Origin of the sequence: Enterobacter sp. 2VL (assembly GCF_005503595.1) — a bacterium.
GTDB lineage: Bacteria > Pseudomonadota > Gammaproteobacteria > Enterobacterales > Enterobacteriaceae > Enterobacter > Enterobacter cancerogenus.
In genome coordinates, this window is sequence record NZ_SCNE01000004.1 from 287,221 (window position 1) to 342,359 (window position 55,139).

The following is a 55,139-nucleotide window of genomic DNA, read 5'->3' on the forward strand; positions in this document are numbered from 1 at the left end:
CGTCGCCATTACACCGGCCACGCCCCCGCACGCCACGCTGTTTGCCCTCGGGCTGAACTACGCCGATCACGCCAGCGAACTGGCCTTCACTCCCCCCACCGAGCCGCTGGTATTTATTAAAGCGCCGAACACCCTTAACGGTGATAACAAGACGTCGGTGCGTCCGAACAACGTCGAGTACATGCACTATGAGGCGGAGCTGGTAGTGGTCATCGGCAAAACCGCGCGCAAGGTCAGTGAGGCCGACGCGATGGACGTTGTTGCGGGCTACACCGTCTGCAACGATTACGCCATCCGCGACTATCTCGAAAACTACTACCGCCCCAACCTGCGGGTGAAAAGCCGCGACGGGCTAACGCCGATCGGCCCGAACATCGTGCCGAAAGCCGCCATTCCCGATCCGCACAATCTCACCCTGCGCACCTTCGTCAACGGCGAATTGCGACAGCTTGGCACGACGGCAGATCTGATCTTCAGCATCCCGTTCCTGATTGCGTACCTGAGCGATTTTATGACCCTGCAGCCGGGCGACATGATCGCCACCGGCACGCCGAAGGGGCTCTCCGACGTGGTCCCGGGCGATGAAGTGGTGGTGGAAGTGGAAGGCGTAGGTCGCCTGGTCAACCGGATTGTCAGCGAGGAGACGACAAAATGAAAAAGATAAACCATTGGATCAACGGCAAAAACGTGGCGGGTAGCGACTACTTCCACACCACCAACCCGGCCTCCGGGGAGGTATTAGCGGAAGTCGCCGCCGGCGGTGAAGCGGAAATCCATCAGGCGGTCGCCGCCGCGAAAGAAGCCTTCCCGAAATGGGCCAACCTGCCGATGAAAGAGCGCGCGCGCCTGATGCGCCGCCTGGGGGATCTGATCGACGAGAACGTCCCGGCGATCGCCGTCTTGGAGACCGCCGACACCGGCCTGCCGATCCACCAGACCAAAAACGTGCTGATCCCGCGCGCCTCGCACAACTTCGCGTTCTTCGCCGAGGTGTGCCAGCAAATGAACGGCAAAACCTACCCGGTCGACGACACCATGCTCAACTACACCCTGGTGCAGCCGGTGGGCGTGTGCGCGCTGGTCTCGCCGTGGAACGTGCCGTTTATGACCGCCACCTGGAAGGTCGCGCCGTGCCTGGCGCTGGGTAACACTGCGGTACTGAAGATGTCTGAACTCTCACCGCTGACCGCCGACCGCCTAGGCGAGCTGGCGCTGGAGGCGGGTATCCCGGCGGGGGTGCTGAACGTGGTGCAGGGCTATGGCGCGACGGCCGGCGATGCGCTGGTGCGCCATCACGACGTGCGTGCCGTCTCGTTCACTGGCGGCACCGCCACCGGGCGCAACATCATGAAAAACGCCGGGCTGAAAAAATACTCTATGGAGCTGGGCGGCAAATCGCCGGTGCTGATTTTTGAGGATGCCGACATCGAACGCGCCCTGGACGCTGCCCTGTTCACCATCTTCTCGATCAACGGCGAGCGCTGCACCGCAGGCTCGCGCATTTTCATTCAGCAAAGCATCTACCCGGAATTCGTCAAACGCTTCGCCGAACGCGCCAGCCGCCTGCGCGTGGGCGACCCGACCGATCCAAACACCCAGGTTGGCGCGCTGATAAGCGCCCAGCACTGGGAAAAAGTCTCCGGCTATATCCGCCTCGGTATTGAGGAAGGGGCGACCCTGCTGGCGGGCGGGCCGGATAAGCCCACCGATCTGCCTGCGCACCTGAAGGGCGGCAACTTCCTGCGCCCGACGGTGCTGGCGGATGTTGATAACCGAATGCGCGTGGCGCAGGAGGAGATCTTCGGGCCGGTGGCCTGCCTGCTGCCCTTTAAGGACGAAGCGGAAGGCCTGCGCCTGGCGAACGACGTGGAGTACGGTCTGGCGTCTTATATCTGGACCCAGGACGTCAGCAAAGTGCTGCGCCTGGCGCGCAACATCGAAGCGGGCATGGTGTTTATCAACACTCAGAACGTGCGCGACCTGCGCCAGCCGTTTGGCGGCGTGAAGGCCTCCGGCACCGGGCGCGAGGGCGGCGAGTACAGCTTTGAGGTGTTCGCCGAGATGAAAAACGTCTGCATCTCGATGGGCAACCATCCGATTCCAAAGTGGGGTATCTGATATGGGCACCTTAGCGTTAGCGGCAAAAATCACCCATGTGCCGTCGATGTACCTTTCCGAGCTGCCGGGCAAAAACCACGGTTGCCGCCAGTCGGCCATTGACGGGCACAAAGAGATCAGCAAGCGCTGCCGCGAGCGGGGGGTCGATACCATTATCGTGTTCGACACCCACTGGCTGGTGAACAGCGCCTATCACATTAACTGTGCGGACCATTTTTCCGGCGTCTACACCAGCAACGAACTGCCGCACTTTATCCGCGACATGACCTACGACTACGACGGCAACCCGGAACTCGGGCAGTTGATCGCCGACGAGGCGGTGAAGCTCGGCGTGCGCGCCAAAGCGCACAATATCCCGAGCCTGAAGCTGGAGTACGGCACCCTGGTGCCAATGCGCTACATGAACGCGGATAAACACTTCAAAGTGATCGCCATTTCGGCGTTCTGCACCGTTCACGATTTTGCCGACAGCCGCAGGCTCGGCGAGGCCATCGTCAGCGCCATCGAAAAATACGACGGCACCGTGGCGGTGCTCGCCAGCGGTTCGCTCTCGCACCGCTTTATTGACGACCAGCGCGCGGAAGAAGGGATGAACAGCTACACCCGCGAGTTTGACCGTCAGATGGACGAGCGCGTGGTCAAGCTGTGGCGCGAGGGCCAGTTCAAAGAATTTTGCAGCATGCTGCCGGAGTACGCCGACTACTGCTACGGCGAAGGCAACATGCACGACACGGTGATGCTGCTGGGGATGCTCGGCTGGGACAAATACGACGGCAAAGTGGAGTTCCTCACCGAGCTGTTCGCCAGCTCCGGTACCGGTCAGGTTAACGCCGTTTTCCCGCTGCCCGCGTAAGGAGCCACCATGCCGCACTTTATTGCTGAATGCACCAACAACATCCGCGAGCAGGCCGACCTGCCGGGGCTGTTTGCCAGGGTGAACGCGGCGCTGGCCGCCACGGGTATCTTTCCAGTTGGCGGTATCCGCAGCCGCGCCCACTGGCTCGACACCTGGCAGATGGCCGACGGGAAACACGATTATGCCTTCGTGCACATGACGCTGAAGATTGGCGCGGGGCGCAGCCTGGAAAGCCGCGAAGCCGTGGGGGAGATGCTGTTTGGGCTTATCAAAACGCACTTCGCGACGCTGATGGCGGACCGTTATCTGGCGCTGTCGTTTGAGATAGAGGAGCTGCATCCGACGCTCAATTACAAGCAAAACAACGTGCACGCGTTGTTTAAGTAGTACCTCTCGATCTGTCCCCTCTCCCTTTGGGAGAGGGTTAGGGTGAGGGAAATCTCTGCGGCCTGATGCCCTCACCCCGGCCCTCTCCCACAGGGAGAGGGAGAAAACAATACAACAGGATATCGCCATGCTCGACAAACATACCCACACATTGATCGCTCACCGCCTGCACCAGGCCGAACAAACCCGGGAGCAGATCCGTGCGATCTCGCTGGAGCATCCGGAGATCACCATTGAAGATGCCTACGCCATCCAGCGCGAATGGGTGAGCCTGAAAATTGCCGAAGGCCGCGTGCTGAAGGGCCATAAGATCGGCCTGACCTCCAAAGCAATGCAGGCTAGCTCGCAGATTAGCGAGCCGGACTACGGCGCGCTGCTGGACGATATGTTCTTCCACGACGGCAGCGACATCCCCGTCGATCGCTTTATCGTCCCGCGTATCGAAGTGGAGCTGGCCTTCGTGCTGGCAAAACCCCTGCGCGGCCCGAACTGCACGATCTTCGACGTCTACAACGCCACGGACTATGTGATCCCCGCCCTGGAACTGATCGACGCCCGCTGTCACAACGTCGACCCTGAAACCCAGCGCCCGCGCAAGGTGTTCGACACCATCTCCGATAACGCCGCCAATGCGGGGGTGATCCTCGGCGGTCGTCCGATTAAGCCCGACGAACTGGATCTGCGCTGGATCTCCGCTCTGCTCTATCGCAACGGCGTCATCGAAGAGACCGGCGTCGCCGCAGGCGTGCTTAACCACCCGGCGAACGGCGTGGCGTGGCTGGCGAACAAGCTCGCGCCGTATGACGTTCAGCTTGAACCCGGCCAGATCATCCTCGGTGGCTCCTTTACCCGCCCGGTAGCCGCCAGCCGGGGCGACACCTTCCACGTGGACTACGGCAACATGGGGTCCATCAGCTGCCGCTTTGTCTAGGAGACGACCATGCAAAACGCATTCAAAACGGCGCTGAAAGCCGGAACACCGCAAATCGGTTTATGGCTGGGGCTGACCAGCAGCTACAGCGCGGAACTGCTGGCGGGCGCAGGCTTCGACTGGCTGCTGATCGACGGAGAGCACGCCCCGAACAGCGTGCAGACGGTTTTAACCCAGCTGCAGGCCATCGCCCCCTATACCAGCCAGCCGGTGGTACGCCCGTCATGGAACGATCCGGTGCAGATCAAACAGCTGCTGGACGTGGGCGCGCAAACGCTGCTGGTGCCGATGGTGCAGAACGCCGACGAAGCGCGTCTGGCGGTGAGCGCCACCCGCTATCCGCCTTCGGGTATCCGTGGGGTCGGCAGCGCGCTGGCGCGGGCATCACGCTGGAACCGCATCCCGGATTACCTGCAACAGGCCAACGACGCCATGTGCGTACTGGTGCAAATCGAAACCCGTGAGGCGCTGAAAAACCTGCCGCAAATCCTCGACGTGGAAGGCGTCGACGGCGTGTTTATCGGCCCGGCAGATCTCAGCGCCGACATGGGTTTTGCCGGTAACCCGCAGCATCCCGAGGTGCAGGCCGTCATCGAACGGGCCATCGCGCAGATCCGCGAGGCGGGGAAATCCCCCGGCATCCTGATGGCGAACGAGGCGCTGGCGAAACGCTATCTCGAGCTCGGGGCACTGTTCGTCGCCGTCGGGGTAGACACCACCCTGCTCGCCCGCAGCGCCGAGGCGCTGGCCGCCCGCTTTATCCATCACCCGGTTACGTCAGTGAATAACAATAAATCCGTCTACTAAAGGTAAGATCTGGAGCGCACCATGACGACCTCATCCCTGCAAGATAAGCAAGCTGTTGAACATCGCGTTATTAACAAGCTGTTTCGTCGTTTGATCGTGTTTCTCTTTATTCTGTTTGTCTTTTCGTTCCTTGACCGCATCAACATCGGCTTTGCCGGGCTGACGATGGGCAAGGATCTGGGCCTGACCTCCACCATGTTCGGCCTGGCCGCCACGCTGTTTTACGTCACCTATGTTATATGCGGGATCCCCAGCAATATCATGCTGGCGAAGGTGGGCGCACGCCGCTGGATTGCCGGGATCATGGTGGTATGGGGTATCGCCTCCACCTGTACGATGTTCGCCACCAGCCCGGAAACGCTCTACGTCCTGCGCATGCTGGTGGGGATTGCCGAAGCCGGATTCCTGCCGGGGATCCTGGTGTATCTCACCTGGTGGTTCCCGGCATACCATCGCGCCCGCGCCAACGCGCTGTTTATGATCGCCATGCCGGTCACCATGATGCTCGGCTCGATCCTCTCCGGCTATATTCTGGCGATGGACGGCTTGTGGAACCTGAAGGGCTGGCAGTGGCTGTTCCTGCTGGAAGGGCTGCCCTCCGTGGTGCTCGGCGTGGTGACCTGGTTTTATCTTAACGACACGCCGGACCAGGCGACCTGGCTGGACGACGACGAAAAGCAGGCGCTGAAAACGATGATCGCCCGCGAGCAGGAGGTGGCCATTGCGCAGGCATCCACGCCCCGCTCGACGCTGCGCGAGGTCATGACCCCGGCGGTTCTGCTCTACACGCTGGCCTACTTCTGCCTGACCAACACCCTGAGCGCTATCAACATCTGGACGCCGCAGATCCTCCAGAGCTTCAACGCCGGCAGCAGCAACATCACCATCGGCCTGCTGGCGGCGATCCCGCAGTTCTGTACCATCCTCGGGATGATCTGGTGGAGCCGCCGCTCCGACAGGCTGAAAGAGCGAAAAAAGCACACCATCCTGCCGTACCTGTTCGCCGCGGCGGGATGGATGCTGGCCTCCGCGACGGGGAGCAGCCTGATCCAGCTGCTTGGCATCATCATGGCCTCAACCGGATCGTTTACCGCCATGGCGATCTTCTGGACCACGCCGGATCGGGTCATTAGCCTGCAGTCCCGCGCGGTGGCGCTGGCGGTGATCAACGCCATCGGCAACGTCGGCTCGGCCGTCAGCCCTTTGCTGATTGGTATTCTGCGCGACGCGACCGGCAGCTTCAGCTCGGGCTTGTGGTTTGTCGCCGGGCTGCTGGTGGTTGGTGCGCTGGTGCTGACCCGCATCCCGATGGCGAAGCAGGATCAACAGAGGAACGACCATGTGCCAGAGCCCTATCGCCAACATTGATATCAGCAAAGAGTATGACGAAAGCCTGGGCACCGACGATGTGCACTATCAGTCCTTTTCCCGCATGGCGGCCTTCTTTGGCCGCGACATGCAGGCGCACCGGCACGACCAGTATTTTCAGATGCACTTTCTCGATACCGGACAGATTGAGCTGCAGCTCGACGATCACCGCTATTCGGTGCAGGCCCCGCTGTTTGTCCTCACGCCGCCGTCGGTGCCGCATGCGTTCATCACCGAATCGGACAGCGACGGCCACGTGCTGACGGTGCGCGAGGATCTGATCTGGCCGCTGCTGGAGGTGCTCTATCCCGGCACCCGGGAGGCGTTCGGCCTGCCGGGGATCTGCCTCTCGCTGGCGGATAAACCGGACGAGCTTTCGGCGCTGAAACACTACTGGCAGCTGATAAAGCGCGAATCCACCGCGCAGCTGCCTGGCCGCGAGCATACGCTGGTACTTTTAGCCCAGGCGGTCTTTACGCTGCTGCTGCGCAACGCAAAGCTCGACGACCACGAAGCCTGCGGCATGCGCGGCGAGCTAAAGCTGTTCCAGCGCTTTACCCTGTTGATTGACGCGCATTACCACCAGCACTGGACGGTGCCGGAATATGCCAGCGAACTGCACCTCACCGAATCGCGCCTGACGGATATCTGCCGCCGCTTCGCCAACCGCCCGCCAAAACGGCTGATCTTCGACCGTCAGCTACGCGAGGCCAGACGGCTGCTGCTTTTTTCCGACAGCGCCGTCAGCGACATCGCCTGGCAGCTTGGATTTAAAGACCCGGCCTATTTCGCCCGCTTTTTTAACCGGTTAGTGGGGTGTTCGCCGAGCGCGTATCGGGCGCAGAAAGTACCGGTATCGCCTGTTCCCCTCACCCCCGCCCTCTCCCAAAGGGAGAGGGAGTAAACGTCCCCTCTCCCTTTGGGAGAGGGTTAGGGTGAGGGACATCACACTCTCCGATCTCACCCGAAAAGTACCCGCCGTTGTCCCAAACGTCCCTTCACGTTCCGCCTCTCTCACGCTTCAATTAAACAACAAAAACAAAACATAAATTTAACAAACATCTTCCGATACGAGGTCCCTATGAAGCCTGAAGATTTCCGCGCCGATGCCAAACGCCCGCTCACCGGCGAAGAGTATTTAAAAAGCCTGCAGGATGGTCGCGAGATTTATATCTACGGCGAACGCGTTAAAGACGTCACTACCCATCCGGCATTTCGTAACGCGGCGGCGTCCATCGCGCAGATGTACGACGCGCTGCACAAACCGGACATGCAGGACACCCTCTGCTGGGGCACCGACACCGGCAGCGGCGGTTACACCCACAAATTTTTCCGGGTGGCGAAAAGCGCCGATGACCTGCGCCAGCAGCGCGATGCCATCGCCGAGTGGTCCCGCCTGAGCTACGGCTGGATGGGCCGCACGCCTGACTACAAAGCGGCTTTCGGCTGCGCGCTGGGGGCTAACCCGGCGTTCTACGGCCAGTTCGAGCAGAACGCCCGTAACTGGTACACCCGCATTCAGGAGACCGGTCTGTACTTCAACCATGCCATCGTCAACCCACCGATCGACCGCCACAAACCGGCGGACGAGGTCAAAGACGTCTATATCAAGCTGGAGAAAGAGACCGACGCGGGGATCATCGTCAGCGGCGCGAAAGTGGTGGCAACCAACTCGGCGCTGACCCACTACAACATGATCGGCTTTGGCTCCGCGCAGGTGATGGGCGAAAACCCGGACTTCGCGCTGATGTTCGTCGCGCCGATGGATGCCGAGGGCGTGAAGCTGATCTCCCGCGCCTCCTACGAGATGGTGGCCGGTGCCACCGGCTCGCCGTATGACTATCCACTCTCCAGCCGCTTCGACGAGAACGATGCGATCCTGGTGATGGATCATGTGCTGATCCCGTGGGAAAACGTGCTGATCTACCGTGATTTTGACCGCTGTCGTCGCTGGACAATGGAGGGCGGCTTCGCCCGCATGTACCCGTTGCAGGCCTGCGTACGTCTGGCGGTGAAGCTCGACTTCATCACCGCCCTGCTGAAAAAATCGCTGGAGTGTACCGGTACCCTGGAGTTTCGCGGCGTGCAGGCAGATCTTGGCGAAGTGGTGGCCTGGCGCAACATGTTCTGGGCATTGAGCGACTCCATGTGCTCAGAGGCAACCCCGTGGGTCAACGGTGCGTACCTGCCGGACCACGCGGCGCTGCAGACCTACCGCGTGATGGCCCCGATGGCCTACGCCAAAATCAAAAACATCATTGAGCGCAACGTGACCAGCGGCCTGATCTACCTGCCGTCCAGCGCCCGGGATCTGAACAACCCGCAGATCGACCAGTATCTGGCGAAGTACGTGCGCGGCTCGAACGGCATGGATCACGTCGAGCGCATTAAGATCCTGAAACTGATGTGGGATGCCATCGGCAGCGAGTTCGGTGGCCGCCACGAGCTGTATGAGATCAACTACTCCGGCAGCCAGGACGAGATCCGCCTGCAGTGCCTGCGCCAGGCGCAAAGCTCCGGCAACATGGACAAAATGATGGCGATGGTCGACCGCTGCATGTCCGAGTACGACCAGCACGGCTGGACCGTGCCGCACCTGCACAACAACACCGATATCAACATGCTGGATAAGCTGCTGAAATAACGCAGCGGGAGGCTTCAATGCAATTAGATGAACAACGCCTGCGCTTTCGCGATGCCATGGCCAGCCTGTCGGCGGCGGTGAACGTTGTGACCACCGAAGGCGATGCGGGACGCTGCGGCATCACGGCCACCGCCGTTTGTTCGGTCACGGACACGCCGCCCTCGCTGATGGTTTGCATCAACGCCAACAGCGCCATGAACCCGGTCTTCCAGGGCAATGGCCGGCTGTGCGTGAACGTGCTGAACCACGAGCAGGAGATTATGGCCCGCCACTTCGCCGGGATGACCGGCATGGCGATGGAGGAGCGCTTTAACCTCTCCTGCTGGCAAAAAGGGCCGCTGGCGCAGCCGGTGTTGAAAGGCGCGCTGGCAAGCCTCGAAGGGGAGATAACTCAGGTGCAGACCATCGGCACGCATCTGGTCTATCTGGTTGAAATTAAGACTATCATGCTCAGCGACGCAGGCCACGGGCTGATCTACTTCAAACGCCGTTTCCATCCGGTGATGATGGAGCTTGCCGCCGCCGTATAACCTCCCCTCGCGCTGGCCTTCCCCGGCCAGCGCGTTTTTGCGCAAATTCCCCTAATGTTTCCCCTAAGTCACGCCGTTAACTATCCATAAGATAAATTTTGTGTCTGTCAACGGACATACCTCTTTGCTCTCGAGGACATCCTTTATGGCTAATTCGACGCGGAGCCGCTCGGCTGAACGTCTTGTGGATATATTTATTGCGCTGCATCTTCACGGGGTGGTGCATCGCAGCGATCTGATGAACAAGTTTGGTATTACCGAGCGCACCGTGTACCGCGATCTGCAGGCGCTCTCTCCGATTATTGAGCACGTGGGCGACGGGCGATACCGGCTGATCCCCGCGTATCAGAAGGCTGCTTTAGACGATTCTGAGTGATCGCAATCACATAATTTTTACCACTCGCGGCGAGCCTGAACCACTCGCCCCCGCCTTTGACCGCTCACCCACCGCTTTCAACCACTCACCCATTTACCTTCCTTTACACGCGCGACGATCTGGCACGATCCCTCCAGCATTAATCAATACCTCCTCACAACGAACCCTGACCCTTTTTTCTTTACATAAAAAACCAGGTCTTACTATGGATACGAAAAAACTACTTAAGCACGTGCCCTGGGCATTACTCGGGATCCTCGGCGCTTTCTGTCTGGCGGTTGTCGCATTACGCCGGGGCGAACACGTCAGCGCCCTGTGGATCGTGGTCGCGTCGGTTTCCGTCTACCTTGTGGCTTATCGCTACTACAGCTTGTACATCGCGCAGAAGGTCATGAAGCTCGACCCCACGCGTGCCACCCCGGCAGTCATTAACAATGACGGCCTGAACTATGTGCCAACCAACCGCTACGTGCTGTTTGGCCACCACTTTGCCGCTATCGCAGGCGCGGGTCCGCTGGTTGGTCCGGTTCTTGCGGCGCAGATGGGCTACCTGCCGGGAACCCTGTGGCTGCTGGCGGGCGTCGTGCTGGCCGGTGCGGTACAGGACTTCATGGTGCTGTTTATCTCTTCTCGCCGTAACGGCGCGTCTCTCGGTGAGATGGTCAAAGAAGAGATGGGCCGCGTGCCGGGAACGATCGCCCTGTTCGGCTGCTTCCTGATTATGATCATCATCCTCGCGGTGCTGGCGTTAATCGTGGTGAAAGCGCTGGCCGAAAGCCCGTGGGGGGTCTTCACCGTCTGCTCCACCGTGCCGATTGCGCTGTTCATGGGTATCTACATGCGCTTTATTCGCCCGGGTCGCGTGGGCGAAGTGTCGGTCATTGGGATCGTTCTGCTGGTGGCTTCCATCTACTTTGGCGGCGTGATTGCGCACGACCCGTACTGGGGCCCGGCGCTGACCTTTAAAGACACCACCATCACCTTCGCGCTGATCGGCTATGCGTTTGTCTCTGCCCTGCTGCCGGTCTGGCTGATTCTGGCTCCGCGTGACTATCTGGCAACCTTCCTGAAAATCGGCGTTATCGTCGGTCTGGCGATCGGCATCCTGGTGATTAACCCGGATCTGAAAATGCCGGCAGTGACCCAGTACATCGACGGTACCGGTCCGCTGTGGAAAGGTGCGCTGTTCCCGTTCCTGTTCATCACCATCGCCTGTGGCGCCGTGTCTGGCTTCCACGCGTTGATTGCTTCCGGTACGACACCGAAGCTGCTGGCGAACGAAAAAGACGCCCGTCTGATCGGTTACGGTGCCATGCTGATGGAGTCCTTCGTGGCGATCATGGCGCTGGTTGCCGCGTCCATTATCGAACCGGGTCTCTATTTCGCGATGAACACCCCACCAGCGGGCCTGGGCATTACCATGCCAAACCTGCATGAGATGGGCGGTGACAACGCGGCGCTGATCATGGCGCAGCTGAAAGACGCGAGCGCACACGCAGCTGCTACCGTCAGTTCCTGGGGCTTTGTGATTTCGCCTGAGCAGATCATGCAGACCGCGAAAGACATCGGCGAACCATCCGTACTGAACCGCGCAGGTGGCGCGCCTACGCTGGCCGTCGGTATCGCACACGTGTTCCACAAGGTGCTGCCGTGGGCGGACATGGGCTTCTGGTACCACTTCGGTATTCTGTTTGAAGCGCTGTTCATCCTGACCGCGCTGGATGCCGGTACCCGTGCGGGCCGCTTCATGCTGCAGGATCTGCTGGGCAACTTCGTGCCGTTCCTGAAGAAAACCGACTCGCTGGTAGCGGGCATTCTGGGTACGGCGGGCTGCGTAGGCCTGTGGGGTTACCTGCTGTATCAGGGCGTTGTCGACCCGCTGGGCGGCGTGAAGAGCCTGTGGCCGCTGTTCGGTATCTCTAACCAGATGCTGGCCGCCGTGGCGCTGGTGCTCGGCACCGTCGTGCTGGTGAAAATGAAACGCACCAAATACATCTGGGTGACCGTGGTGCCTGCGCTGTGGCTGCTGCTTTGCACCACCTGGGCGCTTGGCCTGAAACTGTTCAGCGCCAACCCGCAGCTGGAAGGCTTCTTCTTCATGGCTAACCAGTACAAAGAGAAGATTGCCGCAGGCGGCGCAGACCTCACCGCGCAGCAGATTGCCAACATGAACCATATCGTGGTGAACAACTACACCAACGCGGGTCTGAGCATTCTGTTCCTGGTGGTGGTGTACAGCATCATCTTCTACGGCATCAAAACCTGGATGAACGTGCGTAACGCCGACGGTCGTACGGACAAAGAAACCCCGTACGTACCCGTACCGGAAGGCGGCGTGAAGACCTCTTCACACCATTAATCCACACGCCTCCCCCTCTCCCTTTGGGAGAGGGTTGGGGTGAAGGGTAACAATGCCCGGCGCCCCTGCCGGGCTTTGTCTTATCAGGATGCATTATGTTTGGTAACTTAGGCGAAGCAAAAAAATACCTCGGTCAGGCGGCGAAAATGCTGATTGGCATTCCGGACTATGACAACTACGTTGAGCATATGAAGACCAACCATCCGGATAAGCCGTACATGACCTACACCGAGTTCTTCCGCGAGCGTCAGGAAGCGCGCTACGGCGGAAGTGGAGAAGGCGGCGTACGCTGCTGCTAAAGGAGAGACCATGACCCCGATTGCCGTCACCCTGCTGACCGGTTTCCTCGGCGCAGGTAAAACCACCCTGCTGCGCCACATCCTCAATGAACAGCACGGCTTCAACATCGCCGTGATTGAAAACGAGTTCGGCGAAGTCTCCGTCGACGACCAGCTGATTGGCGATCGCGCCACGCAGATCAAAACCCTGACCAACGGCTGCATCTGCTGCACCCGCTCAAACGAATTAGAAGACGCTCTGCTGGATCTGCTCGACAGCCGCGACCGCGGAGACATCAGCTTTGACCGCCTGGTGATTGAATGCACCGGCATGGCCGACCCCGGCCCGATTATCCAGACCTTTTTCTCCCATGACATTCTCTGCCAGCGCTACCTGCTGGACGGCGTTGTTGCGCTGGTCGATGCGGTTCACGCCGACGAGCAGATGAACCAGTTCACCATTGCCCAGTCTCAGGTCGGCTACGCGGATCGCATCCTGCTGACCAAAACCGACGTGGCAGGCGACAGCGAGAAACTGCGCGAGCGGCTGACGCGCATTAACTCACGCGCCCCGATTTATACCGTGACGCACGGCGATATTGACCTGTCTCAGCTGTTCAACACCAACGGCTTTATGCTCGAAGAGAACGTCACCTCCAGACCGCGCTTCCACTTTATGGCCGATAAGCAAAATGACGTCTCGTCAATTGTGGTTGAGCTGGATTACCCGGTAGATATCAGCGACGTTTCCCGCGTAATGGAGAACCTGCTGCTGTCGTTTGCCGACAAGCTGCTGCGCTACAAAGGAATGTTGTGGATTGACGGTGAACCTAACCGCCTGCTGTTCCAGGGCGTGCAGCGCCTGTACAGCGCCGACTGGGATCGCCCGTGGGGCGACGAACCGCCGCACAGCGTGATGGTCTTTATCGGGCTTGAGCTGCCGGAAGATGAGATTCGGTCGGCCTTTGCGGGGCTACGTAAATAACGCCTGCTTGCTCCCTCTCCCGGTGGGCTGAGGGATCGCAATATTCGGGAAAAATCCTTTTTACTCTGTTCATCATGATTATTTAATCATCTTGTGATGATATCGGCATATCGTCATCCAAATACATGACAATGACATACTTCTTACACGTATTTTTTGCACTGATGATTTTTATGGCAAGCATTCATGCCATTAACAGGTATAGTTGATAGGGGGTTGAGTATAACTTAACCATAAAAATGTAAATTTACGTTGTTATCCGTTACAGCGGAAACATTTCAGGAAATTATTAGAAACCCAATTAATGCATTTCCAATCAATATCCCCGCCTCGTTCAGATGATATTTAGACAAAATTCTAAACCGTTTCTAAACGTAAAAAACATTCGCATTGACGAAGGCAAATACCAGCATTCACGCAACAACTATGCGGAAAATCATTAACAAAATCAGTATAAAACTGCGAGACGCCTCACATTTGCAGTCATAAACATCGCTTGTTAAGGTGTGCCCAGATTAATTTAATGACGAGGCATAAAACATGAAAAAGCTGAATGTTCTTCTCCTTTCTGCTCTGACCGCTGTATCAGGTTCCGCACTGGCTATGGGCGGCAGCATTGAGCAGGGTAAAAACTTTACCAACCTTAATCTGGAAATGGGTAAATCCTCATCTGGCCTGTATGCCGAGAGCAACTGGCTGAAGAACACCGATGACGGTACGCAGACCGGCGGCGTTGGCGCAGGTTACAACCTGGAAGTTGGCCCGGTGATGCTGAATGCAGGCGCTAAAGCGATCTACATCGGCCCGAAAAAAGGCGATAACGGCGTGGCCTTCCCAATCGGCGGTGGTGTGAACGTTGCGCTGACCGACAGCATCCACGTGTTCGGTGAAGGTTATGTTGCGCCAGACGGCCTGAACAACAGCGTAAAAAACTACGTTGAAGCAAACGGCGGCGTAAGCTGGACTCCGATTAAACCAGTGACGCTGAAAGTGGGTTACCGCCACGTGAGCGTTGATGGCAAGGACGGTCGTCCAAACCACACCCTGATTGACGGCGCATACGTAGGCGGCGGAGTAAGCTTCTGATGAAAACCCGCATCGCCGCGCTTAGTGTTCTGAGTATTACGTTACTGCTGTCAGGCTGCGTCCAGTATAAATGGGTCAAGCCTGGCGTCAGTGACAGGGAAATGAATAAAAAGCTAACGGAATGCGAAGCTCAGGCACTTATCGATCTGCCCCCGGATAACGTTGTGACGGGTTCAAACTCGGAAAAGCAGGACAAGAAACACAAGAAAAAGGATGTTTCCACCAGCTATACGGTTGAAGACGCCAATGAGTATCGCAGAGATACCCTGGTAGACAGCTGCATGTATAAAAGCGGCTGGGATAAGATCGAAGTGCAATAAGCGCGAACAAAAAAAACCTGCCGCATGGCAGGTTTTTTATGGGTGCGATTACTGATGTACCACCACCAGCTTCTGGTTTACAAACTCTTTGATCCCCAAATCCGACAGTTCACGCCCGTAACCGGAACGCTTCACGCCGCCAAACGGCAACTCTGCCGCCGTGTCGGTCAGCCAGTTGATATACACCATCCCGGTTTCGATGCGCGACGCCATTTTCTTCGCACGCTCGATATCCTGACTGAACACCGCGCCACCGAGTCCGTAGTGCGAGTCGTTGGCCAGCGCGACGGCTTCATCGTCGCTTTTCACCACATAAACCTGCGCGACCGGGCCGAAGAACTCTTCGAAGTATGCCGGGTTCTCGCGTGAAATATGCGTCAGGATGGTCGGCTCAAAGAAGCTGCCCTCACGCTGGACCGGCTTGCCGCCGTAGTGCAGCTTCGCGCCATGCTTCACCGCCTCGTCGACCTGTTTGGTCAGCGTCTCCAGCGCGTCTTTGGATGACAGCGGCCCCAGCGTGGTGCTTTCATCCAGCGGATCGCCAATCTTCACCTGCTTAAACGCCTCGGTGAACTTGCTCAGGAACGCGTCGGCGATTTTTTCATGCAGGATAAAGCGCTTCGCCGCAGTACAGACCTGGCCCGCGTTATTCAGACGGGCGTTGACGCCAATCTTCACGGCTTTATCGATATCCGCGTCGTCGAGTACCACGAACACGTCGTTACCGCCCAGTTCCAGGGTCGATTTTTTGATGTGCTTCGCCGCCTGGGCCGCTACCACGCTACCCGCTTTTTCAGAGCCGGTCAGCGCTGCGCCCTGCACGCGTTCGTCGGCGATAATCTTCGCCACCTGATCAGAGGAGATAAACAGGTTTGTCCACGCCCCTTCCGGCGCGCCCGCTTCGCGCACCAGATGCGCAAAGGTCTCGGCGCAGTGCGGGACAATACTCGCGTGTTTGGCAATCACCGGGTTACCCGCCGCCAGGTTAGGAGCCAGCACACGCATCAGCTGGTAGTAAGGGAAGTTCCAGGGTTCAACGGCCATCAGCACGCCAATGGGGTGATGCTCTACCCAGGCTTCACCCAGTTCCGATTTGTATTTTACAGGCGCTAAAAACTGCTTCGCGTTATCGGCGTAATAGCGGGCAATCTGCGCGCAGAGCTTCACTTCGCCGCGACTCTGTTCGATGAGCTTACCCATCTCCTGACTGGCGATTTTAGCCAGTTCCTCCACGCGCGCATCAATCAGGTCGGCAAGCTTGTGCAGCACCGGCAGGCGCTGCTCAATATCGCCTTTCGCCCAGTCGGAGTGATAGAGCGCGTCCGCCGCCTTCAGCGCCGCCTCGACGTCCGCATCGGTGTGGGAGGGGTATTCTTTCACCAGCTGGTTGGTGGCAGGATTTACTGTCTGGTAAGCCATATCGAATCTCCTTTAATTACCGCTTAGGGTATTAAGGGTAGTCAATATGACTGGCGGTGGACGTAAAGTTGGGTATATACGGAAGGTTCTTAGCCGGACGCGCTCACCCGGAACCCTCCACGCCTGGTGGGGAATTTTGCACTTTCCCCCCGCTTCCCTCTATCCTTAAGCCATGGAAAAATTAGCCGAACTCAAACGCGCCAAGCTGCTGGCGCTGTCGCTGCTGCTGATTGCTGCCGCGGCGTTTATTACCACGCTGTTTCTACCGCAGATCTTCTGGGTGCGCGGCGTCAAGGCCATCGCCGAGGCCGCAATGGTGGGCGCGCTGGCAGACTGGTTTGCCGTGGTTGCCCTGTTCCGCCGGGTGCCCATTCCGTTTATCGCGCGCCATACGGCGATCATTCCGCGCAATAAAGATCGGATCGGCGAAAATCTGGGTCAGTTTGTTCAGGAAAAATTCCTCGATACGCAATCCCTGGTGGACTTAATCCGCCGCTATGAACCGGCTCAGATGATTGGCATCTGGTTCAGTCAACCGGACAACGCCCAGCGCGTCGGGCAGCACCTGATCCAGGTCATGAGCGGTTTTCTGGAACTTACCGATGACGGGCGTATTCAGCGGCTGCTTAAACGCGCCGTACATAAGGCGCTCGACAAAGTCGATTTCACTGAAACCAGCGCCGTCATGCTGGAAAGCATGACCAAAAACAACCGCCATCAGGTGCTGTTGGATGCGATCATCAACCGTCTGATTACCTTGATTCAGCGGGAAAGCACGCGGGACTTCATCGCCAGTCAGATTGTCCATTGGCTCAAAACAGAACATCCGCGCAAAGCGATGGTGCTACCGACGGAGTGGCTGGGCGACCAGAGCGCGGAGATGGTATCGAACGCGGTGAATACCCTGCTGGATGACATCAGCCACGACCGCACGCACCAGATCCGTCAGGCGTTTGACCGCGCCACGCTCAAGTTTATCGACAACCTGAAAAACGATCCGGACATGGCGGCGAAAGCCGACAACATCAAGCATTATCTGAAGAATGACGAGGCGTTTAACCGCTATCTGGGCGAGATGTGGGCCGACCTGCGCGAATGGCTGAAAGCGGATATGCACAGCGAAGATTCCCGCGTGAAGCAGCGCATCGCCAACGCCGGGCTGTGGTTTGGCGAAACGCTGAACGCCGATGCCAGCCTGCGCGCGTCGCTGAACGAGCATCTGGAGCAGGCCGCGCACCGCGTCGCGCCGGACTTCGCCGCGTTCCTCACGCGCCATATCAGCGACACGGTGAAAAGCTGGGACGCCAAAGATATGTCGCGCCAGATTGAACTGAACATCGGCAAAGACCTGCAGTTTATCCGCGTCAACGGCACGCTGGTAGGCGGGACGATTGGGCTGATCCTGTTTTTACTCTCGCAGTTGCCCAGCCTGCTTGCGCACTACTCTGCTTTCGGCGGCGCGATAACGTAGCGCGTCGGAGCAAAACAGTTCAGGACCCGGTGCACCAGAAAGACCAGCGTCAGCGTGGTCACCAGCGCGAAGGTGACCGACGTGATGCGGTATAAATCGCTGAACACCAGGTCGCTGTCCGGGTGCATGTTCTGCCCGAACATAATGCCGATGGTGGTGATGCTGGCAAAGCCGACGCCCGCCCCCACCTTCTCCATGACGTGCAGCCGCGCGCCAAACGCCAGCCCGAGGCCAATCAACGGCATCATCAGCAGCATGTGGCTGCTGTGATCGTAGAGGATAAGCTGCACCACCAGGATATACAGGCAGCCCAGCACCACGCCGACCACGCGCCAGACCGAGCTCATCACCGCGCCGCGATAGTGCATCGGGAACAGGATCAGCACACCCGCCATCAGCGCCGAGAGCGAATCGCTCAGGTCGCTTATCTGGAACACCACAAAGATCAGCGTGGCGACCGTCCCGGAAAGCAACGACTCGTGGCGCACCCGGGCATCATCTTTCTCAATCAGCGGCGGCGGCTTGCGGGGTTCGACGTCCGGCAGCAGGTAGTTCATCAGCGCACTCAGGCACACCGCCATCACGCTCGCTTCGATATTGGAGAATAACAGCGTGTGCCAGTTGGTCGTCGGGTAGCTCATAAAGTTGAGCATCACGCTCTGGCACACCACGCCCATGGAGCCGAACAGAAACAGCGGCCCCTTGCTCATAAAGCGAAAGCGCATCACGTACAGGGCAAAGACCACCAGCGTCATGATCACCGGCCACTGCGACAAAAAGCCGATGATAATCACCATTTCAACGCAGTTCAGCGCGGCGCTAAAGACAAACTGCTTTGCCACGTGGCGGTTGAACACCGGTACCAGCGACAGCAGCATAATCGGGTAGACCACGAAGAACACGCCGTAGCTGGTGTTGTAGAAGCTCGACACGCTGAGGGCAATCATCCCGGCAAAGACGATGCGCAGGGTCTGGCGAAAGTCGTTGGCCGTGTAAACGATATTGCCGTGCGGGGTAAAGACCCTCGCCAGGGTGTTAATAGACATAGTGCAGCAGGCTCACCAGGTGGATCTGCATCCCGGAGAAGAAGCGCGCGAATGGCCCTTCGCTGTTGTACAGCTGCACCGTGGCACGGGCGCCGGTCGGCAGGTGCTTCGGCAGCGCTTCATCCAGCGCCACGTGGATGCGCATACGCTGGGCGTCACGTACCCAGCGGTTAGAGGTCTCCGGCTGGGACAGCTCGCCGTTTACCGCTTCCTGCCCGGCGAGGATCCCGGCATCGCTGCTGGTCACGTGGGCGCGGAAAACCTGCCCCGGAAAGGCGTCGAACACCACGGCGGCGTCGGTTCCCTGATGGGTATGGCGCAGGCTCTTCTCGCGGAAATCGGCCACGATATCGGTCTGGTTGTTCACCAGCGCCAGCGCGGCAGAGCCGGAGGAGGCATAAAATCCGGGGCTGAGCTGCAGGTTACTCACCGTGCCATCCGCTTCGGCATAGACCTTCGTCCAGCCGAGGTTCAGCTCGGCATCGTCCAGCGCGTTGCGGTATTTTTGCAGCGTCACGTTACGGTGTTCATCGCGCTCGCCGCGCTGAATGCGCAGGTTACGGATGTTGGCCTGAAGCGAACTGACGGACTGCTCGCTGCTCTGCCAGGCAGTGCGCACCTTGTCGAGGGCAGACTGCGAGACGTTCTGCAGCGCGCTCAGCTTCTGATAGCGGTCAAACGTCACTTTGTCGTTACGCGCGGTCAGCACCGCAGTTTTCAGGCTGGCCTGGGCGGCAGCGATCTGCGCATCGAGCTGTTCGTTGGACAGGCGGGCCTGCTCCAGCGCGATTTGCGCCGCTTCCACTTTGTTACGAAACGGCGTGTCGTCCAGCTCAAACAGCAGGTCGCCTTTTTTAACCTGGCTGTTGTTGTGCACGTGTACCGCCGCGACGTAGCCGGAGACGCGCGCAGAGACCGGCGTCACCACGCGCATCACGGTGGAGTCCGGCGTCAGCGGGATCCAGATATCCGCGACGATAAAGTAGACAAACATCAGCAGGAAAGAGGCAATACTTACCCTTACCCAGCGGGCAAACTTTTGTTCAGGAGTCATTATTTTTCGGTCTTGTTATCTTCTTCGCGGATAGTCCGCAAATTGCAGGCGATTTGATTCAACGTGGCGCTGAAAATGGCGATATGTTCCGGCGCGATATTGTGCGAGACGCGAGCCTGAAAGTTCTCAATAACCTGAGTCAGCGTTTCAAGAACGCTCTTCCCTTCGGGCGTCAGCGTTAGCAGCCGGATACGCTTGTCGTAAGGCGATACGGTGCGCAGCAGGTAGCCCTGCTTTTCCAGTTGTGTCAGGGTGCGCATCAGCGGCGGCAGTTCGATACCCTGCACCTCCGCCAGTTCGCTTACCGAGACGTTATCCCCAAGCTGTTGCAGTTGCATCATCACCGTCCAGCTCGACTGGGTTAACCCGGTATCGAGAATGGCATCGTCGATCACCGCACGCCACTGGCGCACGACCATCGCCATCCGCATGCCCATTGGCCGGCGGCTAAACAGTTCGTCTTCACTCATGGGGAGTCCTCTCGTAGTACGCACTCAGGATAATAGTTATCAGGGTAAGTATCAAGAAACGATGGGCAAAAGAGCAGGAATTGCGAAAGGCACTACCAGAGGTGACATACCCACAGGCCCGGTAAGCGCAGCGCCACCGGGCTTTTATTAACGGCTAAACAGTCTCTTAATGGCAACGTTTCCCGAAGCCGTTACCACCACTCGGTAAAGAGCGAAGTGTTGTGCCGGAGGGCGCTACGCTGAATTTCTCATTGAATTATGTTGAAGGCACACCTATCATAAATGTACGGATTAACACCGTACAATTCAAATGAAGCTGAAAAACAATTGAGAAGCACATCATGACAGCACTGAAGAAACAGCGCATCGATCTGAGGTTAAGCGAAGACGATAAAAGCCTGATCGAAGAAGCTGCAGCAATGACCAACCAGTCAATTTCACAGTTCATGGTCAGCACGGCTTCTGAACGCGCTGCGGAAGTTATCGATCGACACCGTCGCATGATCCTTAATGAAGCCTCCTGGAATACGGTAATGGAGGCCATCAGCAACCCGCCGGCACCAAATGACCGCCTGAAACGCGCGGCGAAGCGTCTCCAGGATATGGAGTAATACGTGAACGATGTGAAGATAGGGATTTTTTCAGAAGACGTTGAGTACGACCTGAGCCAGTTCGATTGCGGAGAAGTAAGCCTTAACACCTTCCTTGCGGAACACCTTAAACGCCAGCATCGCGAAAAGTTTTTGCGTGCCTACGTGCTCACGACCCGCGAGGAAAACCCGCAAATACTGGGGTATTACACGCTCTCCGGGAGTTGCTTTGAAAAGGCTTACCTGCCCTCTAAAACCCAGCAGAAGCGCATTCCTTATAAAAATGTGCCGAGCGTAACCTTAGGGCGTCTGGCTATTGATAAACGCATTCAGGGGCAAGGTTTTGGTGAGTTACTTGTCACCCATGCTATGAAGACCGTCTATTTGGCCTCCTTTGCCGTCGACATTCATGGTCTATTTGTTGAAGCGCTGAACGATAAAGCCAGAAATTTTTACCTCAAACTGGGGTTCATACCGCTTCTGGCCGAGAATGAATTCACGCTCTTCTTACCGACGAAAACTTTTGAAAGCCTGTTTGAAGAGTGAACCCGGCACGTAACGCCCCGGCAAGCGGGGCGGCTGCGCCACCGGGCAGGGTTTAGCCCACAACCGACCTGGGTTCCATAAACGCGCGAATTCCCCACTTGCCCATCTCGCGCCCAACACCTGAGTGTTTGAACCCACCGAACGGTGCTTTCGGTTCATGGGCAAGGGTGTTTACCAGCACCCGACCGGAAACGATCTGCTGTGCCACGCGGTGCGCACGCGCCACATCGCCGCCCAGCACCATCGCGCTCAGGCCATAGTCGGTATCGTTAGCAATGGCGACGGCCTCTGCCTCATCGCGATAAGGGATGACGCACAGCACCGGGCCGAAAATCTCGTCACGGGCAATCGCCATCTGATTATTCACGTCCGCAAACAGCGTCGGTCGCACAAACCAGCCGTCCTGCGTACCTTCCGGGCGACCTTCACCGCCCGCCAGCAGGCGTGCCCCCTCGTCGATGCCTTTACGGATATAGCTCTGCACCCGCTGCCACTGCTTTTCGCTGACCATCGGGCCGATTTCCGTGGCGTTATCGCGCGGATCGCCGGATTTCACCGCCGCCACCGCTTCGGCCAGCGCGGTTTCGATTTCCGCTTTGCGCGACTGGGGCACCAGAATGCGCGTGCCCGCCACGCAGGCCTGTCCGCTGTTCATAAACCCGGCCTGCACCACCAGCGGGATCGCGTTGGTAAGATCGACATCCTCCAGCAGGATCGTCGGGGATTTGCCGCCTAACTCCAGGGTGACGCGCTTAAAGCTTTCTGCGGCGTTACGCAGGATCGCCTTACCTGTCGCCGTCGAACCGGTAAACGAGATTTTTGCCACATCGGGATGGCGGCTGAGGGTTTCACCGACCCTGTCGCCGCGCCCGGTGACGATGTTAAACACCCCCGGCGGCAGGGCGGCATCAGCCAGCGCCTCGGTGATGACCCGGGTTTGCAGCGCGCTCATTTCGCTCGGCTTGATCACCGCCGTACAGCCTGCCGCCAGCGCAACGGCCAGTTTGCCGCAGATAAAGCCAGCATCGCTGTTCCACGGCGTGATAAGCCCCGCCACGCCAAGCGGCACCATCTGTACCGTCGCGGCGCCCGCGGCAGAGGTAAATTCGAACGCCTCCAGCGCCGCAATGGCCTGGGCGATGACCTCCGCCGGATAGCTGGCCATCCACGCCGAGCGCGACGCGGGTGCGCCATACTCCTCAATAACGGCCTCAAGCAGTTCGTCATGACGGGCCACTACGGCGGCATGCATCCGTTTTAGCGCCGCGATGCGTTCCGCTTTGGACGTTTGCGACCACGCCGGAAAAGCAGCTTTGGCAGCTGCAATGGCGCGTTCGCCATCGACCTCATCCGCCAGACGCACCTGGCCGATAACCCGCGCCGTGGCGGGATTGTACAAATCAAAACGCTCGGTACCGTGCGGGGTAACAAACTCACCGTTGATAAAAATCTGTTCGATGTTGTGCATATAAACCTCCTCAGGCTGGATGAACACAGTCTGGCACGACTACGCCGTTGCGATAATCCACGCTATGCTGCAAGGGTTGTTTCGATTTTCAGGATAATCTATGCATCGTTCAGGTTTGACCGAGCTGGAAGTGGTTATGGCCGTCGTGCGCCGCGGCAGCTTTCGCGGCGCGGCGCAGGAGTTGGGGATGTCCGCCACGGCGGTGAGTAACGCCGTCGCCGGGCTGGAGAGCCGTCTTGATACCCGCCTCTTTAACCGCACCACCCGCAGCGTGGCGCTTACCGACGTCGGGCAGCGCTATGTGGCGCGCATTGGCCCGGCATTGCAGGAAATTCGCCAGGCCAGCGAGGAGATCCACAGCGATACCGGAGAACCTGCCGGCACGCTGCGCCTGAACGTACCGAACCATATCGGCACGCTGTTTCTGGATCGGTTGCTGATCGACTTTATGATCCGCTACCCGAAGATGCGGGTGGAGACGGTGAGCGAAGCGCGAATGATCGACATCGTCGCCGAAGGCTATGACGCCGGGATCCGCCTCCAGGAGTCCGTGCCGCAGGACATGATCGCCGTGCCGCTGACGGCCGATATCCGCCAGCTCGTTACCGCCACGCCGGGCTATTTCGCGCAGCACGGGATCCCCCAAACGCCGGACGATCTTCTGCAACATCAGGGGATTGGCATGCGTATGTCCCACGGGGGGATCTACCGCTGGGAGCTGGCACGTCGCGGTGAGACCTGCACTCTGGCGGTGCCGCCGCGCTTTGCGACGTCGGATCTTTTTGCGTCGATCGCGGCGGTAAAAGCCGGGCTTGGCGTCGGCTTTTTACCGGAACTCTATATTCAGGATGAGCTAAAAAGCGGGGAACTGGTGAGCGTTTTAAACGACTGGACGCAGCCGTTTGCCGGGCTGCGCCTTTACTATCCTGGTCATCGCCACGTCCCGCCAGGGTTACGGGCGCTGGTGGCGATAATCCGCGAGCGCGGGGTTATTCCAGGTTAGCTTTATTCAACCCGTAGGCCACATCCAGCGAGCCTGGCTCCATGCGGGAGGTGATACCCAGACGGTTCCAGGCGTTGATCGCCACGATGGCGAAGTTCAGCTCTGAAATCTCCACGTCTGAGAAATGCTCGGCCACGCTGCGGTACAGCGCGTCGCTCACGCCATGCACGCCAGGCTGCGTTAACGCTTCGGTGAAGGCCAGCGCCGCTTTCTCGCGGGCGCTGAACAATGGAGACTCACGCCACGCCGCCAGATGGTACAGGCGCAGCTCGCGCTCGCCGGCGATTTTGGCCTCTTTCGAGTGCATATCCAGGCAGAAAGTACAGCCGTTAAGCTGCGACACGCGAATGTCGATCAGGTGCTTGAGCGCCGGGTCGATGGAGGTTTTCGCCACTTCCATGCTCAGGGCGGACAGGGCGTTGGCGAGGGCAGGTGTTGCTTTGTGGTGGTTTACGCGGGTGCTCATTGTCTTTCCTCATTTTGTGCGGGACAGGTCATGCGGTGAGGTAAATGTATCCGCAACATGACATAGTAAAAAGGTACAAAACCTGTAAAACGAGGTAGGACATGAAGCCGGGCTATCACGATATCTATACCCGCTATCGCGACAACATCACGCGCGGCGTACTTAAACCCGGCGATAAGGTCCCCGCCATCCGCGTGCTGGCCGAAGAGATGAAGGTGGCGCGCAAAACCGTCGAAACGGCCTACGCCATTCTCATCGGCGAAGGCTATCTGGTGAGCCAGGGCGCGCGCGGCACGAAAGTGAATCCGGATCTTCTGCTCCCCGCTAAAAATGCGCCTGCCGAACAGACCACCGGCACGCTGCCGGAATCGCTGATTAGCCAGCGCGAGCGCGCCGGTTTTCTGCGCCCCGGCATCCCCTCTCTGGACAGTTTTCCCTATAAAAAATGGCTGCTGCTGTCGGGCCAGGCGACGCGCTCGATGCGTCAGGAGGAGATGCTCAGCCCGCCCGTGCTGGGCTGGTATCCGCTGCGTGAGGCCATTGCCCGCTATCTGAATATCTCGCGCGGGCTGGCCTGCATGCCGGAACAGGTGCTGATCACCAGCGGCTACAGCGGCAGCCTGCGCCTGATCCTCGATACCCTTGCCAGCCGCAGCGACAAAGTGGTGTTTGAAGATCCCGGCTATTTTATGGGACAGCAACTGCTCAAGCGCATAGTGCCGCGCCTGCACACCGTGCCGGTCGACCGCGCGGGCATGGATATCGATTACCTGCTGCGTAACCATCGCGATGCGCGCTTTGCCCTCGTTACGCCCTCGCATCAAAGCCCGCTGGCGGTAACCCTCTCTCTGCCGCGCAAACAGCAGCTGCTGGACTGGGCGAGCCAGAACGAAGCCTGGATCATTGAGGACGATTACGACGGCGAATTTCACTACACCCGCAAGGTACTGCCCTCGCTGAAAAGCCTCGACCATCACGACCGTGTGATCTTTATGGGAACCTTCAGCAAAACCATTATGCCCTCCCTGCGCATGGGCTACCTTGTGATGCCCGCCAGCACCGTCGACGCCTTTACCGACTGCGCAGACATCGTCACCAGCGGCCAGCCCGTGCTGACGCAAAAGATCCTCACCGCGTTTCTGAACGAGGGGCATTTTTTCCGGCATCTCAAGAAAATGCGTACGCTGTACCAGACCCGCCGGGAGTGGATGATTGCCGCCCTGCGTGAAGTGTATGGCGACCGGTTTTTCACCGAGCAAAACGACGGCGGGATGCATATTGTGGCGTTTCTGACGAAGGGAAGCTGCGACCGGGAGATCGCGCGCTGCTGGCAGGAACAGCGGCTGCAGGTCAATGCGCTCTCCGAGTGGTATCGCGGGTCGGGCAAACGTTACGGGCTGGTGATGGGCTATAACAACGTGCGGACGTATCAGGAGGCGCTGGATTTACTGGAAAGGCCGAAACGGCAGACGCTTGCGCTGTTGAGCTGAAATCGCCGGGTGGCGGCTGCGCCTGACCCGGCCTACATGTTCGAGCAGGCCCGGTAAGCGTAGCGCCACCGGGTGAGAGATGCCTCACACGTCATGCCGTGACAGCCCAACGTCTTTGAGCTGCTCGTCACTCATCTGACTCAGAATGCGGCGGGTACGGTTGATGCGATACCAGTTGCAAAGCGTTTTACCGATCCAGATAAACAGGATAAACGGACGTTTCGAACGATTCTCAAAGAATTCCATGATGCTCTCCTCGCTGTGCCAGTGGAGATATCATCGTGGAGATCGCTATTAACAATACAGACTCAAAAACACCTTTTCTTTAACATACAGATCCGTTAGAACGGTATCTGCATGGCGTTTTTTGCGGCAATCTGTACTGGTTTTATTATCTGTATGGTGAACACTGAGGATACAGCATGACCCGTTACCAACATCTCGCCAATCTCCTGGCAGAACGCATTCAACAAGGGCTGTATCGTAGCGGTGAACGTCTGCCCTCGGTACGTGCGCTGAGCCAGGAGCACGGCGTGAGCATCAGTACCATACAGCAGGCCTATCAAATCCTTGAAAACCTCCAGCTCATCACCCCTCAACCGCGCTCCGGCTATTTTGTCTCGCCGCGCAAAGCCCAGCCGCCGGTCCCTGCAATGACGCGCCCGGTGCAGCGCCCGGTTGACGTCACCCAGTGGGATGAGGTGATGATGCTGCTGGATGCCCGCGCCGACAAAGAGATGATCTCCTTTGGCGGCGGTTCGCCGGACATCACCCAGCCGAGCCTGAAACCGCTGTGGCGCGAGATGAGCCGCATTGCGCAGCATAATCCGGGGGAGATGCTGAGCTATGACGTGCTCGACGGGCGACTGGAGTTGCGCGAGCAGATAGCGCGCCTGATGCTGGACGGCGGTTCGACCGTGGCGGCGAACGAAATTGTGATCACCAACGGCTGCCACGGGGCGCTCTCCATCGCCCTGCTGTCGGTGTGCAAGCCGGGCGATATCGTGGCGGTGGAGTCACCGTCGTTTCACGGCACCATGCAGATGCTGCGTGGGTTTGATATCAAGGCGATTGAAATTCCGACCGATCCCGAGACGGGCATCAGCGTTGAGGCGTTAGAGCTGGCGCTGGAGCAGTGGCCGATTAAAGCGGTGATCCTCGTGCCGAACTGCAATAACCCACTTGGATTTATCATGCCGGAGGCGCGTAAGAAACAGGTGCTGACGCTGGCTCAGCGGCACGATATCGTCATCGTCGAGGACGACATCTACGGCGAGCTGGCGGCGGAATACCCGCGGCCACGTACCATCCACTCCATGGACATTGATGGGCGTGTGATCTTGTGCAGTTCCTTTACCAAAACCGTCGCGCCCGGGCTGCGCGTCGGCTGGATTGTGCCGGGGCGCTATTACGACCGGGTCATGCACATGAAATATGCCGCGGGCGGTTTTAACGTGCCGGGTACCCAGATGGCAGTGGCGGCGTTTATCCGCGAGGGGCATTATCATCGCCACGTGCGGCGTATGCGCCAGATTTACCAGCAAAATATGGAAACCTACACCTGCTGGGTGCGCCAGTATTTTCCGGCGGAGATTTGCGTGACGCGCCCTCAGGGAAGTTTCCTGCTGTGGGTGGAACTGCCGGAGAAAGTGGACATGGTGTGTGTGAGTAAGCAGCTGTGCAGACTAAAAATTCAGGCGGCGGCCGGGTCGCTGTTTTCGGCGTCCGGCAAGTATCGCAACTGCCTGCGGATCAACGTGGCGTTGCCTGCGACCGAGAAAAATCGCGATGCGCTGAAGAAAATGGGCGAGGCAATTGTGATCGCCATGGAGGAGTAGTGCGGCGCTGTGCTTACCGGGCCTACGGGATCGCGTAGGCCCGGTAAGGCGAAGCCGCCACCGGGCAAAATCAGCGGCTCAGAACCTCCATGAAACGCTGCCCACAATGCTGCGTTCTGCCCCGAAGTAGCAGTAAGAGAGAGAATTACACGCCGCCACGTAGCTCTTGTCCGTCAGGTTATTGACGTTGAGCTGCGCGCTTACGCCCGTGAGCCCGACTTTCGACAGATCATACCCCACCACCATATCCACCAGCGTGTACGACGGCAGCGTATGGGTATTCTGGCGATCGCTGGTGATCCCGTTGACATAGCGCACGCCGGAACCCACGGTCAGGCCATCGAGCGGACCGGTTTTCACGTCGTAGCTCAGCCAGGCGCTGGCCATGTTACGCGGGGCATAGACGGCGCGCTTGCCCTCCTCTTCCGGGCTACTCTTCTTGTAGCGGATATCGGTATAGGTATAGGCCGCCTGCATGCGCAGGCTGTCGGTCAGCTGACCGATCGCCTCCAGCTCAACGCCTTCGGACTCGATTTCACCGATGGAACGGTACGGATCGGTCGGCTCCTCTTTGGTGGCAATGTTCTTCTGGTTAATACGGAACACCGAGGCGCTGAACTGGCTGTTCATCCCCTCCGGCTCATACTTCACCCCCGCTTCCCACTGCTTGCCCTTCATGGGATCAAGAATGTTGCCCTGTTCGTCGGCAAAGCTGGTCGGCGTAAAGGCGGTGGAGTAGCTCACGTACGGCGCGACGCCGTTATCAAACAGATACAGCAGCGCCGCGCGGCTGCTGAAGTTGTTCTTATCCAGGTCGCTGCGGGTGTGGTTGAAGTTGTCGACGTTCGACACGCTCACCTGGTCATAACGCCCGCCCAGCGTCAGGCGCCAGCGGTCAACGGACATCTGATCCTGCAGGTAATAGCCGGTCTGGCGCAGCTTGTGCTTTTCCTTGCTGTACTGGGTGATGTAGTCCGGCTTCGCGCCGTAGACCGGGTGGAAAGCGTCAATCGGCGGGAAGCCGCCGTAATATCCGGTCACGTTGTTGGTGCGGTCCTGATAGTCCATACCGATCAGCACGCGGTGGTTCACCGCCCAGGTATCGAAGCTGCCGTCAACCTGGTTATCCAGGGTGATGGCGTTCATCTTCTCGTCGGAGCCGGAATAGCCGCGGTTCAACTCGGTGTCGTTCAGCCAGCCTGCGGCATACACCTGGTTCAGCTCCACGTTGGTGTGCAGGTAGCGCAGCTTCTGGCGCACGGACCAGCCGCTCTCAAACATGTGCTCAACGTTATAGCCGACCATATTTTCCCGACGATCGTACTTGTCGTAATCGTCTTCACCTTCATAGAAGGTATTAGATATTTTCTTACCGCTGTGCGGTACAACGGTGCCGTCATACGGCAGGCCGGAGTGGCTACCGCCTTCAGGATCCCGGTGCAGGTAGGCCATCAGCTCCAGACGGGTGTTGTCGGTGATGCGCCAGGTCAGGCTCGGCATCAGCGCATAACGCTCTTCCTTCAGGGGATCAAACTGGGAATCGGCGTAGCGGGTCATCCCGCTGAGTCGCACCGCCACGCGATCGTTATCATCAACCGGGCCGGTGACGTCGAACATCGCCCCACGCTGATTGTTGTTCCCGGCGAAGAGCTTGATCTCCCCGCCCGGATCGAACGACGGCTTACGGGACGTGAGCGCAACGATTCCGCCCGGCGATGAACGGCCATAGAGCACGGAGGCCGGGCCGCGAACGACTTCGATATTGTCCAGGAACCACGGGTCAACCACCAGCGAGCTGTGGGAGTTGGTGTCTCCCATCATCTTCAGGCCATCGAGGTAGACGTTATCCAGGCTGCCGTCCGAGAAGCCGCGCAGTACGATGTAGTCGAAGCGGTTTGATGCACCAATCTGGTTGCTGTACACCCCCGGCGTGTAGCTTACGGCCTGACGCACGCTGGTCGCGCCCTGCTCTTCGAACTGCTCGCGGGTGACGATAGAGACCGACTGCGGGGTTTCAATATCCGGCGTTTCAAGCTTGGTGGCCGCAGACTGCATCTGCGACGTGACCACCACGGTATCTGTTTTTTGCGCATCCTGCGCCAGTAACGGAAAAGCGACGCTACCGGTAACCCATCCCACCAGCAGTGCCAGACGCGATTTAGCAAACATAACTCTCTCCAGAGATATTTCTTATTGTTAATAAGAATTATTACCTTTTTGAGAGAGCAAACGGCTATGCGCGCCGCCAGGTTATGTATGCGCGATGCTAAAGCGCACGGAATACGTTCGCGCGATGGGTTAAATTACGTTAGCGGAGTTTACGCACGTTACCCGGTGAAATTCCGTAATGACGACGAAAGGCGGTGGCGAAGTTGGTGGCATGTTGATACCCGCACATCCACGCCGCCTGCTGCACGCTGTGGCCTTCCAGCAGATACCGACGCGCCAGCGCAAGGCGGCAGTCGCGCAGGTAGTCGAAGAGCGTGCAGCCGTAGCGCTGACGGAACTTGCTGCGCAGGCTGCTTGGGCTCATGGCGGCAAGGGCTGCCAGCTGCGCCAGCGTATGATCGCGTTCAGGAGACTGTTCCAGCAAACTCCGCACGCGTTCCAGGCGCGCATGCTCAGGCCGGCTCGGGCCAGGCTGCTGGCGGTGGCTCAGGCCATGACCCAGCAACTGATACATCAGCCCTTCCAGTAGCAGCTTGCGTGAGAGCGAGCTTCCCCCGTGCTGCTGCGCATGTTGAATGCCTGACATAACGTACTCAGGAACATGCCAGACAAAGGTAGGTGCATTCAGGCTGTGCCATTCCACAAGCAGCGACTCAAGCAGGGCGTCACGTCCCGCATCGTGCGGGTACACGCCAAACGAAAGCGTTTTCAACGAGCTGTCGGCTTCGTGACGCGCGCACATCACCTGCTCTTCACTCAGCCTTGAGCTGAATGCCATGCCGGGGCGAACGGTGTAGTCGATGCCATTGATCGTGAGCGTTACGCACCCTTCCAGCACTACCAGCATATAGAGCGGGCTGCTGTGGCGAGAGGTGGTTTCATAGGGCTGTAATACACGCACATCGGAATGGGTGAGAGAAATGCCGGACGAAAGCGTCATCTCTTCCACATTCCCCTGCAACACGGGGCTGCCGCTGTTATGCGCATTGTTTAACTGCGGGAAACGATAATCGATGCCGTAGCGCTCGCCGAATAGCTGAAAATCCTCAACAAAAAAAATGCGCTTCGCTGATCTATTTTCACTCTGGAGCATAATTCGGTGCCTGCATCGGGGAAAGGACAGGCAAAACAGTACCATTCATTTGCAATGGCAGCAATCACGGGCCGCAGACACTATTACGCTCCGGACGAAGCCGGAGCGAAAATAGATATTTCACTGCGACAAAGCGTTTTTATGCTTCTTGCCACTCAGCAAAAACCTCTTTATGGTTTTTGGTCAGCACGACTTTATTATCCTCAACCTTATCGACCCAGCCGAGAGGAATAAAGTGGTGCTTGCCGCCTGATTCAGGGTCGCTTTTCGAGAGCTTGATGCGCTCACCGTCCAGATGGTCAACTACGCCGACGTGCGTTCCGCAGCTGGCTACAACCTGAGTATGATCCTTAATTTCGCTTTTATTAATCATGTTGTTTCTCCTGTTTCGGTTATTTGGCTGTTGCACGGAATTAACTGTAGTCCATAAATTGGGTTTCCAGGCGTTTATTAGCATTTTGAAACAACATTGACAGGCTATAAATTGAGGGCTACTTAAGCGCGCAACTCTTAATAGCGGGGGAATAAGAATTATGTGAATTATTCCTGCGCATTGACCCATCTTTTATAATTACTCTTTCGCAACCCATGAGGAGGTATTAATGACGATTGACAATAATCGCGCAGAAATTTCGCTGGCTCTTGGTGAAGCGGTATTAGACATCGTGCAAAAAGGCCATGAAGTTTCACGAGAAAATCTGGCACAGGCTATGAAAATCAAAGCGGAAAGAGAGCGTGATGATGAACGGCTCCTGAACTACTGGAAAGCCTGTAATATGCTGGTCTAACTGACGCGGCGTTTAGCCTGGCTAAACGCCGCTTTGCTTTACTCGTCGAAGAACCAGTAGCCCTGGTTAATCAGGTCGGTCAGCTCTTCTACAAACGCCGGGTTATTCAGCGCCTCGCCAAGCTCGGCCTGACCCAGCTCGGTGTAGCGGCACAGCGCATCTGCCCCTTTCGCATCCACCGTTTCCAGCAACTCGCTGTTGATAAAGAAACGTCCGCCGATGTTAAGCACGCGCAGACCGCTCAGACGAGACAGCGTTTCTCCGCCCTGCAGGGCATCAAGCACCTCTTCCGGCGCGTACGGTGGCTCCGCCGCAGCGATATCCAGCTCGTGACGCGGCGTAGAGACAAAGCTGCCGAACCACTTTGTGAAATCATCGGGTTTGGCGATCATGTCGATCATCATCTGACGAATGCGATCGATTTCGTACTGCTCAACGCGGCCCGGATGCTCACGGCAGGTCAGATCCGGATCGCTGTAGTGCTCGCCGCCAAGATCGTTTTCCAGGGCGTAATCGGCAAAGCTGCTGATCAGATCGCGACCGTTTGGCCCGCGGAAACCGACGGAGTAGTTCAGCGCGGTTTCGTGGGTGAAACCGTCATGCGGGAATCCAGGCGGAATGTAGAGGATATCGCCCGGCGCCAGATCTTCATCAATGATGGGCTCAAACGGATCGACGTGCAGCAGGGCTGGATGCGGGCAGAACTGACGCATCGGCAGCTTGTCCCCCACGCGCCAGCGACGGCTGCCCATCCCCTGAATGATAAACACGTCGTACTGGTCAATGTGCGGACCCACGCCGCCGCCCGGCACAGAGAAGGAGATCATCAGGTCATCAAGACGCCAGTCCGGCAGCACGCGGAACGGACGCACCAGCTCTGCAGCAGGCATATGCCAGTGGTTTACCGCCTGCGCCAGCAGGGACCAGCCGGTTTCACCAAGATCGTCGAAATGCTCAAACGGGCCATTGCTGGCCTGCCATTTACCGTTGGAATGGCTCACCAGACGGCTATCCACCTCCGGCTCCATAGCCAGACCGGCCAGCTCGTCCGGCGTAATCGGATCGACAAAATTCGGGAAGGCATTTTTCAGCACAACGGGTTGTTTCTGCCAGTATTTTTCGAGAAATTCCGGCCAGTTCAGGTTCAGTTGATACGCCATGGGTAGCACCATTGAGAGGGTAGACACGCGCGATTATGGAAGAGAGCGAGACAGGCTGCTTTGTCGTGGGTCAAGCGAGGATAAAATGCCTGGGAATGTAGGTCGGGCAAGGCGAAGCCGCCACCCGACACATACACGGCGGGAGTGCTTAATCGAGCTTCAGCTCGTCGTAATGGGTAATCATTTTGCCCACAATGCCGTAGTCCAACGCTTCTGCCGGAGACATCCAGAAGTTGCGGTCGGTATCTTTTTTCACTTTTTCCAGCGGCTGGCCGGTGGCGTCGGCGATCAGCTTGTTCACGCGATCCAGCATGCGGATGATCTCGCGCGCTTCAATCTCGATATCCGTTGCCTGGCCGCGCACGCCGCCCAGCGGCTGGTGGATCATAAAGCGGGTATTCGGCAGCGAGTAGCGGTGCTCTTTTTTCGCCGCCAGGAAGATGGTGATCCCCGCGCTTGCCACCCAACCGGTACCGATGACGTGGACTTCCGGGCGAATAAACTTGATGAAGTCATGGATGGTATCACCCGCTTCGACGTGGCCGCCCTGGCTGTTGATATACAGCTTGATCGGATCGTTGCTCACGCTTTGCAGCAGGATCATCTGGGTGATGACTTTCTGCGCCAGCTCCTGGTTGATCTCACCGGAGATCACAATGGAGCGGGACTCCAGCAGTTTTTGCTGCAGAGCGCCCGCGCCGTTTGACCCTTCCGCTTTTTCCTTGTCGCTTTCTTTCAGTGTGTAGTGCATTGTTGTTTCCTCAGCATGTCGCGCTCAAAACCAGAGTGTAGCCTGTTTTACCTGTTAAAGTCCGCAGACACAAACACGGAGGGAGTTTATGCATATTGCGCATGTCGCACTCTGGACCCGTCATCTCGATGCACAGGTTCAGTTCTGGGAAACGGTTTTTGGCGGGCGCAGCAACGAACGCTATGTCAGTCAAAACCGTCCGGGGTTTGAATCACATTTTATTATGCTCGATAACGGCCCCACGATTGAGCTGATGACGCTGCCGGACCTGCCCGACGCGCCCGCGTACCCGGAGTTTATCGGCTGGGCGCATATTGCTATCGACGTTGGCAGCAAAGCGAACGTCGACAGCATGGCGGCGGTGGCGCGGGCAAGCGGCACCCTGCTCGGTGCGCCGCGCCTGACCGGGGACGGTTTTTACGAAGCGGTGATTGCCGACCCCGACGGCAACCGCATAGAACTTGTCGGGGCATAAACGCGCAGCCTGTTGGCGCTTCGCTTATCAGCCCTGTGAGGTTTGATTTTGCAGGCCGGGTAAGGCGCAGCCGCCTCCCGGCGCTTTCGCAGACGCGTTCCGCTCCGCCAGCAGGCGGCAAATCTCGGCATGCTTCTCCTCGGTAAAGGTGAAGCGCGACATGCAGCCCAGCCGGATCAGCGAGCCGATGGCCGGCAGCAGGCAGATACCGAAGAACAGCCCCGTGAGCACGCCGTCGCTCTGGGTTTGCGCCTGCGGCACATAGCCAATCATCGTCAGGAACACGCCGATTAACCCGCCGCCCACCGCGACGGACATCTTGCCGGTAAAGGTCTGCCCGGAGAAGGTGATCGCCGCGCAACGCTTGTGGGTGTGGTACTCGGCGTACTCGATGGTATCGGCAATCATCGACGAGGTGAGGATGTTGGTCATCATCACGAACAGCGTGCTCAGGCCGAGCAGGATGAACAGCAGCGCCGTGTGCTGATAGCCCGCAAACCACATCACCACGCGTACCGCCACGTCCAGCCCGCAGAGGATCATAAACAGCTTTCGCTTCTGCATCCTGCGCGTCAGCATCGGGGCGACCAGGCATACCACCGCCGCCACTATCCCCATGATGCCAATCGCCATTTGCAGGCTGCCGTCGCCCAGATTGTAGATAAAGAAGTAGATGTAAATCCCGTTGGCCACGTTATGGAACACGCAGAAAAAGAACGACAGCAGGACGATAAACAGCGGCTTATTCTGGCGCAGGTTGTGGAACGTATCGCGCATCGTCACCTTTTCGGGGCTGGGCGGCACGCGCTCTTTGATCTGCATAAAGCCGTTAAGCATCAGCGGCAGGCCCACCAGCATCATGACCAGCGCCGCCATAAAGTAGCCTTTATCGTTGCTGTACTGGGCGAAGAACGCCGCCAGCTTCGGGAAGAAGATGTTGGCGCAGGCAATCCCGGCGTTGACTCCCAGCATTGCCGCCGTCACCGCACGGGTGCGCTGGCCGGAGTCGTTGGTCATCACCGAGGACATGGACCAGAACGGGATATCGGAGATGGCATATAGCGTCCCCCACAGGATGTACGTCACCCCGGCGTAGAGGATTTTGGTGGTCATATCCGCTTCGATTTTATAGAACGCCAGCAGGGTAACCGCGGTGATCAGCAACGGTGCCAGCAGCAAAAAGTGGCGAAATTTGCCGAACCGGGTGTTAATGGTGTCCATAATGCTGGCAAACAGCGGGTCGTGAACCGCATCCCACGCACGGGCAATCAGGAAGATGGTGCTCGCCGCCAGCGCCGAGATCCCCAGCACGTCGGTGTAAAAATAGTTAATAAACGAACCCACTAGTCCAAAGCTAAAACACTGACCTAAACCATAACCAAAGTAAGACCATAACTCGCGAGACGGTATTTTCATTGTCATTGCCATCGTCATATGCCTGCCTGTTGCCCGGCGGTGGACCGCCGGGTCGTTATTATTAGCCCTGCACGTTCGGGGCGATTTTACGCAGCTTCTGCATCAGCGCGATTTCCGCGCGCGAGAACGGGATGCCGTTCTCCTCGAACACATCGTGGAACCACAGGCGGCAGTAGTCCGTGGACTCTTTCATCACCACCGGCCACGGCAGCCAGGTCTGGGTTTTTCCGCGCACCAGGCCCCACTGGTACGGCGCGACCTTCGCTATGTACATCAGCGGCAGCTGCTCTTCAATGGTGCCGCCGACGTGGCGCGCCAGCCATTCGGTGCAGAAGATCGGGCGGCCCAGCGCCTGCAGCTGCTGGATAATCGCCGTCATGCGCCCGGTATTGGTATAGGCGTGGTAGCTCACCACGTCCGACAGTTCCAGCGCGGTCTGGTCCAGCGGATGCTGGTAGAACGTCTCGCCCTCCTCTTCCGCCGGCAGCCGCCACGCGCAGACGGTGAGCGGCTGGGTCGGGTCTTCTTCACGTACCCACCTGAACGCCAGCTTCATCAACTCGTGCGCGCAGGTTTCCAGCTTCTCGTCGTACAGCACCTCTTCCGTGCCCGTGGCGAATATGCCGCGGTTGCCCGGCTCGTTATACAGATCCCACAGCAGCACGCGCTTGTCGTCGCGGAACTGGCGAACAACGTCGCGGATATAGCGCTCAATCTGCGGCCAGCAGTCGCGATCGCACACTTTATCGCGCCCCGGGCTCGCCGCCGCCTGGCTGTTATGCTTGCCCGGCACGGGCGGCTTTTGCGGGCCGAGGTACGGTTCATCGCCGGAGAATCCGCAGTCGTCCATCAGGGTCAGCATGGTGCTGAACCCACGGTTATCGGCAATCGTCAGAAAACGGTCGATACGTGCCATCAGGCCGTCGCGATCGTGCTCCCAGACAATAAACGGCAGATTGATGCGAAGGGTGTTGTACCCCGCATCGGCCGCCCAGCCCAGTTCGCGGTCGATCGTGTCGGCATCGAAGGTCTCTTGCTGCCAGATATCGGTCCAGTTCACCGCCGTGGAGGGCAGGTAGTTAAACCCGCACAGCCAACCTTGCTGCTGATACCACGCCTGCGCCTGGTCCTTGCTCCATTGCTCTTTCATTGCGTATCCTCACACTGATAATGTTTAGCTAATAAATATTAGCTGTGGGATAAATGAGCAAATCGCGGTGATGAGAAAAGCGATGCTTCTCACAAAGTTCACGCTTCGTTGAAGAAGAAACGTGATCGGCGGCGCGGAAGCGGACGGTTAAGGTATGATGCGAATTCGCGAGAGGGAGAGGACGAATGAAGCGAAAGACAAAAGTGACGATGAACGACATTGCGCGGGCGGCGGGGGTGTCGCAGGCGACGGTATCACTGGTGCTTAGCCAGTCGCGCAACATCAAGCTCAGCGACGAAACCCGCCAGCGGGTGATCGGCATTGCCACCGACCTGGGCTACGACCGTCTTCCCGCCGTCCACGCCCCGCGCAACCAGGAAGAGATCGCCCTGCTGGTGAGCTCGCTGCAAAGCTACGATCCCTTTATCGACGCCATTAGCCAGGCGCGGGAAGCCGCGTGGCGCAACGAAGCGCTGCTCACGGTGTACGATTACGGGGATGACATTGAGCTGGCCCTGAACATCATCCGCCAGCTGGAGAAGCGCAACTGCATCGGGATTATCCTCGCCTCCCCCGTCACCACGCTGGTGGACATGACCGCGTTTCAGGACTGTACCCGCATTCCGCTGGTGCTGCTCAACCAGCGCGACCCCGGCTCGCCGCTGCTGCCCTCCTTTGTCCCGGACGACTTCGCCAACGCTTTCCAGGTGACGAAACACCTCATCGCCTGCGGCGCGACGCGCATCGCCCACATCACCGGCGAGAGCTGGATGGAGGCCTCGCGCCAGCGTCTGGCAGGCTACCAGGCCGCCTTACAGCAGGCCGGTTTAACATGTGACGAGAGCCTGGTGCGCCAGACCAACTGGCAGTTCAGCGAGTCTTTTACCGCCACCGCCTCCCTGCTTGAGATGGCCGAACGCCCGGACGCCATCTTCTGCGCCAGCGACTGGCTGGCGATCGGCTGCTATCAGGCGCTGGCGGTGAACGGCGTTCGTCTCCCGCAGGATATGCTGCTGGCGGGTTACGACGACCAGAAGATCTCCGAGCAGCTCACCCCGCCGCTGACCAGTATTCAACTGCCCTACAGCGAACTGGGTCGGCTGGCGGTGGAGTACCTGTGCAATCAGGAAGATGCCGCCACGCACGTGACGCTGGCGGGCCGACTGAAGGTGCGGGCATCAAGCCTCGTCTGAGGTAAAGACCATGCCCGCATAGGGCTTCTCGCGACACGCCGCCAGCCGCGCGGCGAGGTTGCCCACGTGTAATTCCAGCTTGTGCCCATCCGGGTCGAGAAAATAGAACGACGCCCCCTCGCTTTTGTTCTGCTTCCAGACGGTGACGCCTGCCTGTTCCAGCCTGCGTGAGAGCGGTTCAAAATCCGCCTCCGCCACGGTAAACGCGTAGTGGGTATAGTCGCTCTCCTGCGGTGGCACATACCGGCGCGCCTCGTCGTATGACAGGCAGACCCACAGGTCGCCGCAGGTGAGATAGGCCCCGGTATTCCAGCGGGCGTGCAGCGTCAGCCCCAGCAGTTCGTGCCAGAAGGTGACGCTTTTTTGCAGGTCGCTGACCGCGAGGGTCAGGTGGTTGAGTGATTGCAGCACTGAAAACCTTCTTATTGATGGGTAGGCCTTGAGGCAAAGTTAATATCTATCCAACTATAGATATCCCCCCAAAAATGACAGCAGCAAAAAAAGAGGCGTTCTCATATAGTGGTTCGTCTTTACTCCACATTACCAACACAAAATGAAAACAAAATCATCCTTTTGGACCAACAATCTTTTCTTTCTAATTTTAGCCATCCTTCTCTGTATAACAGGGTGCGGCATCGTTCGTTACACCAGTCTGAATACCGCGTGGCTATTTTTGCTGGCTGGACTGTCTATTGGCTTTTTATCGATACTGGAAAGTACCCGCCTCGATCGCAGAATGAAAGGTATATCGCTTATTTTCGTAGGAATATTTTTAAGTATCGGCATTCCTGATTTATTCAATCATAGCTATGCAGACATCATGACCGACGATTTCAGAAACAGCATGGAAATTTTCAAAAATTTGGCAATCCTCGCTTGTGCTGGCGCTGGCGGAGGAATACTGGCCAACCATGCAGAAAATATCCCGGCAGTAGATGTTTTACCCAGGGACAAGGATGAGCACAGCGCCTTAGTGCTTAAACACATTTTAGGGTTAAAGACTGATGTAACAAAACAACGTAACAGGCTGAATGAAATCCGTTTTTTCCTGGGTTTAATTACGTTTATGTTAGCAGGAGTTTTGGTAGTGCTAATTTTGAAATAGTTATAAAAAACATAAAAGCGGTTCAACCTTCTGCATAACCGTGATAGGTTAGCAAGATGAACACTCTTTCTTCCGTACATACCGTAAACCGCTGGTGGCTGCCTTCTTAAAGGCGGCACGGAGTTGTTTTCCCTATTTCAGATAGCCGCCGAAAGGCGGCTTTCACTTTTCTAAGACCCCTTTCGGCAACTGCCCATTAAGGAGTCTTTATGAACACGCAAACCATCCTCACCGGCGACCGTCCAACCGGCCCGCTGCATCTCGGCCATTTCGTCGGATCGCTGCGCCAGCGCGTGGCGCTCCAGCAGACGCATAACCAGTTTGTACTCATTGCCGACCTGCAAGGCCTGACCGACAACGGCAGCAACCCGCAGAAGATCCGCGATAACATCCCTGAAGTGCTGGCCGACTATCTTGCGGCGGGCATCGACCCGAACCTGACCACGATCTGCCTGCAATCCGCCCTGCCCGCCCTCGCCGAGCTGACGATGCTGTATATGAACATCGTCACCGTCGCCCGCGTGGAGCGTAATCCGACGGTGAAAAACGAGATTGCGCAGAAGGGTTTTGCCCGCTCGCTGCCGGTCGGGTTTATGGCCTACCCCATCAGCCAGGCGGCGGACATCACCGCGTTTAAGGCCGAGTGCGTGCCCGTCGGCGACGACCAGCTGCCGATGATTGAGCAGACCAACGAGATTGTGCACAAGATGAACAGCCTGCTGCCGACGCCAGTGCTGCGCCACTGTAAGGCGATGCTGAGCGACACCAGCCGCCTGCCCGGCATCGACGGCAGCGCCAAAATGTCGAAATCGCTCGGCAACACGCTGCACCTTTCGGCCAGCGAAGAGACTATCCACCGTGCGGTCAGCGCGATGTACACCGACCCGAAGCACCTCAAGGTGAGCGACCCGGGGCAGATTGAGGGGAACGTGGTGTTTACTTACCTCGACGCGTTTCATCCGGATAAAGCCAAAGTGGCGGCGATGAAGGCACATTATCAGGCGGGCGGGCTTGGGGACCGGGTGTGTAAGAACGAACTGGAGGCGTGCCTGCAGGAGTTGATTGCGCCGATGCGGGAGCGGAGGGCGATGTACATGCAGGATAAAGGAGAGTTGATGACGATGCTTAAGCGCGGGACCGAACGGGCACAGGGAGTGACGCAAGGGACGTTGAGGGAGGTGAAGGTTGGGCTGAGGGTGCCTGTATTTAGTTAAGTTAGGTTTAGCGGTGGAGTGCGTGGAATTGGCATGAAGCCGCTAACTTGATTATTACGGAAATCAGCGAGGCGCAATAAATTCTGAAATGCATTATTAGCCAATGTCGTTTGTCATTCTGTTAAGAGCGCTATATTCATAGACTCTTTATATTTCAACCGTCTCGGCAAAAGCTATGAGCAAGTTTATTATTTACATGCTGAATATATTATTTTGTGGTTATGTACTGGTTACATGCCTCATTTCTTTGGTTAGTTTTGATAACTGGGAGGACCGTACAGTCGCAATAACAATCATATTAGGAAGTGCACAGCTTATTCCGACATCACTTAATTGGGTACTGCCTCATAAGTTACATATATTAGTGGGGATAGCTGAACTGGTAGAAGGTCCGCTATTAGTTATTGGCGCAATTATGTGTCTGCATGTGTTAGAACCCTGGCCTATGAAGATTATTGGCATGTTTGCGTGGTTTATTTTTATGATGTTTCGGCCATCTTTTACGAAAAGGAATAAAGAATGATATTCTCTGCCCGCACAAACGAAACGCTGGCGGGCAAGTTCAAGATAGAATCAAGCAGCGGAACCCGATGTTGGACGTTCGTTCCACGCGTCGTGCGCTAACAAGTTACCGTCCTTGTACAAATGGGTAATCTTCTCATAATTAAACGCCACTTCCTCCATATGCCCCGTCCCCGGACAGCCTCGGGTGTCGTACATTACTGGACTCACAGAAATGACCTTAACGTTCTCGAGCGTGATTCGGTAATACTCCTCCTCTTGCCCGGAATAGTTAATATGGTAAAACCTGAATTCTGCCGTTTTAAGGGTCTGGCCCGTTGCTGCCGCTTTGAACAGATAGGGCGAAGAGCTGTCCAGTTCCTTGGTAAACTGAAACGGCGAATGTTGGCGAGTGCCGGTGACCTTTCCCGTTGCCGAGTCGGTTGGCAGGCTGAGGTTATGTTGTAATCCTCTTAGCTCAATACTTCCTTCCCTGTTTGCAACGTCACAGGAACCACAAATCATTGTGCCGCCGTCATTAGTTAAAAAAAGATGTACAGGTACGGCCATTCTATCGCTCCTTGCATTTTAGTCGTATAACCATTTGCCCGCTTTTGCGGATTCGATAAGCATTCCAATAGTGAAATCTGGAACAGGTATAGGCTCGGTTTTTTTGAAAATATTCCAGGTAAAAGGAATATTTGGAAAATAAGTTTCAATGTTAAAATTTCCTCTTTCGACATTGAAAATTTTAAAAAAATCATTCATGAGATCTTCAGCTTCTAGCTCATCTATATTGAGATCAGTGTCAAGATCTGTTTCTGGAGTCAACAATACTTTCTTATAATTAAACAGATACTTACCTGCATAAGGCCGCACATGCGCGTACACTCTCTGTTCAATATTGTCTACCATAATTTATCTTTTTCCTTCGCAATCGTATTGTAGTCACGAATGGTTCGATAAGTAATCGCTGAAAGATCAGCTCCGAGAATGACCACTCCAAGCAATGGAATTGAACGTCCAACAAACGGTGCAATGTTACGAACCATAACTTTGTTCGCTGTCCATGGAGTATATCCACCTACCCATGTTGGTAAAGATATACCAAAAGAAAACTTAGTTTTCCTGAAAATTGCACGAGCCCCCTTAGAGGCGTAGGAGGTACCTTTAGTGGCATTCGCAAATTTTCCACGAGTACCAAGGTTATTTCTACCGGCAACTATTGCAACTATAGCACCAAAATCAGCGCCCCCAATACCAAATTGACTTGCAGTGTTTTCACAAAAAATCATAAAAAGAAGTTCGGCCGCAGTTAAATTTGACTTGCCAGAATAGAAATATGTTCCATGTAACTCTTCTGTTGTGTCCATAGTTCATTCCGTTGAGTTGTTCCAAAAAGAATCATAAATGCTGGACAATAATAAATTTGAGATCTACAACATACTTCTGAAAAATTTTCTTATATAACCATGATGATAAAAATCCAGATGTAACATTCAGTTCAATAATGTTTAAAAAAAACAAATTACGTCTTCAACCAATATAACCCCCCCGATTCATGATCGAGGGCATTCCAATGTAATATTATTTTGCCTGACCTATATTTCGTTTAATTACCGGAATATCGCCCGTATCATTCAATGCCCCTGGAAACGTGTTTAACCACTGCGCGACTTTCCGCTTATTTATATTCGTCATACTCATGCCTTCCAGGCATCCCCATAATTCTCTTGTATGTTGTGGCGTAATCACAATACAGTCTTTCATCACTCTGATTTTCACGGGCATGCCGTCGATAAAGCCCGCCCGGGTTAACCAACCGCCACCGAGAGGAAGAAATTTATTCACCACGCGTGCATACAGTTCGCAGCAGGCTGCGCTCTCTTCCGGCGTTGCTGCCCGTGGATGCACGGGCGCGCTTTCAGGCCGGTTGCCGTGTAAACGGCGGGCGCTGTTTTTGCGTACCCGCTCGCGGTTTTCAATCATGCCGGTAAAAGCGTCTGATTCTGTTTTGCAAACGGTAAACTCTGGCTTAAAATTCATCGCAGCCATTTTCAACTCCTCAGTAGTTGGTAGTGGTTAGCGGTATGGGGGTGTTGCAGCACCTTCATATCGCGAATTCTTCGTTAAATATTCTTCGATACTTCCTTTGGCCGTTCGGCGTAATTTCTGGTGCTTATTATACCGTGCTGAATATAAATACAGCGGTTTGGCGTGGGGTAAATTTGGAATTTGCGAGGGGGATTCAGGAAATAGGTTAGCGTGCGGTAAGGTCATGTTTTTGCTGATTGCGGGTTGATTGGTCTGGGTTTTGCGAGCATCATCGCAATTATTTACCTTCTTCCGTAACACGATGGCTTCCAGCAAAACTCTCGAACAGGCAATTGCCGACATCACCATCTGGCGCAAAGGCGAACAGCGTGCGCCACATAAGCCTTTATTGCTTCTGTACGTGCTGGCGAACTATCAGCAGGGACATTCGCGATTGTTTGATTACGGTACCGAGGTCCACGAGCAGATGCTTAGCCTGTTAGAACGCTTTGGCCCGCAAAGGAAGGCGCATTACCCGAATATGCCCTTCTGGCGGCTCAAGGGAGATGGTTTTTGGGATCTTCAAAATACTGAGTTCTGTTCGACCACTGGTAGCAAACAGCCACCTGTAAGAGAGCTCCAGGAGCATAAGGTCGCGGGCGGTTTTGATGAAGAACACTATGCGCTGTTGAGTAAGAACAAAAAGCTGATCGGCTCGCTGGCGCAGCAGATCCTTGAGGCGCACTTCCCGGAAAGCATTCAGGAAGAGATCGCGGATGAGATGGGCTTTGATATTCAACAGATCCGTAAAGTTCGCGATCCGCTATTCCGCCAGCAGGTACTGCGTGCGTATAACTATGAATGTGCCATCTGCGGCTTCAACATGCGGCACGATAACACCTCCGTTGCGCTCGAAGCCGCGCACATCAATTGGAAGCAGTTTGGCGGGCCTTGTGAGATCTCGAACGGACTGGCGCTGTGTGCAATTCATCATAAAGCGTTTGATAAGGGATCGATTGGTCTGGATGAAAGTATGCGTGTGCTTGTGTCCGAGGCGGTGAATGGGAGTGGGATCGTTGGGCGGTTGTTCTGGGATTTTGCCGGGAAGCAGATTGCGCTGCCGATGGTGAAAGGGAATTATCCAGGGGACGGTTTTGTGGAGTGGCATAGGAAGGAGGTGTTTAGAGGATGAGTGCGAAGGCCGGACTCGAATTTCACACCTAATAGACTGATATCAATGTAGTTTAAAATCAGAAATAAATGTTTGTACCCGCACTTATACCCACAAGTTAAAATCCGTACAAAAAATAGACATTACTAGTGGGGTATAAAGCCATACCAGTAGAACACCGATATGGCTGTCAAAGCAAGACTCAGGCAGGCAGGAACGTTTTCTTCAGAGGCACCAAAAGTTTGGTCTCGATATCAACTTGCTCATAGTTCTCAATAAGAGCACGGACGAGATCATCAAGCGTCCAGAGCGTCAGTGGTATCGTCGAACGATCGGCCTCATAGCGAGCATCTTTTGTAAAACCACCGGTACTGACATAAAGCCCGCGATCGTCTTTATGGCGACCGCCAATAAAGCTACGGATCTGTTGGCTTCCCATTTGCTCCCTGCGATGTTTTACCTCAACGATAATACGTGGATTTTCAAAGCCGAATCCATCAGGTGAAGCAATGATATCTTTACCCCGATCGGCTCCCGCTGGTGACACCTGCGTTTTATAGCCCATACTGCGTAAAACTCCGGCAACCAGATTTTGCATCTCGTCCCAATCAAGAGAGTTGATGCGGTCTTTGATACCCTCAAACGCCAGCATTTCCATATCGCGGAGCGGATCAGAAACGACCTCATCTTCATCTATCACAATTGGATTCTGAGTAATTACATCTGCAGTGGGTTTCTTATCCTGCAAAAGCTCTTCTAGAGCATATTCTGGAAGCTGGAAAACTGTCAGCGTGGAGCCCAATGTGTTTTTGGTAGCAACAGACAATCGATCGCGCTCGATTTCTTGAGTATTCCATTTAACCTGCCGAGCGATACCCATCCCCTCTTCCACCCATTCAGGATGATACTGGAAGTCTGAAGTAACTTTACCTAGCAAATAAGTACGGTTGGCTGGCGAATAGGTAATAACCCAATCACCCTTTTGGATTTCGTTCACAAAACGCCAGACCTGCGATGCACCAGAACGAGCAGTTCCCAGCTTTGTTAAAGGGTCTGCCTCCTGGTATAAGGCGAGTAACTGGGCTCGGGACAGGCCGGGTTTGACTAATGGAGCCAGCTGAGACCAACCGATACCTACAATTTGCTTATCGCGAAAATCGTCATAGAGCTTGCCGCCGTCACCACGGATCATCCACATTCTGTTACCCATAGCCGTCCCTTCATGAGGAAAAGAAATTAAGCTGGATCATAAGCTTGTTCGCCGCATGCGTCAAAACCATCAACAACGACGGCCCAGTATTCCCGGATTGTACTTGCGATAATGTGCCCAGTTAAAATTACAGCTTCTATTTGCATGATATTTCGTCCATATAAGTAAAAGCACCAACCAGCATCGGCAGGTGCTTTTTGGAATGAGTAAATTAAATAAGTAAGGAAAGCTGCAGTGTGAATCAGGAAGGCTATTCCCAATATTCAGCGTGCCGCGCTAATACGATTTCTTTTCAATAAACCAGTTGCCTGTCGCGCCCGCAGAATATCGACTGCCAGCAGATATGGGGACTGTTCTTGCCAGTCGAATCCCCTGCGTTCAATACGAACCAGCCCGTACTTTTCCACCAGAAAATTAACGGCATCGGCCAAAGATATACCGGCATCGATATGTTCCTGAATTACCGTTTCATCACTGAATGGTGTGTCGTTGAGTGTCAGGCCATAGTGCTGTTCAAGCAAGCGTATCAGTAACATTTGCCAGACAGCCACGGGCGACAGACAGGGCTTCACCGCCCGCGAAATTGTAGCAGGTAGAGTTTTCATGTTTGCTCTCGTGAAATTCGTTAGCGTTGAGTGGGATAAATGGCGATGTATACGTAGCCGCAACTGCCAAGTGTATCGGCTTCGCAGGTGAAACCGTTGTGGTATAGGGTGACGCAGTGGGCATGGCGAGGATTCATTTCACCAGCGGTCAACATCGATTCTATCTGGCTGATAAAACGTGGGAATACTTCATCCAACTTCAAAGATTCTGCGTTACTGAATGCACCGGTAATGCTGGCCCGGTCAGCCAGATAGTGAAGTCGGTTTCCCTCCTGTACCAGACGAGCGCCAAAGCAAGGTGTCACATTATGATTCAGACCCCACTTGAGAAATAAATCGTTCTCTGAGTCAGTAGATTTCATTGAAGTACCCTCATATCCAGCCTCGCTCAGCAAACGACACAATGCCATCTGATCCGATAACCAGATGATCGAGCGTGTTCACATCAACCAGTGCCAGGGCTTCTTTAAGCCTACCGGTAATGTTGCGATCGCATTGGCTGGGCTCCGGGTCACCTGATGGATGGTTATGCGCCAGCACGACAGCTGCAGCATTGAAGCGAAGCACTGACTTCACTACCTCTCGAGGATGGACCTGGACATGGTTAACCGAACCGGCAAACAGCGTTTCGCTCTCCAGTAAACGGTGCTGATTATCCAGATAGAGCACCATAAACACTTCCCGTTCTTGCCCTGCCAGCTGTAACCGAAGCCAGTCACGGGCAGCAGTACTAGAGGTAAAGGACATGCCGGGCTGGCGCAGATATTTATCCAGCAGGTTGATGGCACGACGAATGGTGCGTTGGGCATAGGGGGTTAATCCGGAGGTCGCGGGGAGCAAACAACCGTGCTGGGCCATAATCGCCAGTGGAAAGAGTTCAGGCTGAGATGACAGCGGGGATAATGCGGTATTCATGTTCGGTATCCCTCAGTCGATGAGATGCATAATGGCGCTGCACTCTGGATGGTTCAGCGCGTAGTCGCGTAAGCGATAATAGTGCTCAGTCATCGCGTCACACTCGGTGCGACAGGCGTGGTGATTGTAAGTCATCAGACAGGCGACCATCCCTGCAGCTTCACTGGTAAGCTCTGCGCCATTGCCGTTCATGCTGTTGAACAATGTCCACTTCTCATCGTGATCTGACTCGGGAGCCATAAAAGCGCCGCCGTTGCTGAGTGTCGAAAAGCGCCAGATACCACCTTGGTAATCGGCACACAGCCGATCCATCCAGGCGAAAATGCGAGGTTCAAGGGTTATCCATTGTGGGATGGAGCCAAAGTGCTGCGGCCAGAAGCCGATACGTAACTCGTCCGGGACCACTGAGGCAGTAATTGCGGTATGCTCCGCGAACTGATGATTTTGTGTATTCATTAAACTATCTCCTTATGCCGGAACGGTTGTTTAACGCCCGAAAAAATCGAGCATGTTTTCTGCCATTACCCACAGGGCGCGATTGAGCTTCACATCGCCATCAATACCGGTAACAGCACGGGTGCGGCTGCTTTTCCCCTGAGCGGTTCGCCCTGACAGACCTCCTTTCATCAGGTTCTCCTGCACACGCTGGTATACGGTCCACAGGTCATCGCTGTAGTCCTCCCGGCGACGTGGGGTCAGTAACTGCGATACCGTGACCGGCTGGTGGTCTTCACCAAAGCGATACTTCAGCGCGGCATTCGCCAGGGCGTTACGAGCCGGTTCTGGCAGTGCCAGTGACTGCATTGCATCGCGCTTCTCCTCCACCCGGTCAAACACACCGAGCACTTCGTAAGCCCCTTCAATCACCTTCTCAATAACATTCCCTTTATGTGGTACCCGCACTTCGCCAAATGACTGTCCGCAGACCAGACCGTTGGTACAGACGCCTCGAAATAGCCCCGGCAACATCTGGTAGCTTGATGAGCCGTCATGACTGTTGAGCAAAATGATTTCCGGTACCTGACGCCCGGTCAGTTGACCGGCACGACGCAGGCGAAGCATGTGTTTGGTGTGCTCCCGCTTACTCTGGTCGCGAACCTTCGTCTGGCAGGCAAAGAACGGCTCAAAGCCTTCACGCTGCAGGCTTTCGAGGATGGTGATGGTCGGGATGTAGGTGTAACGGTCTGAACGAGATTCATGCTTGTCACTCCCGAACACGCTGGGGACATGACTCATCAGCTCTTCGTGGGTCAAAGGCCGGTCACGGCGTATCTGATTTATACGGCCAAAACGGCTGGATAATCGCATGGATAACTCCTTATGAAGTGGGTAAAAATACAAAAGGCCACACTTCCCGAAGGAGGTGTGGCCTGTTGCTATCTGGTGTTGGTATGTTGTGGGGTGGAGAGGTCTGAAATGTAAGTAACTAATCGCTGTAGTGTGTGGTCCGGCATTCACTGAGGTCAGACAGCTCTTTTTGCGTATTCTTCAGCCCCGGACTGAAGGTGCCGACTTTTTTATCGTTGACGTAAACATCAAAATTCGCAGCCTGGCTCAGGGCGTCAATAAATGATACCCAGGCGTTATCGCCATTCCTCCAGCCGAGGGATGAAGGTAACGGATACTGGCTGCTATCCATGACGACCGTTATTTCCGTCCCGTCGTCATGAGTACTTACTGATGTCCCATCAGGCAGGTTGAGATTAACGCCGTGTTGCAGAATATTCTGCGCATCCGGATTGCCAGTACAATTCAGATTAAACACCACCTTCTCCGGGCTGGTAATGATATATTCGGTCACGCCCATTCCAAAACCACTCGTCCACATATTGGGAATAGCCTGTGCTGTTGATACAGAAGCCAGCATAGCTAATGTAAATATTACGTAAGGCAGTCGCATAATGTTGTCCTCAAATCATGTAATAAAGCTTTTGTTGTTTAAAACAATAAAGTAACGAAAAAAACAGTTGGATTATTTTATTTGTTTGTAGCGAAACGCTTCTTTCCCGGCATAAATCCCGACGAGATCGTCATAACGAGGGTCCTTTTTATTCGGGCGGAACGTTACTTTCATATCGGGACTGCACATATCCTTCATGGTGAGATTGAATTCTTTACCTGGCGTAATGGTATACCCTGTTGCCACATCGTCTTTACTGGGAGTGATCCACCCCCAAAGGCCGCCCGGACAATCTCTGGAAGGTTTCGAGCGAACAACAATAAACCATCCCATTGAATCCACTTCCGTCGCCGTACACAGTTTTCTGACCTGGCGGTGCGCATCACACCAGAATATATTCCCACTCTTGTTATTCACTGCTGCAGGCAGGAACTCGCTATAAGGACGTGCTGCGTAAGCATTACCTGCGATAAGTAAGGGAAACAATATGACTGGCAGTAAAGACAATAATTTCAATTTTTTCATTAGATTAACCTTACATTTAATTATGGAGACCATCTCTAATCAGTTTGTCCGGATTGCCCCCGACTTTCTGAGGGAGAAAATGAATTCAGCGACTGCTGAATAAAACGGAAATGAGGTAAGGCAGAGATAAAATGCTTATCCTCCGACAACTGATGGAGAAGCTCACTGCGAATAAATGTTTCCCGGGATGGCCTTACCAGATGAATCTCATCCAGCCGGAAGACACGTAATTGCCTGTTATGTTCAGCGACCAGATACCAGTAACCGTCCAGAGCGATTAGCCGGTAAGGTGCAACGGCCTCATGACGCTCCCCTTCAGTCAGAATGGTGATGCGCTGACATCCCGAAATAGCTCTGACCAGCCTGTAGAAGGAGAGCTTTCCTGCCGGGGGATGAGGTCTGTCCTGATGCCATACCAGACAGGGTCGATCATCACAATCCAGCAGGCTGCTGACCAGCCGCCGGTCAAAGCCCGGGAAAACCCCGGCCAGCCCCGTGCGGTGAGCAAAGGTCAGAATATCTATTTCCTGCCGCGTACTGTGAATATCCGAGCGCAAACTGCACTGCCCCTGGTAATAATCCAGGTCGAGATACATCAGACGTTCCCGAAAGTCACGACGTAACGTGCGCTCTGACACCCCGAATTCAGTTGCCAGTTTGCGAATAAACAGAGTTTCACCGGACACCAGGCGGCTGATAATCAACGACAACCTGACGGCAAGCCGGTCATGTCGCCGCTCCTGAAGCGTCATGAAAGATTTCTCCTGAGAAGTTAACTCTCTGAATTAATAATGATTACTTTAAAGGAAGGGGTGGACAGGGTATGGACAACATCGGAACTATTTTTTATGAGCAGCCCGGCCTTGTGAGCGCTCGTCTGACAGATAATGATGCTTCTCCTGATTTAGTTGATGACAAAACGCAATGGAAAGGACGTGTCCACAATCAACACATCATTAACAACAAGTTCATCATTCGCAGAGAAAATTGCGATATCAGAAGAATATCCAGTCCCAGACGGCCCGTGCGACCGACACCACCGCATCACGCACGCTACGAATCACCGTTTTCAGTGGTACAGACAGGAACGAAGATGATTCTGCAGTATCGAAAACCCGGCTCACAGCTTCACCGAAACTGTCACGGGCCTGCGACTTTACCGGCTCTGTGCAGAGTCTCCCGCGCAGTTGTGTCACCACCGGGCTGGTGGCGCGGTCAGGCAGACAACGCATCATGGTTGCCACCATCTCCTCAATGCCCCATCCAGTGCTGGCGGACACCACACAGACCAGATGACTGGGGCGAAACATCGCAGTAATGGCATCCTTTTTCTCCTTCAGGTTTGCCTTTTGCTGTGATGAAGGTGTGCTGGTACGAGTATCCCATTCGTGGCAGGGTTCGATTTTGTCGGCCTGATTCAGCACGAACAGCACCTGCTGCCGGTAAGGTTGCATCACACCGTGCCAGAACTGCTCGTCCACCGACAGCGCCCGGTCGTCGGCCTTGATGACCCACAGCACCAGGTCTAACTCCGGCAGCATACGCCGGTACAGGGCGCGGTATTCATGGTCTCGTTGCCCGTTTTCTCCCACACCCGGTAAATCAACAATCACCAGACTGTGACGACCACTGCGCAGCCGGAAGCGCAGTGCATCACGGGTGCAGGCGTTCACATCGCTAACGGGGGAGACCTCGCCCCGGAAGAGTTCATTACAGAGCGAGGATTTACCGGCACCACTTTTGCCCATGATGCCAATCACCGGCTCGTAGTGGGTGAGGTTCTTAATACGTTCAAGAATGAGCTGGCGAAGCGTATCGGGAAGCGACGTCAGCGGTTGTTCAAGGGCCTGAAGGCCATGAGGTTTAGTCATACAGGGTTCTCAGCGTGAAAAACAAAAAATCCCCGCGCTCCGGTAAAGGAGGCGGGGGATTCACTGAGATAATATCTGTCTGAAATCTGTTAGAATAAACCTGTTGTCTATTTAAATTTACTGAGTGCCGTTTTAATTGCATGCTCAATAGCCGAGTCTCTTGATACACCTTTGCATGTGCAGTAATCAGCTAAAATATCGCGTGATTTTTGAGTTATATTTACATTCAGAGCTATCAGGTTTAGCTCAACTTTCTTCTTGTTTCTGTTTTTCTGGGTTGCCCACGCGCCCTTAAATTTCCTGTCAAACAACTCAACTGAATCAGGTAAGTGCAGGTTGTTTTTTCTCCAAATGAAATAACTGGTATAGCACCAGGCCATGACTTCTTCTGGAGACTCACCGCAAATTCGATTTAAACCTATTGATGTATTATTTTTAAGATAATCTTTCAGCCATGAACCAACATCTACTTTACTTGATCTTACATCTCTGAATAAATCATGACCATCCAGAAGGTTAGCCCATTCAATGCCTCTGTCTTTGATGAAATCATTTTGTGTGGTAAAAAATAAAGGCCAGTCATTAATACATCTACGCATGGCATCAACTCTTACATTATGGCTTGGCTGTAATAATTCCGGTGATAAAAAATCGGCATTATGCTCAACTTTATTTTTCTTCAGTTCATCATAGAGCTCACAAACCAGCCATAAGCTCGCCCGTGGATCATTTCGATACCACTCTGTATCACTTTCAGATGGAAACATCACTGAATAAAGGCGATCTGTTTCAGAAAGAAAGGCGTTAATATTATTTTCGGTTGTGTTAATACTCCGAAGATAAATAATGACTTTTTGCTGATATGAACGATAGTCGTTTTCACTTGCCCCGGCAGGAGGATGATAAAAATTCTTATCTAATGCCTCCCGTAGTCGTTTCTCCAGATGCTGTATCCTACTCCGGTCATTGCCCGTTAACTTAACCATACTACCTCCACCCATAAATCACTACGTGATTTCACGTAAATTAAAGAAGTTTTAGCATGGTTTCAGTACGAATTTCAATCCATTTCACGTACATGAACTCGGGGGAAATAGGATTTTTGTGATGTAAATTACATTGTCTTTTTGTCTCTGTTAACAGGGTGGTGGTCACTTTTTTATGTCACTGCGTTCACTGTCAATGCTGAGAATCGTGTTCACCAGAGACTACTCCTGACGCTTTGCGCATCTGGCTGAGCTCCCCCTTCTTTATGGTTAATTTACAACAGCCGCTGATCCCCGGCAATGATTCATTTCCAGGCGATAAAAGCATTAATAATGCGTCGACTTCCCGGTAAATAAATACCTATGTGAATACGGGGAGCAGAGCAAAGGTCAATGTACCTCGCTTTTTTTACGTATCAGCCCGGTAGGTATGTCGGAGCAGTGGTCGTTATCAAACATCACTAATCCGGCTGACCTTTCTTAACCGGAGATACAAATCATGACTACCCGCCCTTCACTGACCGAAGACCAGTTCGTTGACATGGCATTTATCACTAGTCTGCTGCAAATGACAGATAAGTGGATTTATAAGCTCATTAAGGACGGAATCTTTCCCAAACCAATCAAGCTGGGGCGAAGCTCCCGATGGTTAAAAAGCGAAGTCGAAAACTGGCTACAGGAGCGAATCGACCAGTCCCGTAAATAACCTCCCGCCAGACTAAACCCTCAGCAGAATAATAACTATCCGGTTGCTCCGGAGGTTTTCTGCTGTCTGTCATTTAAGCCAGAAGGAATATGAACCATGAAAGATTACAAGCCTCGTTACGAAGAGCTTTATAAATATTATCAGGTCTGGTTGACCGACTTTACGAAGTTAACGGTCAGGCCGGGCATGTGTCACCAGAATATCTACCATCACCATAGCCTGACGATCGGAAGCTTTACGTTTCCGGGAGAGGAGGAGGTTATCGCTATTGTTCCTCAGTGCCTGCATCGAATTATTTATGGCAGAGCTGCGGCATCGCTGACGGTCAATGATGACCTGAGCGTCAGCTTATTTACCCAGGAGCATCTGCTGGCTCATCATCCGATGCTGGAGGGGGTTTTGCTGTCTGAGTGCGTGCGTTTAAAACAACGCACTCTGGCAAATAAGCTCATCAGTTTGTTCCGCCAGTTCAGCGGTAGTGAGCTGCGTCTGAAGCTGGTCTGGCTGTGCTGGTACGATTTGATGCTGGGGAATTGCCTTGATGACTGGACCGACAACCTCAGGTTCAAAAAAGACAAAGAGATGGATATCTGGATCAATGACCGGCAGGCTGAAAACCCTGCGCTGACCAGTCTGATGGACGAGTATGTCTGCTTTGCATGGCGGACGACAGCTGAACCACTGAGTTAGGCTTCATCCATAGTCCTGCAAGGGATTTGGGGGTAATTGGGGAGTGAAAATTAATATAGGTTAATTAATATAATTAATAGGCACTCCCTTTTTACATCTATCCCCCCCTAATCCATGCAACTCCCTCTGCTATGGCCCTTCCTGAAGGCCTGGTGCATTCCACTGGCTGGCCCTTGCCAGCACTAAAGAAACTCATACTATGCAAAACAATCAACGATGGGAGTCAGACTGGTTTCTACAGTCACTCCTGAACAACCATATCGACAAACTGGTAGAGCGCTATTCTTGCCTGCGGGCATTCCGAACAGATCTGTTTTACCAGGATCATACCGCTAAGTATTTCCTGCAGGATCACCAGCAGCTCGAATGGGATATCCGAAAGCTGATGAACCGTATGATGCAACTCGAAGCGGTGGTCGGTTTCTTTTGGGTTATCGAATGGACAGAAGACCACCACTACCATGCTCATGTCGTGTTCTGGCTGGATGGTAGTAAAACTCAGAATACCTATACCTGGGCGCAGCAAGCCGGTTTGTACTGGAGCGATATCACTAACCGGGAAGGCTGGTATCACCGATGTGAGTTTAAAGAGCATTACGAGGCCAACATCAACATTCCGGTACGTTACAGCGATCCGGACAGTATCACCAACATCCGACAGGTACTGGCGTATATGACCAAAATTCAGCAGAAACATGGCCTGCTGCTGTACGGCTGCAATGAAGTCCCCGGGCGCCCAGCATCCGGGCGTCCACGCAGAATTGATTTCTGAGTATCACAGTTTTTACTCAAAAATCTCATAGAGTGATAACTATATAGCTATCCCCTTCTTAATCCCTTTAAACTATTGAACCGGATGGCGTCAGCCTGCCCTTTGGGGATGGCTAACGCCGTTCTACTGACATCTGATTATTCTTGATGACCTTTATCGCTCCCAATGATAATTATTGGTGCCAGAACAACCCAGACATCTCACTTGCGAGGAAAAACGCATTGAGTGAATATTGATTATCTATGAGATATTTGTGTCGGCCTAAAACAGACGATTAACGAGCGGTTGGAATGTATGCAAAAGCAAGCAGCAGATAATAAATTAAACCAAGGAAATAGGTATGGCATCCGCGTTAGGTTGGCTTGATCATGATGCAAACGCACAGGCCAAAACGTTAAATATTCTTGCGCTCTTTCAACAAAAAGAGAGCCGAGATGAGCTGGGTATCGGCACTATCAGAGATAGTTTTGCTGAACAACTATTTCCAGGAACCAGCACCATTCAAACCCGTTTACGTTACATGCTTTTTGTTCCATGGATCTATCAGCGTCTCGAAAATAAACGCATATCCGCTGCAAACTTTGGTACCCAGGCCGCCCGTGACGAAAGAGCCTTAATTATCCCCCTCTCCAAGCTCGAAGAAGATTCGGCCGGTACATTTGGTAAAAACTCACGCGAAAAGCTTAAACGTCTGCCCAGTTCCGTTTACTGGTCCGGGCTACGTCGCTGGGGTATTCGCGAGATTCTGTGGTCGCAGGAAGAATATCATCGACGTGTTGATGAACTTTATCGCTCACGCACGGAAATCAGTGAGCAGAAATATAAAGAAGAAA

Annotated in this window: 61 protein-coding genes and 1 pseudogene (2 of these 62 only partly in view); 32 read left to right on the plus strand and 30 right to left on the minus strand. The window is 55.2% G+C overall.

The window, feature by feature from the left end:
* The 16 genes from hpaG to FFS28_RS12215 form a co-directional block, all read left to right on the plus strand.
* Window positions 1-655 carry the 3' portion of a 4-hydroxyphenylacetate degradation bifunctional isomerase/decarboxylase gene (gene hpaG, locus FFS28_RS12140; RefSeq protein WP_137849659.1) on the plus strand. Its footprint begins 623 nt before the window's first position, so only the last 655 of its 1,278 coding nucleotides appear in the window; the start codon falls outside the window, past its left edge; its stop codon occupies window positions 653-655.
* Entirely contained in the window at window positions 652-2,118 is a 1,467-nt protein-coding gene (hpaE, locus tag FFS28_RS12145; protein ID WP_137849660.1) for a 5-carboxymethyl-2-hydroxymuconate semialdehyde dehydrogenase, read from the plus strand. Before hpaG ends, hpaE begins: the two co-directional genes overlap by 4 nt.
* A gap of 1 nt (window position 2,119) precedes the next feature.
* The gene (hpaD, locus tag FFS28_RS12150; RefSeq protein WP_058609614.1) at window positions 2,120-2,971 is read left to right on the plus strand and encodes a 3,4-dihydroxyphenylacetate 2,3-dioxygenase; all 852 of its coding nucleotides are present in this window, start codon (window positions 2,120-2,122) and stop codon (window positions 2,969-2,971) included.
* A 9-nt stretch (window positions 2,972-2,980) separates the two neighbouring features.
* Entirely contained in the window at window positions 2,981-3,361 is a 381-nt protein-coding gene (locus FFS28_RS12155; protein WP_058609613.1) for a 5-carboxymethyl-2-hydroxymuconate Delta-isomerase, read from the plus strand.
* Window positions 3,362-3,488: 127 nt separating this feature from the next.
* Complete coding sequence (hpaH, locus tag FFS28_RS12160) at window positions 3,489-4,292, plus strand: 2-oxo-hept-4-ene-1,7-dioate hydratase (protein WP_006174111.1); 804 nt, start codon at window positions 3,489-3,491, stop codon at window positions 4,290-4,292.
* A gap of 9 nt (window positions 4,293-4,301) precedes the next feature.
* A complete protein-coding gene (hpaI, locus tag FFS28_RS12165; protein WP_137849661.1) occupies window positions 4,302-5,099 on the plus strand; it encodes a 4-hydroxy-2-oxoheptanedioate aldolase in 798 nt (265 codons plus the stop codon).
* Window positions 5,100-5,120: 21 nt separating this feature from the next.
* A complete protein-coding gene (hpaX, locus tag FFS28_RS12170; protein WP_006174114.1) occupies window positions 5,121-6,467 on the plus strand; it encodes a 4-hydroxyphenylacetate permease in 1,347 nt (448 codons plus the stop codon).
* A complete protein-coding gene (gene hpaA / locus FFS28_RS12175; RefSeq protein ID WP_101738292.1) occupies window positions 6,439-7,371 on the plus strand; it encodes a 4-hydroxyphenylacetate catabolism regulatory protein HpaA in 933 nt (310 codons plus the stop codon). Before hpaX ends, hpaA begins: the two co-directional genes overlap by 29 nt.
* Window positions 7,372-7,548: 177 nt before the next feature.
* Complete coding sequence (gene hpaB, locus FFS28_RS12180) at window positions 7,549-9,111, plus strand: 4-hydroxyphenylacetate 3-monooxygenase, oxygenase component (RefSeq protein WP_010427196.1); 1,563 nt, start codon at window positions 7,549-7,551, stop codon at window positions 9,109-9,111.
* Window positions 9,112-9,128: 17 nt separating this feature from the next.
* Window positions 9,129-9,641, plus strand: coding sequence for a 4-hydroxyphenylacetate 3-monooxygenase reductase subunit (locus tag FFS28_RS12185; RefSeq protein WP_058609608.1), 513 nt, complete (start codon window positions 9,129-9,131; stop codon window positions 9,639-9,641).
* A gap of 145 nt (window positions 9,642-9,786) precedes the next feature.
* Entirely contained in the window at window positions 9,787-10,017 is a 231-nt protein-coding gene (locus FFS28_RS12190) for an HTH domain-containing protein (RefSeq protein ID WP_058609607.1), read from the plus strand.
* Window positions 10,018-10,222: 205 nt separating this feature from the next.
* Window positions 10,223-12,376, plus strand: a complete 2,154-nt coding sequence (locus FFS28_RS12195) for a carbon starvation CstA family protein (RefSeq protein ID WP_006174125.1) — start codon at window positions 10,223-10,225, stop codon at window positions 12,374-12,376.
* A gap of 95 nt (window positions 12,377-12,471) precedes the next feature.
* On the plus strand, window positions 12,472-12,675 hold the full coding sequence (locus tag FFS28_RS12200) for a YbdD/YjiX family protein (protein WP_003856610.1): 204 nt from the start codon (window positions 12,472-12,474) through the stop codon (window positions 12,673-12,675).
* A gap of 10 nt (window positions 12,676-12,685) precedes the next feature.
* Window positions 12,686-13,639, plus strand: a complete 954-nt coding sequence (gene yjiA / locus FFS28_RS12205; protein ID WP_042319336.1) for a GTPase — start codon at window positions 12,686-12,688, stop codon at window positions 13,637-13,639.
* Window positions 13,640-14,179: 540 nt separating this feature from the next.
* Window positions 14,180-14,725 (plus strand): YfaZ family outer membrane protein, encoded by a 546-nt coding sequence (locus FFS28_RS12210; RefSeq protein ID WP_058609606.1) that lies wholly within the window; start codon window positions 14,180-14,182, stop codon window positions 14,723-14,725.
* Window positions 14,725-15,045 carry a hypothetical protein gene (locus tag FFS28_RS12215; RefSeq protein WP_006174128.1) on the plus strand — a complete coding sequence of 107 codons (321 nt, stop codon included), beginning with the start codon at window positions 14,725-14,727 and terminating at the stop codon, window positions 15,043-15,045. The genes FFS28_RS12210 and FFS28_RS12215 overlap by 1 nt, the downstream gene beginning before the upstream one ends.
* 48 nt (window positions 15,046-15,093) lie before the next feature.
* On the opposite strand, the gene FFS28_RS12220 is transcribed toward FFS28_RS12215, so the two are convergent.
* Window positions 15,094-16,464, minus strand: a complete 1,371-nt coding sequence (locus FFS28_RS12220; protein WP_088208803.1) for an NAD-dependent succinate-semialdehyde dehydrogenase — start codon at window positions 16,462-16,464, stop codon at window positions 15,094-15,096.
* A gap of 172 nt (window positions 16,465-16,636) precedes the next feature.
* Between FFS28_RS12220 and FFS28_RS12225 the strand changes: the two genes are divergently transcribed.
* A complete protein-coding gene (locus tag FFS28_RS12225; RefSeq protein ID WP_137849662.1) occupies window positions 16,637-17,935 on the plus strand; it encodes a DUF445 domain-containing protein in 1,299 nt (432 codons plus the stop codon).
* On the opposite strand, the gene FFS28_RS12230 is transcribed toward FFS28_RS12225, so the two are convergent.
* The 3 genes from FFS28_RS12230 to FFS28_RS12240 are packed head-to-tail and all read right to left on the minus strand — an operon-like array spanning window position 17,905 to window position 20,505.
* Window positions 17,905-18,981 carry a DUF2955 domain-containing protein gene (locus FFS28_RS12230; RefSeq protein ID WP_006174141.1) on the minus strand — a complete coding sequence of 359 codons (1,077 nt, stop codon included), beginning with the start codon at window positions 18,979-18,981 and terminating at the stop codon, window positions 17,905-17,907. The two genes, FFS28_RS12225 and FFS28_RS12230, sit on opposite strands and share 31 nt — an antisense overlap.
* Entirely contained in the window at window positions 18,971-20,038 is a 1,068-nt protein-coding gene (locus FFS28_RS12235; RefSeq protein ID WP_137849663.1) for an HlyD family secretion protein, read from the minus strand. Before FFS28_RS12235 ends, FFS28_RS12230 begins: the two co-directional genes overlap by 11 nt.
* Window positions 20,035-20,505, minus strand: coding sequence for a MarR family winged helix-turn-helix transcriptional regulator (locus FFS28_RS12240; protein WP_058609602.1), 471 nt, complete (start codon window positions 20,503-20,505; stop codon window positions 20,035-20,037). The genes FFS28_RS12235 and FFS28_RS12240 overlap by 4 nt, the downstream gene beginning before the upstream one ends.
* A 341-nt stretch (window positions 20,506-20,846) precedes the next feature.
* Between FFS28_RS12240 and FFS28_RS12245 the strand changes: the two genes are divergently transcribed.
* Window positions 20,847-21,116 (plus strand): type II toxin-antitoxin system TacA family antitoxin, encoded by a 270-nt coding sequence (locus FFS28_RS12245; protein WP_006174147.1) that lies wholly within the window; start codon window positions 20,847-20,849, stop codon window positions 21,114-21,116.
* A gap of 3 nt (window positions 21,117-21,119) precedes the next feature.
* Window positions 21,120-21,641, plus strand: a complete 522-nt coding sequence (locus tag FFS28_RS12250) for a GNAT family N-acetyltransferase (RefSeq protein ID WP_137849664.1) — start codon at window positions 21,120-21,122, stop codon at window positions 21,639-21,641.
* Between the two features lie 52 nt (window positions 21,642-21,693).
* Here the strand turns inward: FFS28_RS12250 and FFS28_RS12255 are convergent, their stop codons facing one another.
* Window positions 21,694-23,109, minus strand: coding sequence for an aldehyde dehydrogenase family protein (locus FFS28_RS12255; protein ID WP_137849665.1), 1,416 nt, complete (start codon window positions 23,107-23,109; stop codon window positions 21,694-21,696).
* Window positions 23,110-23,209: 100 nt separating this feature from the next.
* Here FFS28_RS12255 and FFS28_RS12260 point away from each other — a divergent pair, with 100 nt between their 5' ends.
* A complete protein-coding gene (locus FFS28_RS12260) occupies window positions 23,210-24,112 on the plus strand; it encodes a LysR family transcriptional regulator (protein WP_137849666.1) in 903 nt (300 codons plus the stop codon).
* On the opposite strand, the gene FFS28_RS12265 is transcribed toward FFS28_RS12260, so the two are convergent.
* The gene (locus FFS28_RS12265) at window positions 24,099-24,578 is read right to left on the minus strand and encodes a carboxymuconolactone decarboxylase family protein (protein ID WP_006174154.1); all 480 of its coding nucleotides are present in this window, start codon (window positions 24,576-24,578) and stop codon (window positions 24,099-24,101) included. The genes FFS28_RS12260 and FFS28_RS12265 overlap by 14 nt on opposite strands.
* 101 nt (window positions 24,579-24,679) lie before the next feature.
* On the opposite strand from FFS28_RS12265, the gene pdxR reads away from it, so the two are divergent.
* Window positions 24,680-26,068, plus strand: coding sequence for a MocR-like pyridoxine biosynthesis transcription factor PdxR (gene pdxR, locus FFS28_RS12270; protein WP_137849667.1), 1,389 nt, complete (start codon window positions 24,680-24,682; stop codon window positions 26,066-26,068).
* A gap of 84 nt (window positions 26,069-26,152) precedes the next feature.
* On the opposite strand, the gene FFS28_RS12275 is transcribed toward pdxR, so the two are convergent.
* On the minus strand, window positions 26,153-26,314 hold the full coding sequence (locus FFS28_RS12275; protein WP_058609595.1) for a DUF1127 domain-containing protein: 162 nt from the start codon (window positions 26,312-26,314) through the stop codon (window positions 26,153-26,155).
* A 176-nt stretch (window positions 26,315-26,490) separates the two neighbouring features.
* Here FFS28_RS12275 and FFS28_RS12280 point away from each other — a divergent pair, with 176 nt between their 5' ends.
* Complete coding sequence (locus FFS28_RS12280) at window positions 26,491-27,906, plus strand: aminotransferase-like domain-containing protein (protein ID WP_137849668.1); 1,416 nt, start codon at window positions 26,491-26,493, stop codon at window positions 27,904-27,906.
* 78 nt (window positions 27,907-27,984) lie between these two features.
* Here the strand turns inward: FFS28_RS12280 and foxA are convergent, their stop codons facing one another.
* The 3 genes from foxA to FFS28_RS12295 form a co-directional block, all read right to left on the minus strand.
* Window positions 27,985-30,093, minus strand: a complete 2,109-nt coding sequence (gene foxA / locus FFS28_RS12285; RefSeq protein ID WP_137849669.1) for a ferrioxamine B receptor FoxA — start codon at window positions 30,091-30,093, stop codon at window positions 27,985-27,987.
* Window positions 30,094-30,214: 121 nt separating this feature from the next.
* Window positions 30,215-31,168, minus strand: coding sequence for a helix-turn-helix transcriptional regulator (locus FFS28_RS12290; protein ID WP_137849670.1), 954 nt, complete (start codon window positions 31,166-31,168; stop codon window positions 30,215-30,217).
* Between the two features lie 139 nt (window positions 31,169-31,307).
* On the minus strand, window positions 31,308-31,541 hold the full coding sequence (locus FFS28_RS12295) for a DUF2171 domain-containing protein (RefSeq protein ID WP_006174163.1): 234 nt from the start codon (window positions 31,539-31,541) through the stop codon (window positions 31,308-31,310).
* A 229-nt stretch (window positions 31,542-31,770) separates the two neighbouring features.
* Here FFS28_RS12295 and FFS28_RS12300 point away from each other — a divergent pair, with 229 nt between their 5' ends.
* Window positions 31,771-31,956 (plus strand): hypothetical protein, encoded by a 186-nt coding sequence (locus tag FFS28_RS12300; RefSeq protein WP_006174165.1) that lies wholly within the window; start codon window positions 31,771-31,773, stop codon window positions 31,954-31,956.
* Between the two features lie 38 nt (window positions 31,957-31,994).
* Here the strand turns inward: FFS28_RS12300 and FFS28_RS12305 are convergent, their stop codons facing one another.
* Both FFS28_RS12305 and FFS28_RS12310 read right to left on the minus strand, forming a co-directional pair.
* Window positions 31,995-33,116: a ribosomal protein uL16 3-hydroxylase gene (locus FFS28_RS12305; RefSeq protein ID WP_137849671.1), complete on the minus strand. Its 1,122-nt coding sequence runs from the start codon at window positions 33,114-33,116 to the stop codon at window positions 31,995-31,997.
* 148 nt (window positions 33,117-33,264) lie between these two features.
* Window positions 33,265-33,870, minus strand: a pseudogene (locus FFS28_RS12310) (ATP-dependent Clp protease proteolytic subunit); the annotation flags it as partial.
* Window positions 33,871-33,955: 85 nt separating this feature from the next.
* Here FFS28_RS12310 and FFS28_RS12315 point away from each other — a divergent pair.
* Window positions 33,956-34,342 (plus strand): VOC family protein, encoded by a 387-nt coding sequence (locus FFS28_RS12315; protein WP_137849672.1) that lies wholly within the window; start codon window positions 33,956-33,958, stop codon window positions 34,340-34,342.
* Window positions 34,343-34,369: 27 nt separating this feature from the next.
* Here FFS28_RS12315 and FFS28_RS12320 read toward each other — a convergent pair whose 3' ends face one another.
* Window positions 34,370-35,770 carry an MFS transporter gene (locus tag FFS28_RS12320; protein ID WP_137849673.1) on the minus strand — a complete coding sequence of 467 codons (1,401 nt, stop codon included), beginning with the start codon at window positions 35,768-35,770 and terminating at the stop codon, window positions 34,370-34,372.
* Between the two features lie 49 nt (window positions 35,771-35,819).
* Window positions 35,820-36,908: a cellulase family glycosylhydrolase gene (locus FFS28_RS12325; RefSeq protein WP_137849674.1), complete on the minus strand. Its 1,089-nt coding sequence runs from the start codon at window positions 36,906-36,908 to the stop codon at window positions 35,820-35,822.
* Window positions 36,909-37,093: 185 nt separating this feature from the next.
* Between FFS28_RS12325 and FFS28_RS12330 the strand changes: the two genes are divergently transcribed.
* Window positions 37,094-38,101, plus strand: a complete 1,008-nt coding sequence (locus tag FFS28_RS12330) for a LacI family DNA-binding transcriptional regulator (protein WP_006174176.1) — start codon at window positions 37,094-37,096, stop codon at window positions 38,099-38,101.
* Here FFS28_RS12330 and fosA read toward each other — a convergent pair.
* Window positions 38,087-38,512, minus strand: coding sequence for a FosA/FosA2 family fosfomycin resistance glutathione transferase (fosA, locus tag FFS28_RS12335; protein WP_137849675.1), 426 nt, complete (start codon window positions 38,510-38,512; stop codon window positions 38,087-38,089). The two genes, FFS28_RS12330 and fosA, sit on opposite strands and share 15 nt — an antisense overlap.
* A 142-nt stretch (window positions 38,513-38,654) precedes the next feature.
* On the opposite strand from fosA, the gene FFS28_RS12340 reads away from it, so the two are divergent.
* Both FFS28_RS12340 and trpS read left to right on the plus strand, forming a co-directional pair.
* Window positions 38,655-39,206 (plus strand): hypothetical protein, encoded by a 552-nt coding sequence (locus FFS28_RS12340; RefSeq protein ID WP_127463533.1) that lies wholly within the window; start codon window positions 38,655-38,657, stop codon window positions 39,204-39,206.
* Between the two features lie 209 nt (window positions 39,207-39,415).
* Entirely contained in the window at window positions 39,416-40,420 is a 1,005-nt protein-coding gene (gene trpS, locus FFS28_RS12345) for a tryptophan--tRNA ligase (protein WP_137849676.1), read from the plus strand.
* A 573-nt stretch (window positions 40,421-40,993) separates the two neighbouring features.
* Here trpS and FFS28_RS12355 read toward each other — a convergent pair.
* The 4 genes from FFS28_RS12355 to FFS28_RS12370 form a co-directional block, all read right to left on the minus strand.
* Window positions 40,994-41,491, minus strand: coding sequence for an Hcp family type VI secretion system effector (locus FFS28_RS12355; protein ID WP_137849678.1), 498 nt, complete (start codon window positions 41,489-41,491; stop codon window positions 40,994-40,996).
* An 18-nt stretch (window positions 41,492-41,509) separates the two neighbouring features.
* Window positions 41,510-41,836, minus strand: a complete 327-nt coding sequence (locus tag FFS28_RS12360) for a DUF1493 family protein (protein ID WP_137849679.1) — start codon at window positions 41,834-41,836, stop codon at window positions 41,510-41,512.
* Window positions 41,830-42,294 carry an STM2901 family protein gene (locus FFS28_RS12365; RefSeq protein ID WP_171007407.1) on the minus strand — a complete coding sequence of 155 codons (465 nt, stop codon included), beginning with the start codon at window positions 42,292-42,294 and terminating at the stop codon, window positions 41,830-41,832. The genes FFS28_RS12360 and FFS28_RS12365 overlap by 7 nt, the downstream gene beginning before the upstream one ends.
* 214 nt (window positions 42,295-42,508) lie before the next feature.
* Window positions 42,509-42,976, minus strand: a complete 468-nt coding sequence (locus FFS28_RS12370; protein ID WP_137849680.1) for a SymE family type I addiction module toxin — start codon at window positions 42,974-42,976, stop codon at window positions 42,509-42,511.
* Between the two features lie 301 nt (window positions 42,977-43,277).
* Between FFS28_RS12370 and FFS28_RS12375 the strand changes: the two genes are divergently transcribed.
* Window positions 43,278-44,147 (plus strand): phosphorothioated DNA-binding restriction endonuclease, encoded by an 870-nt coding sequence (locus tag FFS28_RS12375; RefSeq protein ID WP_137849681.1) that lies wholly within the window; start codon window positions 43,278-43,280, stop codon window positions 44,145-44,147.
* A gap of 181 nt (window positions 44,148-44,328) precedes the next feature.
* On the opposite strand, the gene FFS28_RS12380 is transcribed toward FFS28_RS12375, so the two are convergent.
* The 11 genes from FFS28_RS12380 to FFS28_RS12430 all read right to left on the minus strand — a co-directional run bounded on the left by FFS28_RS12380 (window position 44,329) and on the right by FFS28_RS12430 (window position 52,138).
* Entirely contained in the window at window positions 44,329-45,318 is a 990-nt protein-coding gene (locus FFS28_RS12380) for a restriction endonuclease (RefSeq protein ID WP_502704968.1), read from the minus strand.
* 281 nt (window positions 45,319-45,599) lie between these two features.
* Window positions 45,600-45,941, minus strand: coding sequence for a TA system toxin CbtA family protein (locus tag FFS28_RS12385; protein WP_137849682.1), 342 nt, complete (start codon window positions 45,939-45,941; stop codon window positions 45,600-45,602).
* Window positions 45,942-45,961: 20 nt separating this feature from the next.
* Window positions 45,962-46,303 carry a type IV toxin-antitoxin system YeeU family antitoxin gene (locus FFS28_RS12390; protein WP_171007408.1) on the minus strand — a complete coding sequence of 114 codons (342 nt, stop codon included), beginning with the start codon at window positions 46,301-46,303 and terminating at the stop codon, window positions 45,962-45,964.
* A 10-nt stretch (window positions 46,304-46,313) separates the two neighbouring features.
* Complete coding sequence (gene radC / locus FFS28_RS12395; protein ID WP_137849683.1) at window positions 46,314-46,856, minus strand: RadC family protein; 543 nt, start codon at window positions 46,854-46,856, stop codon at window positions 46,314-46,316.
* Window positions 46,857-46,868: 12 nt separating this feature from the next.
* Complete coding sequence (locus FFS28_RS12400; protein WP_045360220.1) at window positions 46,869-47,312, minus strand: antirestriction protein; 444 nt, start codon at window positions 47,310-47,312, stop codon at window positions 46,869-46,871.
* A gap of 30 nt (window positions 47,313-47,342) precedes the next feature.
* Window positions 47,343-48,164, minus strand: coding sequence for a DUF932 domain-containing protein (locus tag FFS28_RS12405; RefSeq protein WP_137849684.1), 822 nt, complete (start codon window positions 48,162-48,164; stop codon window positions 47,343-47,345).
* Between the two features lie 118 nt (window positions 48,165-48,282).
* Window positions 48,283-48,756: a YfjT/YkfB family phage-associated protein gene (locus FFS28_RS12410; protein WP_094309585.1), complete on the minus strand. Its 474-nt coding sequence runs from the start codon at window positions 48,754-48,756 to the stop codon at window positions 48,283-48,285.
* Between the two features lie 72 nt (window positions 48,757-48,828).
* Window positions 48,829-49,281 carry a hypothetical protein gene (locus FFS28_RS12415; RefSeq protein ID WP_088498142.1) on the minus strand — a complete coding sequence of 151 codons (453 nt, stop codon included), beginning with the start codon at window positions 49,279-49,281 and terminating at the stop codon, window positions 48,829-48,831.
* A 35-nt stretch (window positions 49,282-49,316) separates the two neighbouring features.
* The gene (locus tag FFS28_RS12420) at window positions 49,317-50,033 is read right to left on the minus strand and encodes a helix-turn-helix transcriptional regulator (RefSeq protein ID WP_021571976.1); all 717 of its coding nucleotides are present in this window, start codon (window positions 50,031-50,033) and stop codon (window positions 49,317-49,319) included.
* Window positions 50,034-50,276: 243 nt separating this feature from the next.
* Entirely contained in the window at window positions 50,277-51,152 is an 876-nt protein-coding gene (locus FFS28_RS12425; RefSeq protein WP_137849685.1) for a GTPase family protein, read from the minus strand.
* 107 nt (window positions 51,153-51,259) lie between these two features.
* Complete coding sequence (locus FFS28_RS12430; RefSeq protein ID WP_137849686.1) at window positions 51,260-52,138, minus strand: hypothetical protein; 879 nt, start codon at window positions 52,136-52,138, stop codon at window positions 51,260-51,262.
* Between the two features lie 499 nt (window positions 52,139-52,637).
* Here FFS28_RS12430 and FFS28_RS12435 point away from each other — a divergent pair, with 499 nt between their 5' ends.
* The 4 genes from FFS28_RS12435 to FFS28_RS12450 form a co-directional block, all read left to right on the plus strand.
* Window positions 52,638-52,844: a helix-turn-helix transcriptional regulator gene (locus tag FFS28_RS12435; RefSeq protein WP_004108780.1), complete on the plus strand. Its 207-nt coding sequence runs from the start codon at window positions 52,638-52,640 to the stop codon at window positions 52,842-52,844.
* Window positions 52,845-52,940: 96 nt separating this feature from the next.
* Window positions 52,941-53,534, plus strand: coding sequence for a hypothetical protein (locus FFS28_RS12440; RefSeq protein ID WP_137849687.1), 594 nt, complete (start codon window positions 52,941-52,943; stop codon window positions 53,532-53,534).
* A 199-nt stretch (window positions 53,535-53,733) separates the two neighbouring features.
* Window positions 53,734-54,306 carry a YagK/YfjJ domain-containing protein gene (locus tag FFS28_RS12445; RefSeq protein WP_111967144.1) on the plus strand — a complete coding sequence of 191 codons (573 nt, stop codon included), beginning with the start codon at window positions 53,734-53,736 and terminating at the stop codon, window positions 54,304-54,306.
* A gap of 340 nt (window positions 54,307-54,646) precedes the next feature.
* Window positions 54,647-55,139, plus strand: the beginning of a protein-coding gene (locus FFS28_RS12450) for a DUF6361 family protein (protein ID WP_137849688.1). The gene runs 737 nt beyond the window's last position; 493 of the gene's 1,230 nt are visible here — the first part of the coding sequence; it begins with the start codon at window positions 54,647-54,649; the stop codon falls past the right edge of the window.

What these genes read in the sequence shown, in the direction of transcription:
- hpaE (WP_137849660.1), top strand. Translation starts at nt 652, where the DNA reads ATGAAAAAGATAAACCATTGGATCAACGGCAAAAACGTGGCGGGTAGC.
- hpaD (WP_058609614.1), top strand. Translation starts at nt 2,120, where the DNA reads ATGGGCACCTTAGCGTTAGCGGCAAAAATCACCCATGTGCCGTCGATG.
- FFS28_RS12155 (WP_058609613.1), top strand. Translation starts at nt 2,981, where the DNA reads ATGCCGCACTTTATTGCTGAATGCACCAACAACATCCGCGAGCAGGCC.
- hpaH (WP_006174111.1), top strand. Translation starts at nt 3,489, where the DNA reads ATGCTCGACAAACATACCCACACATTGATCGCTCACCGCCTGCACCAG.
- hpaI (WP_137849661.1), top strand. Translation starts at nt 4,302, where the DNA reads ATGCAAAACGCATTCAAAACGGCGCTGAAAGCCGGAACACCGCAAATC.
- hpaX (WP_006174114.1), top strand. Translation starts at nt 5,121, where the DNA reads ATGACGACCTCATCCCTGCAAGATAAGCAAGCTGTTGAACATCGCGTT.
- hpaA (WP_101738292.1), top strand. Translation starts at nt 6,439, where the DNA reads ATGTGCCAGAGCCCTATCGCCAACATTGATATCAGCAAAGAGTATGAC.
- hpaB (WP_010427196.1), top strand. Translation starts at nt 7,549, where the DNA reads ATGAAGCCTGAAGATTTCCGCGCCGATGCCAAACGCCCGCTCACCGGC.
- FFS28_RS12185 (WP_058609608.1), top strand. Translation starts at nt 9,129, where the DNA reads ATGCAATTAGATGAACAACGCCTGCGCTTTCGCGATGCCATGGCCAGC.
- FFS28_RS12190 (WP_058609607.1), top strand. Translation starts at nt 9,787, where the DNA reads ATGGCTAATTCGACGCGGAGCCGCTCGGCTGAACGTCTTGTGGATATA.
- FFS28_RS12195 (WP_006174125.1), top strand. Translation starts at nt 10,223, where the DNA reads ATGGATACGAAAAAACTACTTAAGCACGTGCCCTGGGCATTACTCGGG.
- FFS28_RS12200 (WP_003856610.1), top strand. Translation starts at nt 12,472, where the DNA reads ATGTTTGGTAACTTAGGCGAAGCAAAAAAATACCTCGGTCAGGCGGCG.
- yjiA (WP_042319336.1), top strand. Translation starts at nt 12,686, where the DNA reads ATGACCCCGATTGCCGTCACCCTGCTGACCGGTTTCCTCGGCGCAGGT.
- FFS28_RS12210 (WP_058609606.1), top strand. Translation starts at nt 14,180, where the DNA reads ATGAAAAAGCTGAATGTTCTTCTCCTTTCTGCTCTGACCGCTGTATCA.
- FFS28_RS12215 (WP_006174128.1), top strand. Translation starts at nt 14,725, where the DNA reads ATGAAAACCCGCATCGCCGCGCTTAGTGTTCTGAGTATTACGTTACTG.
- FFS28_RS12220 (WP_088208803.1), bottom strand. Translation starts at nt 16,464, where the DNA reads ATGGCTTACCAGACAGTAAATCCTGCCACCAACCAGCTGGTGAAAGAA.
- FFS28_RS12225 (WP_137849662.1), top strand. Translation starts at nt 16,637, where the DNA reads ATGGAAAAATTAGCCGAACTCAAACGCGCCAAGCTGCTGGCGCTGTCG.
- FFS28_RS12230 (WP_006174141.1), bottom strand. Translation starts at nt 18,981, where the DNA reads ATGTCTATTAACACCCTGGCGAGGGTCTTTACCCCGCACGGCAATATC.
- FFS28_RS12240 (WP_058609602.1), bottom strand. Translation starts at nt 20,505, where the DNA reads ATGAGTGAAGACGAACTGTTTAGCCGCCGGCCAATGGGCATGCGGATG.
- FFS28_RS12245 (WP_006174147.1), top strand. Translation starts at nt 20,847, where the DNA reads ATGACAGCACTGAAGAAACAGCGCATCGATCTGAGGTTAAGCGAAGAC.
- FFS28_RS12255 (WP_137849665.1), bottom strand. Translation starts at nt 23,109, where the DNA reads ATGCACAACATCGAACAGATTTTTATCAACGGTGAGTTTGTTACCCCG.
- FFS28_RS12260 (WP_137849666.1), top strand. Translation starts at nt 23,210, where the DNA reads ATGCATCGTTCAGGTTTGACCGAGCTGGAAGTGGTTATGGCCGTCGTG.
- FFS28_RS12265 (WP_006174154.1), bottom strand. Translation starts at nt 24,578, where the DNA reads ATGAGCACCCGCGTAAACCACCACAAAGCAACACCTGCCCTCGCCAAC.
- pdxR (WP_137849667.1), top strand. Translation starts at nt 24,680, where the DNA reads ATGAAGCCGGGCTATCACGATATCTATACCCGCTATCGCGACAACATC.
- FFS28_RS12275 (WP_058609595.1), bottom strand. Translation starts at nt 26,314, where the DNA reads ATGGAATTCTTTGAGAATCGTTCGAAACGTCCGTTTATCCTGTTTATC.
- FFS28_RS12280 (WP_137849668.1), top strand. Translation starts at nt 26,491, where the DNA reads ATGACCCGTTACCAACATCTCGCCAATCTCCTGGCAGAACGCATTCAA.
- FFS28_RS12290 (WP_137849670.1), bottom strand. Translation starts at nt 31,168, where the DNA reads ATGCTCCAGAGTGAAAATAGATCAGCGAAGCGCATTTTTTTTGTTGAG.
- FFS28_RS12295 (WP_006174163.1), bottom strand. Translation starts at nt 31,541, where the DNA reads ATGATTAATAAAAGCGAAATTAAGGATCATACTCAGGTTGTAGCCAGC.
- FFS28_RS12300 (WP_006174165.1), top strand. Translation starts at nt 31,771, where the DNA reads ATGACGATTGACAATAATCGCGCAGAAATTTCGCTGGCTCTTGGTGAA.
- FFS28_RS12305 (WP_137849671.1), bottom strand. Translation starts at nt 33,116, where the DNA reads ATGGCGTATCAACTGAACCTGAACTGGCCGGAATTTCTCGAAAAATAC.
- FFS28_RS12315 (WP_137849672.1), top strand. Translation starts at nt 33,956, where the DNA reads ATGCATATTGCGCATGTCGCACTCTGGACCCGTCATCTCGATGCACAG.
- FFS28_RS12320 (WP_137849673.1), bottom strand. Translation starts at nt 35,770, where the DNA reads ATGGCAATGACAATGAAAATACCGTCTCGCGAGTTATGGTCTTACTTT.
- FFS28_RS12325 (WP_137849674.1), bottom strand. Translation starts at nt 36,908, where the DNA reads ATGAAAGAGCAATGGAGCAAGGACCAGGCGCAGGCGTGGTATCAGCAG.
- FFS28_RS12330 (WP_006174176.1), top strand. Translation starts at nt 37,094, where the DNA reads ATGAAGCGAAAGACAAAAGTGACGATGAACGACATTGCGCGGGCGGCG.
- FFS28_RS12340 (WP_127463533.1), top strand. Translation starts at nt 38,655, where the DNA reads ATGAAAACAAAATCATCCTTTTGGACCAACAATCTTTTCTTTCTAATT.
- trpS (WP_137849676.1), top strand. Translation starts at nt 39,416, where the DNA reads ATGAACACGCAAACCATCCTCACCGGCGACCGTCCAACCGGCCCGCTG.
- FFS28_RS12355 (WP_137849678.1), bottom strand. Translation starts at nt 41,491, where the DNA reads ATGGCCGTACCTGTACATCTTTTTTTAACTAATGACGGCGGCACAATG.
- FFS28_RS12360 (WP_137849679.1), bottom strand. Translation starts at nt 41,836, where the DNA reads ATGGTAGACAATATTGAACAGAGAGTGTACGCGCATGTGCGGCCTTAT.
- FFS28_RS12365 (WP_171007407.1), bottom strand. Translation starts at nt 42,294, where the DNA reads ATGGACACAACAGAAGAGTTACATGGAACATATTTCTATTCTGGCAAG.
- FFS28_RS12370 (WP_137849680.1), bottom strand. Translation starts at nt 42,976, where the DNA reads ATGGCTGCGATGAATTTTAAGCCAGAGTTTACCGTTTGCAAAACAGAA.
- FFS28_RS12375 (WP_137849681.1), top strand. Translation starts at nt 43,278, where the DNA reads ATGGCTTCCAGCAAAACTCTCGAACAGGCAATTGCCGACATCACCATC.
- FFS28_RS12380 (WP_502704968.1), bottom strand. Translation starts at nt 45,318, where the DNA reads ATGATCCGTGGTGACGGCGGCAAGCTCTATGACGATTTTCGCGATAAG.
- FFS28_RS12385 (WP_137849682.1), bottom strand. Translation starts at nt 45,941, where the DNA reads ATGAAAACTCTACCTGCTACAATTTCGCGGGCGGTGAAGCCCTGTCTG.
- FFS28_RS12390 (WP_171007408.1), bottom strand. Translation starts at nt 46,303, where the DNA reads ATGAAATCTACTGACTCAGAGAACGATTTATTTCTCAAGTGGGGTCTG.
- radC (WP_137849683.1), bottom strand. Translation starts at nt 46,856, where the DNA reads ATGAATACCGCATTATCCCCGCTGTCATCTCAGCCTGAACTCTTTCCA.
- FFS28_RS12400 (WP_045360220.1), bottom strand. Translation starts at nt 47,312, where the DNA reads ATGAATACACAAAATCATCAGTTCGCGGAGCATACCGCAATTACTGCC.
- FFS28_RS12405 (WP_137849684.1), bottom strand. Translation starts at nt 48,164, where the DNA reads ATGCGATTATCCAGCCGTTTTGGCCGTATAAATCAGATACGCCGTGAC.
- FFS28_RS12410 (WP_094309585.1), bottom strand. Translation starts at nt 48,756, where the DNA reads ATGCGACTGCCTTACGTAATATTTACATTAGCTATGCTGGCTTCTGTA.
- FFS28_RS12415 (WP_088498142.1), bottom strand. Translation starts at nt 49,281, where the DNA reads ATGAAAAAATTGAAATTATTGTCTTTACTGCCAGTCATATTGTTTCCC.
- FFS28_RS12420 (WP_021571976.1), bottom strand. Translation starts at nt 50,033, where the DNA reads ATGACGCTTCAGGAGCGGCGACATGACCGGCTTGCCGTCAGGTTGTCG.
- FFS28_RS12425 (WP_137849685.1), bottom strand. Translation starts at nt 51,152, where the DNA reads ATGACTAAACCTCATGGCCTTCAGGCCCTTGAACAACCGCTGACGTCG.
- FFS28_RS12430 (WP_137849686.1), bottom strand. Translation starts at nt 52,138, where the DNA reads ATGGTTAAGTTAACGGGCAATGACCGGAGTAGGATACAGCATCTGGAG.
- FFS28_RS12435 (WP_004108780.1), top strand. Translation starts at nt 52,638, where the DNA reads ATGACTACCCGCCCTTCACTGACCGAAGACCAGTTCGTTGACATGGCA.
- FFS28_RS12440 (WP_137849687.1), top strand. Translation starts at nt 52,941, where the DNA reads ATGAAAGATTACAAGCCTCGTTACGAAGAGCTTTATAAATATTATCAG.
- FFS28_RS12445 (WP_111967144.1), top strand. Translation starts at nt 53,734, where the DNA reads ATGCAAAACAATCAACGATGGGAGTCAGACTGGTTTCTACAGTCACTC.